Origin of the sequence: Cupriavidus sp. SHE (genome assembly GCF_000812445.1) — a bacterium.
Classification (GTDB): Bacteria; Pseudomonadota; Gammaproteobacteria; order Burkholderiales; family Burkholderiaceae; genus Cupriavidus; species Cupriavidus metallidurans.
In genome coordinates this window covers 114,569-170,749 of sequence record NZ_JWMB01000027.1, presented here as the reverse complement: position 1 = coordinate 170,749, position 56,181 = coordinate 114,569, and the positions used below count along the sequence as shown (strand labels likewise).

The window sequence follows — 56,181 nt, the reverse complement described above, 5'->3', positions numbered from 1 at the left end:
TGGCCTGAGCCATATGAATGGCGAACTGTTCATGAGCGTCACGGGCACGAAGATGCTGCACGTGCCGTACAAGGGCCTGGGGCCGGCGCTGAACGATGCGATGGCTGGACAGATCCAGGTTGTGTTCGACAATATCCCGTCGTCGTCCGGCCTGATCCAGGGCGGCAAGCTGCGGCCCCTGGCCGTGGCGGCCAAGCATCGACTCAAGATGCTGCCCAATGTGCCGACCTACGCGGAAGCCGGACTGCCCGCGATGAACAATCCGTCGTGGTTTGGCCTTGGCGCGCCGGCTGGCACGCCGCCGGCGACCCTCGACAAGATCAATGCGGCCGTCAAGCAGGTGCTGGCCGAGCCGGAGGTGGTCGACGCCATCGAGAAGCAGGGCGCGCTGCCTGCCTATACCACGCGCAAGGCCTTCGCCGACCTGATCCGGGAGCAGAATCAGCACTGGAAGAAGGTGGTCGAGGACATCCATTTCGCAAAGCTGCAGTAAGGAGCAGAACACGATGAGCGCATCGCTTTCCAATCACCACGCCGCCGTAGAGATCGACGAGCACGGCGTAGCCACCGTCACCATCCGCGAGGCGAAATCGCTGAATATCCTCGGCACGCCGGTCATTGCGGATCTGACCCAGGCCGTGCGCGCCCTGGCCGAACGCGACGACGTGCGCGTGCTGGTGGTTCGCGGCACGGGGGACAAGGGCTTTATCGGGGGCGCCGATATCAACGAGATGGCCGCGCTGACCCGCGAGCGCGCGGAAGTGTTCATCAGCGCATTGCGCGACTTGTGCAATGCGCTGCGTCACTTCCCGGTACCCGTGATTGCACGGATGCCGGGCTGGTGCCTCGGCGGCGGCCTGGAACTCGCGCTGGCGTGCGATATCCGCATCGCCGCCGACAACGCCCAGCTGGGTATGCCGGAGGTCAAGGTAGGTATTCCGTCGGTGATTCACGCGGCGCTGATGCCGCGCCTGATTGGCAACGCGCGCGCCGCGTGGCTGTTGCTGACGGGCGAGATCGCCGACGCGGCAGAGTCGCTGGCTGCGGGGTTGGTGAGTCGCGTGGTGCCGCTGGCCGATCTCGACGTCGAGGTTAGCCGTGTGGCATCACTGCTGGCCAGCTTCGGCCCGCAGGTGGTGCGTCAGCAGAAGCGGCTGCTGCGCGAGTGGGAAGAAGCGCCGCTCGACGTGTCGATCGACAACAGCGTGGCGGAGTTCGGCAGTGCCTTTGACACGGGCGAGCCGCAGCATCACATGGCCACCTTCCTGAACCGCAAGCGGTAACGGGACTCAGGGCGCGGCTTCGGGTGCCGCGCCTGTCTCGCGTGTGATGGCCACGCGCGGGTCGTTGAGCAGGAATTGCACGAACGCCGCGGCAAAGCCGGGCAGTTTTCCGTCGGCGCGCGTGACGAGCGTCAGTTCCCGTACCGCCCAGGGCTCGTCGAGCGCGACCCCGACCACGCGCCCCTCGTGCATCGATGCGGCCGCCACGCTATGCGGCACCAGCGCCACCCCGACGCCGGCAGCCGCCAGCGCCAGCACCGCCTCGAAGCTGTGTGCGTGCAGGCGGACATTCGGTTGCTTGCCGGCGCGTTGCGCGGTATCGCGCAGAAACAGGAAGTTGCTGCTGGTGCGGCTCATGCAGACGAAGTCGAACCCGAGCGCGGCGCCAAACCGGATGCGCCCCTGTCGCGCCAACGGATGATCGGGGGCAACCGCCAGCACCAGTTCATCGACCGCGTACCGTACCGCGTGAACGCCGGCGGTGTCGGCGGCCATGGTCATATCGCTGGCAAATATGCCGATATCCGCCTCATGCGCGGCCACTGCGGCCGTGATCGCCTGGCTGGCCCGCTCTTCCAGATCGATGTTGACCGCTGGGTGCGCGGCCAGGAACCGGCTCACGCTCGGGATGATGAATCCGTTCAGCGAGCTGCTGTTTGCCAGCAGGCGGATGTGTCCCTTGAGCCCGCTGGCAAAGCGGCCAACCTCTCCGTGCATCCGTTCGATGCCTTGCAGCAGCTCGCGCACATGCGCCAGCATCATCTCGCCCGCAGGCGTCAGATCCATGCCACGTGCGTTGCGAACGAAGAGCGGTGTGCCCAGCGCATGCTCCAGGTTCTTCAGACGGTAACTGGCCGCCGAGGCCGTGATATGCGCGGCGCTGGCGCCGCCCGCCAGGCTGTGGGCCTCCGCAATAGCCTGGAAAAGGCGGAGATCGGTGAGTTCGTACCGCAAGAGAGGGACTCCGGAATAGGTCACCCGCTTTTGCAGCCACCGGCGAATGCCGATGGCGCGGGCGTGCAGCAAGACGCATTGGTCTCGCCATGCTGCATCAATCGGGTCCTGGAAGCAATGGAAGGGAGCCGGAAGCACTGCCGCCGGCCCCAGGGCGGACATAGCTGCAGCAACTGAACCGCGACGCGCAGCGATTCGCCATGAAGTGCTCGACTGTCAAGATGGACGATGCCTGCCGCAATGTCAGGAAGGACCCTGTCACCGATGCAGGCAAGCGACCCAGGCAAGGCCGCCTGACACTGCTACGCAATCGCCGGACCGGCGACTAACATCCCGGCGCCACCGGTGCGTCAAACGGAAAAAAGGGGGGATATGCCTGCGCGGCTTGTGTCGGTGTCCTGTCCGGTGAAGAATACGCGGCTTGTTCGCTCCGGAGCCATCCATGACCACCGCACACGTCTTCATCGCCACCAGCCTAGACGGCTTCATCGCACGACCCGACGGTGATATCGGCTGGCTGTTGCAGCGCGACGATCCGGCCGAGGACCACGGTTATATGGATTTCATCGCCGACAAGGATGCGATCGTGATGGGCCGGGGCACCTACGAGAAGGTCCTGACCCTTGGCGACTGGGCCTATGACCGGCCTGTCCTGGTCCTGTCCAGGCAACTGGCGGGCAAACCGGTGCCGGCGGCGTTGGAGGGGAAAGTCCGATTCGCGAGCCTTTCGCCGAGGGATACGCTGGAACGCCTGGCGGCCGAGGGCGTACGCCGGGTCTATGTCGATGGCGGGCAGGTTGTGCAGTCGTTCCTGCGCGACGGGTTGATCGCCGATCTGGTGGTTACCACGGTTCCCGTGTTGATCGGCGCCGGGCGGCCGTTGTTCGGGGCGCTGCCGCGCGACGTCGATCTGGCCCTGGTATCGAGCCGCAGCTTCCCCTCGGGATTGGTGCAGTTGACGTACCGGGTGGCCTGACGCGTGAACGGGTGAGAAGGGCGGCCGGGCCACCCTCCGCCCGGTTTGTCGTGGCGAACCCTCCGTCGCGCTGCGTCTCAGTCGTGTGGGAACGTCACCACCGCTGCCTCTAGCCCGGCCAGCGTGCCCGCCGCGTCGATTGCCTGCTCTATGGCGTCGAACGGGAAGCGCTTCACGTGGATTGCATCGAGTGAAAGCTGGCCGGCGCGAACCATTGCCACCAGCGCGCGGTAGTCGGCGGATGCGTACATGAAGTGGCCGATCAGCTCCCAGCCATTGCGCAGCATGGCGCCGTAGGGCAGTGGCAGCGGCACGGTCATGCTGCCCATCAGCACCATGCGACCGCGCCGCTTCAGGCTGAGCAGCGCCGCGAGCGTACTGTTTGGCGAAGTGGCCTGACCAACCATGTCGAATGCCAGGTCGACGCCACCGCCGGACGCCGCATTGCGGATGGCGGCGCTGTCGACCCCCTCATCGCCAGTCATCACTACCGGCACCACCCGGCCGTCACCCATCCGGGCCAGGGATTCGAGCGGGCCAGCGCGGCGTCCCAGCGCGAGCACGGTCGATGCGCCCATCGCCAGCGCGGCAAGCACGGCGGCTGACCCGAACGCGCCCGTTGCGCCGTTGATCGCGACGGTCTCGCCCGCAACCAGCCGGCCGCGACGCAGGCCGCCGAAAGGAATGGCGAACTTCGACAGAGTGGCCAGCCGGTCGGACGAAAAACGATCCAGCCCGTCGAGGGGGACAAGTGCCGCAGCGGGGAACTCGGCAATCTCTCGTAGCGTTCCGTGTGGAAAGTCCTGAAGCAGGGGGCCGCTGTCCGCGCTGATGCCGGTCAGGCCAATCAGGATTTCGGCCGGCGCATCGACGCTTTCCGAGCTGGTCAGGTACGGGTTGACGGCCACGCGTTGTCCGGCCCGGAAGTGATGGACACCCGCTCCGGCTTCGATGATCGTGCCAACGCCGTTTGTACCGGGGGTGAAAGGACCGGGCGGGTAGGCGTAAGGCAGCGCGCCGTTCAGGTAGTCGCGCGTGTAGCTGAGCAGCGGCACTGCTTCCATGCGTACCAGCACCGCGCCGGGGCGGGCATGGGGCGTGTCGATGTCACGCAGGGCAAGCGGCTGGCCGGGTTGGTCGAGCATCCAGGCTTTCATATCGGGGCTCCTTGATTGGGGTGTCTGCGGGTTGTCTGGCTTGAACTGTAGGGGCCCGCGACCTATCTTTGAAATCGATGACAGATATAAGAGGTATAAGTGTGGTTGATTTCAAGGGTGTGGATCTGAACCTTCTGGTGACCCTGGATGCCTTGCTGGACGAACGTAACGTCACGCATACGGCGGAGCGGCTCGGGCTGACGCAGCCTGCCGTATCGGCCCAACTGGCGCGGCTGAGGCGCATCTTTGACGATCCATTGCTGATGCCGGCGGATACGGGGCGCGGCATGATCGCAAGCGCGCGGGCCCTGGCATTGCTGGAGCCGCTGCACGTCGCGCTCAAGGACCTGGAGTCGGTCGTGCATCGGCGGCCAGAGTTCGATCCGTTCGTCGATACGCGCCAGTTCGTTATCGCCGCGAGCGATAACGCCACGTCGACACTTGGCATGTCCTTGCTGGAGCGGTTATCGGTTGTCGCGGGGACCGGGGTGCGCGTGGCGTTCGTGCATGGACGGCAGGCCGAGATCGCCGCCCAGCTCGAATCGGGTGAAGTCGATCTGCTGATCGGGTCCGAGCGTATGGTTCCGCCAACCATGCGGGCGCGCAAACTTCTCGATGAGACCTTCGTGATGGCGCAGCGGAAATCTCATCCTCGGGGAGCGCGCCGGCTGACGCTCGATACGTACTGCAAATTGCGCCACGTGCTGGTTTCCACGAGTGGTGGCAGCTTCTTCGGCTTCGTTGACGAGCAGCTTCAGTTGCTGGGTCGATCGCGTGATGTCGCGGTATCGGTTCAGGCATTCACGGTGGTCCCCGATTTGCTGCGCCGTAGTGACTACGTCTGCACGATGCCGGCTCGGCTGGCGGCACGCTATGCCGATTGGCTGGATGCCTTCGCGCTGCCGTTCGATGTGCCGGGATTCTCGCTCAGCGCGGCATGGCACCCGCGCAACCACGCGGACCCAGCGATTGCCTGGCTGCGGAGCACGCTGGCCGAAGTGGCTGGCCAGTTGCGGGAGGGCTGAGCACGGCGGCAACTCAGGTGCCGATCCCGCACGCGAGCGCAGTAGAATGCAACATGGCAGAGACGCACCCCGAAGCGTCCATCTAGCCCAGGGGCATCCACGAGACAGATATGAACGGAAGATCCACGTCTGCGCTAGGCGCGGCGACACGCGCCGAAGCGGCAACGGAAGAACTCAGGCGGCGAATCCTGGAAGGCGAGCTAGTGGAGGGCTTTCAACTCAAGCAGGATCTTCTCGCGGAAGAATTCGGCATCAGCCGCATCCCGGTGCGGGAAGCACTGGTCCAGCTAGAGAACGAAGGGCTGGTGAAGATCGTCCCCCACAAGGGGGCGATTGTTGCGGAGCTGTCGACGAAGGACATCGAAGAGCTGTTCTCGTTGCGTGCGCTGCTCGAATCCCATCTGCTTCGGCATTCGATTCCCCGCCTCACAAAGGATGACTTCGACCGCCTCGATGAAATCCTGAAGCGCTATGCCATCGAACTCGCCGAGGGGCACTCGCACCGGTGGGGCGAACTCAACACCGAGCTGCACGACATCCTGCTCGGGCGTGCCAACCGGCCCAGGTCCCTGGACCTGGTGCAGTCGCTATTGCGGCAGACCGACCGCTATACACGGGTGCAGCTCTCCATCAGCGATGCCGCGGTGCAGCGCGCCAAGGCGGAACATGAGGAACTCGTCCGCCTTTGCCGGCTGGGCGAATCGAGGGAGGCGTGCGCGCTGCTCAAGCGGCATATCGAGCATGCCGGCGAGGAGTTGATTCTCTTTCTGCGGGAGCGCCGGAGGCCGTAAGGCGCGCTGGCCCTGCTGTAGAATGTAGAAAATATGCAAAACGGCGCCAGGTGGCGCCGTTGTCAACTTCCAATGGTCACCAATAAACCTGGTCTTCGGCATGTGACGCGAGCAGAGGCCGCCGCCGATGAAATTCGCCGCCGCATCCTCTCCGGCCAGTACGTGGATGGCTATCAACTCCGGCAGGACGCGCTCGCCAATGAACTCGGGATCAGCCGCATCCCGCTGCGTGAAGCGCTGGTGCAGCTCGAAAGCGAAGGGCTGGTGAAGATACTCCCTCACAAGGGAGCCATCGTGTCGGAGCTTTCCATTGAAGAGCTCACCGAGTTGTTCGAATTGCGGGCATTGCTGGAGCCCACGCTGATCCGAAAGTCCGTGAAGAAGCTCTCCGTCGACGATTTCAAGGAACTCGACGCGATTCTGGCCGAGTTCAGCGGCGAACTGAAGGCGCAGGCGCAGGATCGCTGGGGCGACCTGAATACCATGCTGCATCAGTTGCTGCTGTCGAAGGCCGATCAGCCGAAGACAGTGAGCATCGTCGCGTCCCTGCTCCAGCAGACGGACCGCTACACGCGCCTGCAGCTTTCCTTGTCCACGGCCAGCCGGGAGATTGCCGAAGCCGAGCACCGGCAACTCGTCGATCTCTGTCGCAAAGGGGATGGGCGCGGCGCCGCCGCGCTGTTGAAGCGGCATATCGAACATGCCGGCGAGGAACTGCGGAATTTCCTGCTCTCCCGTCGGCGCGGCACCAGCTAAGCAGAGCGGATCGAGCCAATAGCCAGGCCCGAAAACAAAAGCCGCCCGGACAGGGCGGCTTTTTTGTTGCTCGGAGACTTCGATCAGCCATTCACACGGGCTTTCGCCTCGGCGTCGACGTCACGCAATGACTTGCCGCGCGTTTCCTTCGCGGCGGCAACGCTGATGATCGAGATCACGGCGGCGGCCACCAGGTAGAGGGCGATCGGCGTGGAGGAGTGGTATTTCTCCAGCAGCGTCAGCGCGATCAGCGGTGCCAGCGATCCGGCCATCAGCGGTGCGATCTGGTAGCACAGCGAGAGCGCGGTGTATCGGACGTTCGTCGGGAACATCTCGGTCATGAGCGCGGAGTAGGGCGAGTAGGTCATCGACTCGATTGCCAGGCCCAGCACGATGGCAGCCATGATGATCCAGTCGTTCCCGGTGTCCATCATCGGGAAGCCAATGAAGCCCCATGCCGCCGTCAGGACCGCGCCGGTCAGGTACACCGGCTTGCGACCGATGATGTCCGACAGGTAGCCCATGAACGGAATGATCATGAAGTGCAGGGCATTGGCAAAGAACATCAGCTTGAGAATGCGCGTGGTATCCGCGCCGACCACGAGCTTCAGGTACGTGATGGAGAACGTCACCACCATGTAGTAGAGGATGTTCTCCGCGAAGCGCGCGCCAATGCCGATCAGCACTTCCTTCCAGTGATAGCGCAGAACGTACCGGACGCCTTGCTGGGTCGCATGTTCCTTTTCGCGCCGTTCCTGGGATTCCTTGAAGATCGGCGCATCATCGACCTTGCGACGGATCCAGAAGCCGATCAGCACCACCACGGCGGAGAACCAGAAGGCGACTCGCCAGCCCCAGGACAGGAAGTCCTGTTCGGGCAGCGTGCTCGAGAGCGCGAGCAGGATGAGCGTGGCGACGAGGTTGCCAGCCGGCACGCCTGCCTGCGGCCAGCTTGCCCAGTAGCCGCGCCGGTCGTCCGGGCTGTGCTCGCTCACCAGAAGGACGGCGCCGCCCCATTCCCCGCCGAAGGCAAAGCCCTGGATAAGGCGCAGCGTGACGAGCAGGGCGGGGGCCCAGTACCCGATCACGTCGAACGTGGGAAGGCAGCCCATCAGGAACGTCGTGATCCCCACGGCCACCAGACTGACCTGGAGCAGGTACTTGCGGCCGAACTTGTCGCCGTAGTAACCGAAGACGATCCCTCCGATCGGCCGCGCGGCGAACCCGACGGCATAGAGCGCGAAGGCCGCGATCAGGCCATCGACCGGGTTCCCTGTTTTCTTGAAGAAGTGCGTCCCGAATACCAGTGCGGATGCGGTTCCATACAGGAAGAACTCATACCATTCCGCTACGGACCCAACCATCGCAGCCGCGACAACGCGGCGCAGATCTTTTGTCGTTGTCGTGCCGCGTTGTCGTCCCACACTCGCTTCGGGGACAGCCTCGCTGAGTTGATTCGCCATCTTTGCTCGTCCTTTTGTCTCTGCTGACCAGCGGGTGGATTCCCGCCTCGCCACACCGGCGTCAGTGGTGAGATTTTATACAACATGCAATATACGGAAATAAGGGGTTTACCCTTTGGCGGGGAACCATTGGGGCCGGAAAGTCGTCATCAATCTCCCGGAAAGGGCCTCTGCAAGCCAGGAAATGGTGCATCTGTGGAGCCGGATGGGGGGCGACGGATGAGCCAGACTGGTGCGGAATGACGGGTAAACCCTGATGAAATCTCGTAGCACCTTCCGCAACAGATTTTATACAATATGCACGAAGCAGGGATCGTCATCCTGACAAGGCAGTCTCCCGGAGGCTGTTTCCGGGAGCCCCGATTCCGCTCTTATCGAAACTTTCTGACTCAGGACCGCGTGATGTCTTCCAAGATTTTTGAGGGTACTATCCCCGCACTCATGACCCCTTGCACTCCGGATCGCAAGCCGGACTTCGACGCGCTCGTCGCCAAGGGCAAGGAACTGATCGAACTCGGCATGAGCGCGGTCGTCTACTGCGGGTCGATGGGAGATTGGCCGCTGCTGACGGAGCAACAACGCCAGGAAGGCGTGGCCCGCCTCGTGGCAGCGGGCGTGCCGACCATCGTCGGCACCGGCGCCGTCAATTCGAAGGAAGCCGTTTCCCACGCCGCGCACGCCGCGAAGGTTGGCGCGCACGGCCTGATGGTTATTCCGCGCGTGCTGTCGCGTGGCGCGTCCCCGGCCGCGCAGAAGGCGCATTTCTCCGCCATCCTTGCCGCCGCGCCGAGCCTGCCCGCGGTGATCTACAACAGCCCGTACTATGGCTTCGCCACCCGTGCGGACCTGTTCTTCGAACTCCGCCGCCAGTTCCCGAACCTGATTGGCTTCAAGGAGTTTGGCGGCGCGGCGGACATGCGCTATGCCGCGGAGAACATCACCTCGCAGGACGAGAACGTGATCCTGATGGCCGGTGTCGACACGCAAGTGTTCCACGGGTTTGTGAACTGCGGCGCCACCGGTGCCATCACCGGTATCGGCAACGCGCTGCCGCGTGAAGTGCTGCAACTGGTCAAGCTGAGCAAGCAGGCGGCTGCTGGCGACGTCAAGGCGCGTCGCCTGGCCAGGGAGCTGGAGGCGGCGCTGCATGTCCTGTCCTCGTTCGACGAAGGTACTGATCTGGTCCTGTTCTACAAGCACTTGATGGTCCTGAACGGCGACAAGGAATACACGCTGCATTTCAACGAGACGGACGCGCTGAGCGATGCGCAGCGCAACTACGCGGAACAGCAGTACGCACTCTTCCGCGACTGGTATCGCGAGTGGTCCAAAGGCGTGGACGCCTGATCCTGTCTGACCCTGCATGACCATCCCAAGGCGGCGAAGTCCGCCGCCTTGGGTGCCTGTTCTACCCATCTGTACTCCTTCTCCGTGATGCGGCGCTTCCGCGCTTCGCTCGCTTCTCCGCTTTTCTGTCAGATTCCCTCGTTTCCATTCATGCACGCTTCCGAACAGAACCAAGTCTTCGCGATCATCGACCAGCACGCCACGCGCGCCCACGAGGCCAGCGCGGCATGGGCGCATTCGAGTCCCACGGTCCGCAGTGGCGTGCTGCGTGCGCTGGCCGACGCCCTCGACGCGCGCGCGAATGAACTCGCGGTGATGGCCGACGAGGAAACCGGCCTCGGCATCCCACGGCTGACGGGGGAGATCGCCCGCACATCGTTCCAGTTGCGGGGCTTCGCGGATGAAGTCGTGGCGGGCGTCCCCTACGTCCAGGTGGATGACGAAGCCATTCCCGGTCCGCCTCCGTCGGGCCGTCCGCGTCTGACCCGTGTCATGGTGCCGATTGGTCCGGTTGCCGTCTTTGCAGCCAGCAACTTCCCGTTCGCGTTCTCGGTCCTGGGCGGAGACACCGCATCGGCATTGGCTGCAGGCTGTCCGGTCATCGTGAAGCCGCATGGCGGACATCCGCGCCTGTCGATCGAGGTGGCGAAGATTGCCGCAGAGGTCCTGCGCGCGCAAGGCGTGGAAGAGGGCGTGTTCTCGATGCTCGAGTGCGATATGTCGCGCGACGCCAATATCCATCTGGTCAAGCATCCGCTGATCGCGGGCGTGGCGTTCACGGGCTCCTATCAGGGTGGCGTGGCCTTGTGGCGCGCCGCCAATGAGCGCGAGATCCCGATTCCCTTCTTCGGCGAACTCGGTTCGATCAATCCGGTGGTGGTGCTCCCTGCTGCACTGCATGACGACCCGGTTGCGCCGGCCAAGGTGCTGGCGGCGTCGATGCTGCAAGGCTGCGGCCAGTTCTGTACCAGCCCCGGCGTTATCGTGGTGGTCGATGACCAGCGCGGCCGCGAGTTCGTCTCGGCGCTGGGCGATTCGCTGGCGGGACAGGCCACCCATCGGATGCTGAGCGAAGGCATCCGCAATGGTTTTGAAGATGCCGCCGCGCGTATCAAGGCGAATGCCAGTATCGAGGTCGTACTGGAAGGGAATGAAGCTGGGGCCGGCCCGGCTCCCCGCCTGTTCCAGACCACCGGCGCTGCCTTTATCGCGGATGCCAGCCTCCACGAGGAAATGTTCGGTCCCGCGGCCGTAGTGGTCATGGTGCCATCCGTCGATGCGATTCCCGATGTACTCTCCGCCGTCAAGGGATCGCTCACGGTCACGATCTGGGGGGCTGACCAGGACAACCACGAGAATCGCGAGATCGTGCGTGTGGCCCAGAACATTGGGGGCCGCGTGCTGTTCTCTGGTGTGCCTACCGGCGTCGCCGTGACACGCGCTCAGCAACATGGCGGCCCCTGGCCGGCGTCCACCGATCCGAAGACCACATCGGTCGGGTATGCTGCCTTGCAGCGTTTTCTCCGGCCCGTGGCGCTTCAGGATGCGCCCGAGTGGCTGCTCCAGCGCGCGTGACATCTCACAGGCAACGATAAGGAGGCATGGCAGATCAATGTCGGAAACCATCCAGCTCTCGCTCGCGGAGGTACGCGAGCTTTCGCTCAACGTTCTGCAAACGAACGGCTACTCCGAGGCGCACAGCAAGGCGATCACAGACGTGATCGTCGCGGGCCAGCGCGACGAGTGCCAGTCTCATGGCCTGTATCGCTTGCTGGTCTGCGTTCATACCATTCGCAACGGGAAGGTGGATGGTCACGCGGTGCCGGAAGTCGTCGATCAGGCGAAAGCGATCGTCCGGGTCGATGCCCGCTTTGGTAACTCGCTGCTGGCGTTTCAGACCGGCCTGCCGCATTTCATCCGGAAAGCCCGGGAATGCGGTTTGGCGGCCATGGCCATCAATCGCTGCTTTCACTTCTCCGCGCTCTGGCCCGAAGTGGAATCGCTGGCGAGCGAAGGACTGGTCGCAATGGCCATGACGCCCAGCCACGCGTGGGTGGCCCCTGCCGGCGGAACCAAACCGGTATTCGGAACGAATCCCCTGGCGTTCGCCTGGCCGCGTCCGGGCAGAACGCCATTTGTCTTCGACTTTGCGACCAGCGCGATCGCCAGAGGCGATATCGAGCTTCATCGCCGGCAAGGCAAGGCGCTGCCGGAGGGGTGGGCCATCGATGCGGACGGGAACCCGACGACCGACCCGCTGGCGGCGCTGAAAGGCGCCATGCTGACGTTCGGCGGGCACAAGGGGTCTGCGTTGTCCGCGATGATCGAATTGATGGCCGGCCCGCTGATCGGCGACATGACCAGCGCCGAATCCATGGCATTCGATGCGGGCGCGGGGGCCACGCCTTGTCATGGCGAACTGCTGCTGGCATTCGATCCCACTGTCTTTCTGGGCGATCGGGCCAGCGAGTATCTGGAGAAGGCCGAGAGCCTGTTCGAGGCAATCACGAGCCAGGGCGCGCGCTTGCCGTCGCAACGCCGCTACGCCGCGCGAGCCAGGAGCGATGAGGCGGGCGTGACGGTGCCACGCGCGCTGTACGAGGATCTGCTCAAGCTGCGATAGCCGAGCCATCCTCTGACGACGATTCGCGAACCGCCTCGGCTCGCGAATCGCCGGCGATTGGCGGCTTACTCGAAGTCTGGCTCGCCCTGCCAGTCAAAGAAGTCCGGCATCTGGCTCGATACGCGGTTCGGGAACTGTGCCGGACGCTTCTCGAGAAAGCTCGCAATACCTTCCTTCGCATCGTCCGACTGACCACGCGACTGGATCGCGCGGCTATCCACCTTGTGGGCGTCCATGGGATGAGCGGCGCCTGCCATGCGCCAGATCATCTGGCGCGCCATGGCGACCGAAACCGGGGCGGCGTTGTCCGCGATCTCCCTGGCGATGGCATAGGCCGCCGGCAGCAGATCCTCGGGCGCATGGAGCGAACGCACAAGTCCGCGCTCGTGCGCTTCCTGCGCGCTGAACACGCGACCCGAAAAACACCATTCCAGTGCCGTCGAAATCCCCACGACGCGCGACAGGAACCATGACGAAGCCGCTTCCGGCGTAATCCCCCGCCGTGCGAACACGAGGCCGAACTTTGCGTCGGTCGAGGCGATGCGGATGTCCATCGGCAACTGCATGGTGACGCCGACACCAACCGCGGCGCCGTTCACGGCAGCGATGACCGGCTTGAGGCTGCGGAAAATGCGCAGCACGACCCGGCCGCCGCCGTCACGTTTCACGCCGGTCGATCCATAACGCTTCTCGTAGTCGAAGGTGGCGCCACCGCTGGACAGGTCGGCACCCGCGCAGAACGCGCGGCCGCTGCCGGTCACGACCACGGCGCGCACATTGTCGTCGGCATCCGTCGCGTCAAATGCCGCGATCAGGTCTTCACACATCTGGTGTGTGAACGCGTTCATCTTCTCGGGGCGGTGGAGCGAAATCGTGGCAATGCCGTTCTGCACGGCGTACTGAAGCGTCTCGAAAGCCGGGGGCGTGGTGGTCATGGTCGCGTGCCTGTTGGGAAGTGGATGCAGCGTAGCACCTGCGGCACCGTCGTGGTGCGGGGCTTTCGCTGCGCGGAACAGGCCAGGGCCGTCGAGTCGTCAAGCCACGGCTGGGGTAAACGCGGACTTTGATCCGTGATGGTGTTTCATCTATAGTTCTATTCATAGAACTAATTGACTGCCGCCATGATCGGCAAGTGTGACGAAAGTCGACGCTGGCCCATGGGCGGCTTCGCCAATGGGTCGACGTAGCCAAACTGCGGACAAAAATATGAAGAAACAGGAGACAACCGGCCCATTGGCCGGCGTGAAAGTGGTGGACATCACGTCCGTATTCATGGGGCCGTCAGCCACCCAGATGCTGGCTGACCTGGGCGCCGACGTGATCAAGGTGGAGTCGCCAGACGGCGACAGCACACGCCGCATTGGCCCCTGCGGCGACGAGAAACTGGGGCCGCTGTTCCTTGGTCTCAACCGCAACAAGCGCAGCCTCGTGCTGGATCTGAAGACCGACGCTGGCAAGGACGCGCTGCTGCGATTGGTCAAGGATGCAGACGTCCTGGCCTACAACGTGCGCCCACAGGCGATGCAGCGGCTTGGGCTGGATTACGAGTCGATCGCGGCAATCAATCCTCGCATCGTCTATGTGGGCATGTTTGGCTTCTCGCAGCGCGGACGCTACGCGCCACAAGCGGCATTCGACGATCTGATCCAGGCGGCCACCGGCCTGCCGCTGGCCGTATCGCTCGGTTCCGGCGATATCCCGCGCTACCTGCCAATCACCATTGCCGACCGTTCGGTGGGTCTCTATGCCTTCGGCGTGATTTGCGCGGCGCTCTATTCGCAGGCGCGTACTGGAAAGGGGCAACGTGTCGATGTTCCCATGTTCGAGACCATGGTCCCCTATGTCATGGGCGACCATCTGTATGGGCAGACGTTCGTTCCCGCAAAGGGAGACTTTGGTTATCCGCGTCTGCTGTCACCCGAGCGGCGGCCATACAGGACCAAGGATGGCTATGTCTGCTGCCTGATCTACCACGATCATCATTGGCGCACCTTCCTCAAGGTCATTGGCAAGCCGGAGCTGTATGACACGGACTCGCGCTTCGCGAACATCACCACCCGCACCGCGTATATCACCGAGCTCTACGGCATGGTCAGCGACGAGATGATCCGGCGCACGACAGACGAATGGCGCGCCTTGCTGAAAGAGGCCGACATACCGGTCTTTCCGATGCATACGTTCGAGTCGCTGCTCGATGATCCGCATCTGGACGATATCGGCTTTTTCACGGAATCGGATCATCCGGTGGTCGGCCGTATCCGCGAGATGGCGGTGCCGAGCGAGTGGCACGGAACGCCTCCGGCGGGGCGCCGTCATGCGCCGGCCCTGGGCGAGCATAGCCGCGAAGTCTTGCGCGAAGCCGGTTACGACGATGCCGCGATTGACGCGCTCATGGCATCGGGTGCCTCCATGCAGGCCTCCAGAATGGAATCGATCGAAAAGGACGCAAACAATGGCTGAAGAACTCAGGAGCGAAGTCCGGGGATCCGTTCTCACGCTGACCATCAACCGACCCGAACGACGCAACGCCATGAGCCCGGCAGTCGTGCAGGGGCTTCGCGAAGCCATCGTCGGCGCCAATCGTGACGGCGCGATTCGGGCCATCGTCATTACCGGCGTGGGCGAACAGGCCTTTTGCGCCGGCGCGGATTTGCAGAGTGGCAAGTCCTTCGCGTTCGACTACTCGGATCCCTACCTCGGGCTGGCGGACCTCCTCCGTGTGGCCCGGCAATCCACGATTCCGCTGATCGCCCGTGTCAACGGCGCCTGCATGGCCGGTGGAATGGGGCTGATGGCGATGTGCGACATGGCCGTGGCCCGTGGAAATGCGATCTTCGGTCTCCCCGAGGTCAAGGTTGGCCTGTTTCCGGCGCAGGTGCTGAGCGTGCTGCAGTCGCTGGTGCCGCGCAGGCTGCTCAACGAGATGTGCCTGTGCGGCGAGCCGATCACGGCCGCCGACGCGCTCGCGGCAGGGCTGGTCAACTATGTCGATGACGATCTGGACGGCAGGATTGACTGGTTGCTGGGGCGCTTGCTCGACAAGTCGCCGACGGCCATCCGTCGCGGCCTCTACACCCTCAAGCACGTCGAAGACATGCCTTTCGCGCAATCGATGGCGTTTACGGAAAGCCAGATCGGCCTGCTGGCCATGACCGAAGATGCCCGTGAGGGGCAGCTTGCCTTCCGTGAGAAACGCCGGCCCGGCTGGACCGGCAAATAGGAGCACACACATGACAGGAAAAACGATCCGCATCGGCGGCGCATCCGGTTTCTGGGGTGACAGCAGCGTGGGCGCGCCGCAACTGGTGCGCCGCGGGAACATTGACTATCTGGTGTTCGATTACCTGGCCGAACTGACCATGTCGATCCTGGCGTCGGCCCGGTTGCGCAAGCCGGAGCTTGGCTATGCCACGGATTTCGTGACGGTGACGATGAAGAGCCTGATCGGCGAGATCGCAGAGCGTGGCATTCGTGTCATCAGCAACGCGGGTGGGATGAATCCACACGGGTGCGCCGAGGCCATCGCCGCGCTGGCGGCGGAACATGGTCTCTCGCTGCGCATTGCCGTGGTCGAAGGCGACGACGTGATGTCGCTGCTGCCGCAATTGCGCGACGCGGGCGTGCGCGACATGCAGAAGGGTCGCCCCCTGCCGGAGAAGGTCGTCAGCGCCAATGCCTATCTGGGCGCGTTGCCGATTCGCCAGGCACTGGATCAAGGTGCCCAGATCGTCATTACCGGGCGCTGTGTCGACAGTGCGGTCACCCTGGGTGTGCTGATGCATGAGTTCGGCTGGCAGCCGGTTGACTATGACCGGCTGGCGCAGGGCAGTCTGGCCGGCCACATCATCGAGTGTGGGTGCCAGGCTACCGGAGGGCTGCATACCGATTGGGAAAGCGTGCCGGACTGGCCGAACATCGGGTATCCCGTGGTGGAATGTCGCGACGACGGCAGTTTCGTGGTCGGCAAGCCTCCCGCTACAGGCGGCTTGGTGAGCACCGCCACCGTCGGCGAGCAGGTCCTCTACGAGATCGGCGATCCCGCGTCTTACCTGCTACCTGACGTCACGTGCGACTTCACGCGCGTCGAACTGCGGCAGATCGGCCAGAACCGGATCGAGGTCAGCGGGGCGCGTGGACGCGCGCCGGGTGGTGCCTATAAGGTCAGCGCTACCTACATCGACGGCTTTCGCTGCAATGCCCAGCTTTCGATCATTGGTGTCGATGCGGTGGCCAAGGCGGAGCGTACCGGGGAAGCCATCCTCGCGCGCACGCGCCGGATCTTCGAGGAGAACGGCTGGGGCGACTATATCCGCACCCGCATCGAGGTGCTCGGCGCGGAGTCCTGCTTCGGGCCGCGTGCGGCGACGCGCCACACGCGCGAAGTCGTCATGCGAATCGCCGTCACGCACCGGGATAAGGCGCCACTGGAGCTGTTCGCCCGCGAGATTGCCGCCGCGGGGACGAGTTGGTCGCCCGGCACCACGGGTTCTGGCGGAGGCGGGCGCGCCAGCCCATCGCCATCGATCCGGCAGTACCCGTTCCTGCTGGACAAGGCAGCGCTGGCGCCGGCCGTTGTGATGGACGGAGTGCGTAGCGCCGTGCCGATTCCCTTGGGCGACAGCGCGGATGCAACCGTCACCGCACCAGCCCCCGACATCGACGTCGTTGCCGCGATGGCGGGACCTCACGACACGATCGAAGTACCCCTGATCCGCCTCGCCTACGGGCGCAGCGGCGACAAAGGCGACATCTCGAACATCGGTCTTATCGCACGCAGGCCCGAGTACCTGCCGCTGTTGCGTGCGGAGGTCACGCCGGCACGCGTGGCGGACTGGCTGGCGCATCTCGTGGAAGGGCCAGTGACGCGCTACGACCTTCCAGGCTTCGACGCGATGAACTTCGTTTGTGAGTCAGCACTGGACGGAGGAGGCATGGCATCTCTGCGCAATGACCCCCTGGGCAAGGGCATGGCCCAGATTCTGTTGACCATGCCTGTACGCGTGCCGGGAGGGCTGCTGCAATGAGCCCGGTCACGGCTAACACGTCTGCCAATGACAACAGCGTGCTGGGCGAAGACGGCACCGATGGCGTAACCCGTTATCGGCAGCTCGCCAGCGTCATTCGGCACAAGATCGTCTCGGGCGAGTACCCGATTGGTCACCAGCTACCGACGGTGGACGCGATGGCGCAGTCCCACGGGATCGCCAAGGTCACGGTGAGGCAGGCCTTCGCGTTGCTGGCCGAAGAGGGGCTGATCAGCAGCCAGCGCGGGCGCGGCACTCACGTCATCAAGGCGCCATCCGGATTCGACGAGCGTCTGCGTGCCGCCATCAACGACGATGCGGTTGGCGCCGCCGATCTCGAGATCCGCATTCTCGAGAAGCGGGACGGCGTCAGCCTGCCGACAGCGCTGTCGAGATTCGGCAAGGCACACGACACCTATGCGATGGTGCGCAAGCTCCATATCCAGGACGGGGCACCGTTCTGCGCCATCGAGATGTACGTGGCGACTTCCGTATATGCCCGGTTTCCGCGCGGTGGCGAGAGACGTCACAAGCTTGTCCAGCTGCTGCGTCAGGTCGTGGGCGACCGGATGGGTGCCACGTACATGACGCTGACGGTCGAGCCGGCGGACTATGTGCTGGTGCGCGATCTCGGCTACATCTTTGGCGCGCCGGTCGCGAAGATGGCCCGGTCGATTCTCGATGTCGACGGCAATGTCCTGATGGCCGGCTTCTTCTGGTATCGCGGCGATCGCTTCGTGCTGGATGTCGCGCTCCCGGCGACACTGAGCGAACACTATCCGGAGTTGACGATTCCTGAAGCGCGTCGCTAGTCCTGCATCGCAACGTGACAAGGAGACAGACGATGGCATCCCCAATGGTTTTGCGTGCGGCGGACGTGGCGACCTACTCGCCGGCGAACCATACCGGTACCGCCAATCAGCGCATCATCGGCAAGGAAACGGTAGGCGCCCGGCGGGTAGAGGTGCTGCTTGGCACGATCACGCGTGGCCATGGCGCATTGCCTCATGCACACCCGAACCTCGAACAGGCCAGTTACCTGCTAGCCGGCGAGGGCGTGGGCGAGCTGCCGGGGCACCGTCGCACGCTGAGGGCGGGCGACTGGAGCTTCAACGCGGTCGGCATGTTTCACCGCTTTGAAGTCGTGAGCGAAGAGCCGGTGCAAGTCATGGTGGTCTACGCGCCACCCTACAGCGAGAACCCGAATGCCGCCGTGGTGGCGGACGGCATCGACGATCCGCGCCTCCAGGACGGTGCCGGCGACGTACGCGACGTGCCGACCGATGCGCCGCCGATCGACTTGGATTTCTATGTGGGCGCGCGGGTCAGCCCGGCAATCTCGCATCAGACGGTGGGCGCCCGGTTCCTCGATATCTACATGGTGCAACTTGCCGCCGACGGTTATGTGGCTCCCCACGCGTTACAGGACGCGGAACAGGTGCTGTTCGTGCGCAGCGGCAAGCTGGACGGTCAGATCGGCGATCAACCGTTCCGCGCGATCGCGGGCGATTGGGTCTTCGTGCCGGAGAACCATGTTCTACGCATCGCGGCCGGTGGTGCTCCCTCGGCATTCATCGTCATCCGCGCGCACGACGCCGTGAGCTGACGCGCGACGCTGCGACGGATTACCAGAGACAAAAATAGAAGGAGACACAATGGAACAGCAGATCAACCGGCGGCGCTTTCTCGGGCTGCTCCCCGCCCTGGCGGTATCGGCAACGGCGCCAGAGATGGCTTCGGCGGCCGTGACCAAGGGGTATCCGGACAAGCCGATACGCGTAGTCGTGCCGTTCCCGGCGGGAAGCGGCACCGACGAAAGCGCACGCTATGTGGCCCAAAGCATCACGATGCAGACGAGCCAGTCCGTGGTGGTCGAGAACCGCCCGGGCGCGAACGGATTCATCGCGGCAAAGGCCGTTGCCACCGCGCAGGGCGACGGCTACACCATGCTGATCACCACCAACACCACGCACGCGGCCAACGCCTCGTTGTTCAAGAAGCTGCCCTACGATCCCATCAAGGATTTTGCTCCGGTTTCGCTGATCGCCAAGAGTGGCCTGGTACTGGTGGTGCCGTCCGACAGCCCGGTGCGCACCGTGGCGGATCTGACGGCGCTGGCCCGGCAACGGCAGGGGAAGCTGACGTTCGGGAGCGGCAGTTCCTCCACCCGTATCGCCAGCGAGCTGTACAAGATCATGAGCGGAGCGCCAGCGCTGCATGTCCCCTACAAGGGGGTGCCCCAGGCGCTGACCGACCTGATGGGCCATCAGATCGACTTCATGATCTCCGACATCTCGCCGGCGCGGCCGCTGATCCAGGCCGGCAAGCTGCGCGCGATCGCGGTGACCACCGCACAGCGGCATCCGTTGTTCAAGGACGTGCCCACGATGGACGAGAGCGGATTGCCGGGCTATGAATTGACGGCTTGGGTGGCGGCATTCTTCCCCGCCGGCACACCCACGTCTGTCGTCGACCAGATGAGCGGCTTTATCCAGCAGGCCATGGGCAGCAGCGCGGCGGCGGAGCACTTCGGCAAGACGGGCGGGCAGCCGCTGTCTTCAACGCCGGAAGAGCTGGCGGCGTTTGTCCGCAACGAAACCGCGAAGTGGGCCAAAACCATCAAGGCAGCAGGTATCGAACCGGAGTAGGTATCGAACCGTAGTCATTGTCAGCAGGCACCCGTACCTGCACCGGAATCTCGAAAGGCATTTTCGGATGCCATGCCAACGTCAACGTCCGAGCTGAAGGCACAGCTCCAGGTTCTTCTTCACGCCCCCATATTGCGAAGGTCATGATGCCGGCGCGCTGGTAGCAGCGCGACCCCGGTCAGTCCGGCATTTGCCTTTTTTTCACCACGCCGTCCCCAGGGATTTCCGCCCTGGGGCGTTGGCTGTGCTTTGCCTTTTTTTCGTGCAGTGCCTGTAACACCCAAGACCAACAAGGAGACATCAAACATGAAACAGGGAACCGTATTTGCTGTACTCAGTGCTGCATCCGCGCCCGTACTGGCGCAGAGTTCGATCACGCTTTATGGCGTCGTCGATGCAAACATCGAGTACGTCAGCCACTATTCCTCCATCGCGCCGACCCAACCCGGCTTTCCGGGCCCTGCGCACAGCAAAATCGGCATGACGCCCGGCGGCTTGTCTGGCTCGCGTTGGGGGATTCGCGGGACCGAAGATCTCGGCCGCGGGATGAAGGCGCTGTTCGTGCTGGAAAGCGGCTTTGGCAGCGATGACGGCAAGTTGCAGCAGGGTGGCCGGATCTTTGGCCGTCAGGCGTATGTGGGCTTGCAGAGCGACAGCGTTGGTGCCATCACGCTGGGCCGTCAGTACACCACGATCTTCAGCGCGCTGGCCGACTTCTCGCCGACCCGCTACGGCGTGCAGTACGAGCCGATTGCCATGCAACTCGGCCTGAACTACCGCTCGGACAACGTTATCAAGTATGTCGGCAAGTTCGGGGGCGTCACCGCCGGTGGCTACTGGTCGTTTGGCAACGGTGTTGCCGGTGCCGGCGAGGTCGCGGGCCAGTTCCGCCGCGATACCGGATACGGTGCCTCGTTGAGCTATTCCGGCGGACCGTTCGGGGCCACGGTGGTCTACGACCAATACAACCCCACGCTGTCCGCGACAACGGGGGCAACCGGCGCATTCCGAAAAGTCGCGCTAGCGGCCAGCTATGAGACCGGGCCGGTCAAGGTGATGGGTGGATACCGCTGGGGATTGAACAAGGGGACCACCGACGCGACCCTGTTGCGAGACAACTACTACTGGATTGGCGCGAACTACCAGGCGACTGCCGCGCTTGGCCTGACACTGGCCTACTACTACGACGACATCAGGAACGTAGCGGGCTTCAACGTGAAGAACCCGTGGCAGGTCACCTTCATCGCCGACTACGCCTTCTCCAAGCGTACCGACGTCTACCTGACCACCGCCTATTCGAAGAACTCGGGGTTGAACTTCGACACGTCGGCGATCAGTTTTGCGAATGCTTACTACCTGGGGGCCGGAGCGGACAACATGATCGGCGTGGCCGTGGGAGTACGCCACCGCTTCTAGCCGCTACGCGGGAGCATCCGAGGCCGGGGCTCATGGCACTCGGCCTCGGTGCTTCCCGCCAGGTCATCAGGCGGCGTGACGACGCTTGATGACCTGGCCGTTCCTGGCGCCGGTATGCTGCCCGCCGTGCCAGGTGATGGCGCCGTTGACGATCACGGTGTCGATGCCCTCGGCCGGGCGCGTGGGCGTGTCGTAGTCGGCGGCGTCGCGGATGGTGCCGGCATCGAAGATCACAATGTCGGCATGGTTGCCGACCGCCAGCGTGCCGCGTCCGTGCAGGCCGAAGTTGCGCGCGGTCAGGCCGGTCATCTTCCAGACGGCGGTCTCCAGCGGGAACAGGCCGACCTCGCGGCAGTAATGCCCCAGCACACGCGGGAAAGTGCCCCACAGGCGCGGGTGCGGATTCTCGCCGACCGGGATGCCGTCCGATCCGATCATCGTTTCGTCGAAAGCCAGGATGCGTTGCACATCGGCTTCGTCCATCAGGAAGTAGATGGCCGTGCCGGGCTGCAGGCGCCGTGCGGCTTCCTGCTTGGCGACGCCCCATTCGCGGGCGATGTCATCCAGGTCGCGGCCCGTGCATTCCGGGTGCGGCACGCTGGAGGCGATGCGCACGCGACCCTCGAGCATGGCGGGTTCGGTGCGGATCATGGTGGAGCCGGCAGTGTAGGGATAGCAGTCGAGCGACACGCACTGGTGCTGCATCGTCTCCTGGATAAAGGGCAGGGTGACGCGGCTGCGGCCGAAGTTTGGGGTGTTCTGCACCTTGTGGTGTGACACCACCACGGGTACGTCCAGCGCGCGGCCGATCTGGAAGGTCTCCTCGAGCGCTTCCATGACCTGATCGGACTCGTTGCGCATGTGCGTGACATAGAGCGCCTTGCGCGCGCTCAGCGGGCGGCAGACTTCGATGATCTCCTCGGTGGTGGCCTTGATCGCCGGCGGGTAGAAGGTACCAGTTGACAGCCCGATGGCACCCGCCTGCATCGCTTCCTCGACCAGCGCCTGCATGGCTGCGATCTCGTCGTCGTTCGCGGGGCGATCCAGCGCGGACATGGTGACCGCGCGCAGCGTGGAGTGCCCCACCATCGCTGCCACGTTCACCGAGCTGGGGGTGGCGCGCAGGGCTTCCAGATAGGCGGCGAAGGTTGTGAAGCGGCCTTCAGGCGGTGCATCGATCAGGCCCAGCGGCATCGGCAGGTCCATGTTGGCGCGTAGCGGTGCAGCGCTGATGCCGCAGTTGCCGGCCACCACCGTGGTCACGCCCTGGGAGATCTTGAACGGCATTGCCGCCTGCGACAGCACCGCCTGGTCGTCGTGGGTATGCGAGTCGATGAAGCCCGGGGTGACGATGCGGCCAGTGGCGTCCAGCGTGCGCTCGGCAGTGTGACCGGCAAGGTCGCCGATAGCGGCGATGCGGCCATCGCGCACGGCAATGTCGGCGGCGAATCGCGGTGCCTTGCTACCGTCGATCACGGTGCCGCCCCGGATCAGCAGATCATGATGGTTCGAAGCCTGCTCAGCCATGCTACGGGTCTCCTGAAATGGAATGGGTGTGTCCTTCAACGGAAATGACAGGCGACCTGGTGGCCGCCCGGCGCATCCGACGGGCGCGCCGTCAGCGCCGGTGCCTGCTCGCGGCAAATGGGCTGCGCAAGCGGGCAGCGCGTATGGAAGTGGCAGCCAGAGGGCGGGTTTGCCGGGCTGGGCGGATCGCCCTGCAGCAGAATGCGTCGTGCCGGCGCGCGCGGGTTTGGCACCGGGGCGGCCGACAGCAGAATCTCGGTATAGGGGTGGCGCGGCGTCGAGAACAGCGCATCGCGGTCGGCCAGTTCGACGATGCGACCCAGGTACATCACGGCCACGCGGCGGCTGATATGGCGCACCACGGCCAGATCATGGGCGACGAAAAGATAGGCGATGCCGAACTCCTGCTGCAGGTCCATCAGCAGGTTGACGACCTGGGCCTGCACCGACACGTCGAGCGCGGAGACCGGTTCGTCGCACACGATCAGCTTGGGCTGCATGGCCAGTGCGCGGGCGATGCCGAGCCGCTGGCGTTGCCCGCCCGAAAACTCATGCGGATACTTCGCGGTGGCCTCGGGGCGCAGGCCGACCTTGCCGAACAGCCACTGCACGCGCGCCTCGCGCTCCGCGCGGGAGCGCATCCCAAAGTTGCGCAGCGGCTCCGCGACGATGTCTCCCGCAGTCAGACGGGGGCTCAGCGAAGCATAGGGATCCTGGAAGATGATCTGTAGTTCGCGCCGGCGGCGACGCATCTCTCCGGCCGATAGGGTCAGCAGTTCCTCGCCGTCCAGCCTGACCGAACCTGCGGTGGGCTCCACCAGACGCAGCACGGACTTTGCGGTGGTGGTCTTGCCGCAGCCGGATTCGCCCACCAGGGACAGTGTTTCGCCACGAGCGACCGTGAAGGAGACGTTATCAACCGCCTGGATCGGCCGGGGCGGCGGCGAGGGCCAGCGGCGCGGCGCAGTGTAGTGCTTGCGCAGCCCGTCCACCTGCAGCAGCGGCGCGGCCTGCGCGGTCGCCGCGATAGGTTCCTGAGAGGGGTTCATGCAAGGGTCTCCGGGGTACTGTCGACTGGCGCGACGCGATCGGATTGACTTGCCTCGACGGCGAAGCAGGCCACAAAGTGGTCGGCGCCCTGTGCCGAGAGCCGGGGGATCTCCGTGTGGCAGCGGGCCTGCGCCTGGGCGCAGCGTGGCGCGAAGGCGCAGCCGCGCTGTGGTTGCTGGGGCGACGGCACCAGCCCGGGGATCTCGGTCAGGCGGCTGCTGCCGGTGTTCATCGACGGCATGGATGCCATCAGGGCGCGTGTGTAGGGATGCAGCGGGCGGTCGAACAGATCGGCCACGTTCGCTTCTTCGACTTTGCGCCCGGCGTACATCACCACCACGCGATGACAGCTCTCCGCCACCACGCCGAGGTCGTGCGTGATCATCACCACGCCGGTGCCCAGCTCCTGCTGCAGGCGTCGGATCAGGTCGAGGATCTGCGCCTGGATGGTCACGTCCAGCGCGGTGGTGGGCTCGTCGGCGATCAGCACCTCGGGATTGCAGGCCAGCGCGAGCGCGATCATCACGCGCTGGCGCATGCCGCCAGAGAGCTGATGCGGATACTCGTTCGCGCGCCGCTCGGGCTCGGGGATCTGCACGAGGCGCAACATGTCGATCGCGCGCGCAAGCGCTTCGGCATGGCTCGCCCCCTGGTGCAGGCGCACGGTTTCCGCGATCTGGCGGCCGATGGTCAAGACCGGATTGAGCGAGGTCATCGGCTCCTGGAAGATCATGGAGATGCGGTTGCCACGGATGCGGCGCATCTCGCGCTCGCCTAGCGTGAGCAGATCGGTCCCGTCGAGCAGGACGGCGCCTGTCACGTGCGCGGGTGGCGTGGACAGCAGCCGCATGATGGAGAGCGCGGTCACGCTCTTGCCGCAGCCGGATTCACCGACCACACCCAGTGTCTGGCCGGCGCGCACCGTGTAGGAGACACCGTTGACCGATCGCGCGGGGCCGGTCAGGGTGTCGAAGCGCACGTGCAGGTCCTGTACTTCCAGCAGTGGTGTGCCGGCGGGGAGTGCCTTGCGGGTGGACGTCATGGCAGTTCCCATCTCAGAGTTGGCGCGCCAGGCGCGGATCGAGCGCATCGCGCAGGCCATCTCCGAGCAGGTTGATAGCGAGCACGGTGGCGGCCAGCAGCAGGCCGGGATACAGCAGGATGTGGAAAGCCACGGCAACGAAGTTGCGGCCTTCGGCCATGATGTTGCCCCAGCTTGGCGTCTGCGCCGGCACGCCCACGCCGAGGAAGGACAGCGCCGCCTCGGTCAGCACGGCCGCCGCCGCGACAAAGGTGGCCTGCACGATCAGCGGCGCGACCATGTTGGGCAGCACGTGGCGCAGCAGGATCACCGGCAGCCGCGTGCCAACCGCGTGCGCGGCTTCGACGTACAGTTGCTCGCGCAGGGTCAGCGCCATCGAGCGAACCAGCCGCACCACGCGCGGCACCTCGGGGATGGTGATGGCGACGATCACCGCGCCCAGGCTGGCCTGGGTCAGTGCCATCAGCGCGATCGCCAGCAGGATGCCCGGGATGGCCATCAGCCCGTCCATCACGCGCATGAGAAAACCGTCGGTCCAGCGCACGAAGCCGGCGGTCAGGCCGATGATGACGCCCAGCACGGTGGATAGCAGGCCGACCGAGAGGGCGACGATCATCGACACGCGGCCGCCCCAGACCGCGCGGCTGAACACGTCGCGGCCCAGCGCATCGGTGCCGAACCAGTGTTCGGCGGAAGGCAGCTGCATACGCGCCAGCGGGTCGATGTCCTGCGGGTCGAACGGCGAGATCCACGGCGCGGCGATCGCCAGCGCGGCAACGGCCAGCAGGAGCACGGCGCCAATGACGAGGGTGGGATGCTTGCGCGCCCAGTACCAGCGGGGCAGCACGAACGGCGCGTCGTCGTCCGCCGGCCGTGCGGCGGCGTCCTGGCGCGAGGGCAGGGTAGCGGTCATGGCGGCTCAGTATTTGATGCGGGGATCGAACAGCCGGTAGCTGAGGTCGATCATCAGGTTGATCAGCACGTAGGCACCTGCCGAGAGCAGCAGCACGCTCTGGATGACCGGGTAGTCGTGGCGTTGCACCGAATCCACTACCAACCGGCCAACGCCGGGAATCGCAAATACGGTCTCGGTCACCACCACGCCGCCGATCAGCAGCGCGATGCCGGTGCCGACCGTGGTCGCAATCGGAATGGCCGCGTTGCGCAGCGCATGGCCGAGCACCGGCAGCACACCGAGCCCCTTGGCGCGGGCGGTGCGGATGTAGTCTTCGTGCAGCACTTCCAGCACCGTGGCGCGCGTCATGCGGGTAATCAGGGCGATGTACACCAGCGCCAGGTTGACGCACGGCAGCACCAGGCTACGCAGCCAGCCCCCGGCGCCATCGGCCAGCCGGGCATAGCCCTGCACCGGAAACCACGGCAACTGGATCGCGAACGCATAGACCAGCAGGTAGCCCACAAGGAATACCGGGAGCGAGAACGCCAGCACGGCGAACAGCATCACCAGCCGGTCGACCCAGCTGCCCGCGCGATAGGCCGCCAGCGTGCCCAGCGGCACCGATACCAGCAGCGTCAGCAGCATGGTCAGCGCGGCGATCGACAGCGTCGGCTCCAGTCGCTGGGCCAGAAGCTCGGTCACCGGCATCTGCGTGAAGATGGAGGTGCCCAGGTCTCCGCTGGCGAGCCGGCCGGCCCAGAGCCCGAACTGTTGCCACAGCGGCTGGTCGAGGCCCAGCGTGGCACGCAGGCGCGCGATGTCCTCGACGGTGGCAAGGTCGCCCGCGATCAGTGCCGCCGGGTCGCCCGGCGACAGGTGGATCAGCAGGAAGACCACGATGGCCACCACGGCCATCACCGGCAGCGTGGCCAGCAGGCGGCGGATCAGGTAACCCATGGCAGGCTCGCTCAGCGGTCAAGCGCCCAGACCGTGGGCACGCCGCCCCACAGCTTGTCCAGGCCCTTCAGGTTGGCCCGCGCGGCGAACGCGGACGAGTACTGCCCGGTGTTCACGTACGGCACCGTTTCATAGGCGCGCTTCTGGAAGGCATCGAGCAGATCGCGCCGCTTGGCCGGCACCATCTCGCGCACCCATGCGCTGCGCAACTCGTCCAGCGGCTTGTCGCACGGCCAGCCCGGCAGGCTGTTGCCGCAGGCGGCGCTGAGGTAGGCGTTGGTGACCGGGGTGTTGACATCGAACTCGCCTGCCACGGTCACATACATGTTCCAGCCCCCGGCATCCGGCGCGTCACGCTTGGCACGTCGCGCGCCGATCGAAGCCCAGTCCATGTTCTGCATGTCGACGTTGATGCCGATGCTGCGCATGGTTTGCGCGGCCATCAGCGCCTCGGCGTTCAGCGCGGTGATGTCGGTGGGCACCAGCAACACCACCTTTTCACCCTTGTAGCCCGAGGCCGCAAGCATCTGCTTGGCCTTCGCGACGTCCGGTTTGCGGAAGGGTTCGGCGCCGGCGGCCGTGTCATTGGGGCTGCCGCAAATGAAGAACGTGGCGCAGTAGTTCATGCGCATGTCCAGCGGGAAACCCATGGCCGCGGTGAAGCGCTCCTGGCTGACCGCCTGCAGCAGGGCCTGGCGTACCTTCGGATTGTTGAAGGGCGGGTGCAACTGGTTCATCACCAGCATTCCCTGGTAGGTGCCGCCAGAGCCGACCTTGAGGCTGTTATCGGCACGCAGCGGCGTGATGTAGTCCGGTGGCAACTGCTCGATCAGGTCCACCTCGCCGCGCTTGAGGGCGGCGACCGCGCTGTTGGCGTCGGGGAGGTACAGCCATTCGATGCGATCGAAGTGGCTGGTCTTGTTGCCGGCCAGACCGCTTGGTGCTTCGCGGCGGCCCGTGTAGTTGGGATTGCGGACGAACACGGCCTTGTTGCCCGGTACCCATTCGTCGCGCTTGAACAGATAGGGGCCGGAACCCACCACTTCGTTCAGCGGCGCGGTGGCCGGTTGCTTGGCCAGGCGTTCGGGCAGGATCACCGGCGGAAAGCCGGAGGGTTTGGCCAGCGCTTCCAGCACCAGCCCAAAGGGCTGCTGCAGCGTCAGCGTGAAGGTGCGCGCGTCGACGACCTTCCACTCGGCGCCGGCCTCGCCCATCGAGCGTCCCAGGCTGTCGCGCGCGCCCCAGCGCTGCAACGATGCGACGGCGTCTGCGGCGGTCACGGCGTTGCCATCGGAGAACTTCAGGCCGGGACGCAACGTGAAGCTCCACTGCTTGCCGTCCTTGCTGCTGGTGTACTTCTCAACCATCTGCGGCTGCGGCTTGCCGGTCGCGTCCTGTGCGAACAGCGTGTCGTAGACCATATAGCCGAAGTTGCGCGTGATGTAGGCCGTGGTGAAGGTCGGGTCGAGGATCTTCAGGTCGGCGTGCGGCACGATCTTCAGCGTCCTGGCGGGGGCCTGCGCCTGCGCCTGCGCCGGCAGGCTGGTGCCGGCCAGCAACAGGGCGCCAATGACGAGCGTGGCGAGCGGTCGGTGTTGCATGTCTTGTCTCCTCCTTGTCTTGCTTTGTCCTGATGCTTGTCAGGTGTCTTGGTATTGGAGTCTCTGCGTCCCGCGAATCAGGCGGGATCGAGCGGCCACTTCGGGCGGTGAACCTTGCGGTAGGGCAGGGTGCGCAGGTCCAGCGTCACCGCACCCGGCGCTCCGGCATAGATCACGTGGCGCGCGATCTTCGCGAAGGATGCGTAGAAGTGCTGCGACGACTTGACCACGATGATCTTTTTTGCGGCGAGGTCGCAGCCAAGCTGGGTAAAGAGATCGGTTCCCATGGCCTGGTTGCGCAGCGTGATCAGAACGATGTCGATGCCGTTGGCCTCCACGAGCGCGCTGTCGCCCATCTGCATGGGAGCGTTGGCCAGGCCGGTCATCACCATGTCGGGCATCAGCGCCTTGACCGTGCAATCCAGATCCAGCGGCTCGCCGGAGAGCGGGCTGATCTTGCCGCCGATGCGCAGCGGCAGGCGCGCGCCCACGCCGGCTTCGAACGCGATGCGTGCCGCGATCGGGTCCCACATTGGGCCGATGGCCGCATTGCCGATGCCACGTTCGATCATGCGACGCAGGATGAAGGTGGAATCGCCCGCCGCGCCACCGCCCGGGTTGTCGGCGCCATCCGCCAGCACCACCGGGCCACCGTCAAAGGCCAGTGCCTCGTCCAGCGCGGCGTCGATGCGGGGGTACGGCACGTCGAGCGCCTCGCGCATGTCGATCAGTTCATCGGCCAGACGGCGTGCGAGCGTCTGGGCCGCGGTGGCGTCGCCGTCCGTGTAGACGAGCACCCTGGTGCCCATCTCGGGTACGTCGCCCCAGGAGAATCCGTGCGCGATCGAGATCGACAGCACACCGTTGTGGCCTTCCAGTGCCTGGATGCGGTCGACGAAGCCACGCGCAGGCTGGCGCGACGTATGCACCGTGACGATCATGCCGCAGTCGACCACCGCCGGGACCGGACGGATCTTGCCCGCCGCCTTGTCCGCGCACAGGTCGACCAGTTCGATCGCGCGTTCGAGCACGTCTGTGTGCGGGTACTCCTTGAAGGCGATCAGAAGGTCGGCATGCGTAGTCATGGCGGGCGACAGGTGGCAGTGCGGATCGAGTTCCGCGCCGATCACCACATCGGGGCCGACAATGGCGCGCACCCGTTGCAGCAGGTCGCCTTCGCAGTCGTCGTAGCCATCGGCGACCATGGCGCCGTGCAGGCCGAGCAGCACCATGTCCACCGGCAGCGCCGCGCGCAGATCGGCCAGCAGTTCCTCGCGCAGCGTTTCATAGGCGTGCCGCGTGGTGGTGCCGCTGGGCTGGGCACCGGCCACCATGCCTTCCAGCAACGTCCAGCCGCGCTCCTTGCCGCGCAGGCGCGCGGCCCACAGCGGCCCGGAAAAGAATGTCATCTGGTCCGGATGCTGGCCGGCCGGGAAGTAACCACGGTCGCGGAACGATGCGAGCCCGGTCGGCATCGGCGCGAAAGTATTGGTCTCGGTGGCGAGGGAAGCGCTGAACACACGCACGGCTGTCTCCTTGAGTCGTTGTTGTACCTGTCGTTGTGCTTTCGTTTCGTCTGCGCGTGGCCCGTGGATGCCGGGCCCGCTGCTATGAGGCCACGGCGCGGCGCAACCGCGCGGGCCCCAGCATTTCGGCGGTCAGCCCGAAGGACGCGGCGTGCGCAGGCACAGGCAAGCCACGCGCCAGCGCGGCGCAGGTCTCGCCCATGGCCGCGGACGTCTGGATGCCGTAGCCGCCCTGCGCAGCCACCCAGAAGAAGCCGGGTGCGCGATCGTCGAAGCCACCTACCAGGTCGCCGTCCGCCACGAAGGAGCGCAGGCCGGCCCAGGTACGGGCGGGATGGCGGATCGTCAGCGTGGTGGCTTCCTCGATGCGGTGGATCGCCATCGCGATATCCAGTTCCTCGGGCTGCACGTCTTGCGGCTCGACCGGGTCGGCATTGGCCGGAGAGCCGAGCAACATGCCAGCGTCGGGTTTGATGTACCAGGACTCGTCGGCACTGTGCACCATGGGCCAGCCATGGCTGTCGACGCCGGCGGGCGGCTGGAAGACAAAGGCCGAACGCCGGCAGGGCTGCAGGCCAAGCGGGGAGACGCCGGCCTGGCGCGCGATCACGTCGGCCCACGCACCGGCGGCATTCAGCACGACCGGCGATTCGTAGACGGCTTGTCCCGCTTCTACGCGCCAGACATCGCCATGACGCGTGATGGCGCGGACCTCCGCGTCGCAGACCAGCTTGCCACCCGCCTGACGTATGCCACGCAGGTAGCCTTGATGGATCGCATGGACATCCATGTCGGCCGCGCCGGGCTCGTAGACCGCGCCGATTACCATCTCCGGACGCAGCACGGGCACGCGTTCGCAAGCCTGCTGCGCGGTCAGCAGTTCGGCCTCGGGCGCCATCGCACGCAGGATTTCCCAGTGCTCGTCGAGCAGGGCCTGCTGCCCAGGCGCGGCGACCATCAGCGCGCCGCGCGGCGTCAGCAGCGGATGCGTGGCAAAGCCCTGCGGCGGATTTGCGAGAAAGGCGTGGCTGGCCATCGTCAGCGCGCGCACCTGAGGCGTGCCGTAGCTTTCCATGAACAGCGCGGCGGATCGGCCGGTGGAGTGATAGCCCGGCTGACTTTCCCGCTCCAGCACGGTGACGCTGCCGTGCGGCGCGAGCCAGTACGCGACGGAGGCGCCAGCGATACCTGCGCCGATTACCAGAAAGTCAGAGCGGAGTGGGGCCGTGGTTGCAGTCATTGGCAAAGGGTGCTTGGGGACGTTGCACGCCGGCGCAAGGCGGGGCGCAGGCTCATGGGTCCAGCGAGTGTATTCAAGAATTTGCGAATACGCAAATTGCGGATACGCAAATTATCGGATAAATTGCGGATGCCAAGGGCATACCCCTACGTGGGGGGCCGGGCTCAACAACACGTCATCACGAAACACGAAAGGATCCTGGCTTGAAAGAGACTAATGCCTCGGCGCACGTGGACCCGTCGCGCACGCTGGACCGGGAGACCTTCGGCAAGCGCCTGCGCGGCGCGCGCAAGGCGCTCGGCTGGACGCTGGCTCACCTTGCTGAACTGTCCGGCGTATCCATCACCACCATCTCGCGCGCGGAGCGTGGCCAGCTTGCGCTCGGCTACGACAACTTCGCGGCCATCGGCAAGGCGTTGCAGATGGACATGGGCGAGATGTTCGCCGGCGCGGGGGAAACCGCGGCGCCGTTCCAGGGTCCCATCGTCACGCGCGCCAATCAGGGCGTGGTCTATACGGGCCAGTCGATCGCCTATGAGTTTCTCTGTACCGAGGCGGCCGGCAAACAAATGAGCCCGACGGTGGCCACCGTCCACGCGCGGCACATCACGGGCCCTGAGGTCTTTGCCAGCCACCCCGGCGAGGAGTTCATCTATGTGCTGAGCGGCGAAGTCGAGGTGCACTTCTCGAATGGCGAGTTCGTGCGACTGGCACGCGGGGATTCCTTGTACTTCGATGCCCGGCTGGGACACGCCTATATCAGCGTCAGCCGGCAACTGGCACGTACCATTGGCGTGACCACCAGCGAGAGCCAGCAGATGCGCTCCGCTCAGGCGCTGCCGGCAGCGGTGTCAGGCAAGGTCAAGGAGCGGAGAGCGGTGGCCGCGCCGGGCGCGAAGGCCGTCAGCGGCAAACGTGCAGGCACCGCCGCGAAGCGGGCGGTCAAGATCAAGCGTTGATCCGTTCAGGCGGTCGCCGCGCAATCTTGCGGCAGCGGCCTGTTATCCCGGAATCGTCACGCCGCACTCCTGCGCCACCGCATGAAGCTTTTCCAGATCGGGCGGGCCCGGAGGGACCGTCTCATCGATGCGCGAGAAGAGATGCGAGGCATTGCCGCCGTGGCTGGTGACCGAGATCATCTCGCCCCCGCCGGTACCGAAGCGAAATGAGTGCGTCGTGCCGGCCGGAATATGGACGAACGTGCCGACCGGTGCCACGACGACCTGATCGTCATAGCCGATCTCGACACTGCCCCTGGTGACGTAGAACGATTCGTCCCAGTCGTGGCTATGCGGCGGCGGCCCACTGCCTTCTTCGCCATGCTGCAGGAATACCTCGTAGCCCTGCGTGGCGGCACTTGAGGCCAGCACCGTGATCTTCTCGCCCACGACGTTGAGCGGGCGTGCGTACGCGTCCGGCGTCACTACAAATGGCTCTGGTTTCATGGCTCGCTACCCAGTCGGTCAGGAATCGGATGACTCGGTACTGCGAGGGTGACTATGCGCGTGTCGCGGTATTGCACCGTGCGGTTGCGCACAGACGGAGCCATGGTGATTGCCGCTACGAAAAGCCGACGCGTTGCGCGCCGGCCCTTTCAGACGGTGCCGCTCCCCGTCTTGCCCGATTTGGCGCGTGCCTTGCGTTCGGGTACCAGCGAGATGGGGTGCATCCCCTCCAGCCACGACAGCGCATCGACATACGACAGGAACTGTTCGAGATACCCAGGCGACACCTCGCGCATCAGTGACAGTGACCGATGCACCAGATGGTTCGTATTCAGCGGCCCGGCGTTCTCGGGCACACCCGCCTGCGACTGGCGCATTTGCCGGTCGACACTGACGCGGGCCCAGGTGTCGCGGAAGTAGTCGGCGAGTTCCGGTTCGGCGGGGGCGGCACGCTGCGGGATGAGGGCGTTGGGCGTGTGAGCCTGAGTGTGGGCGTGAGTGTGGGTGGTGATGGCCCCAGTGGCTGGCTGCGTATGCTGCCCGAGGCGCTCCCTCAGCGCCGCGAGTTCCGCGAGAGCACTGTGCGGTTGCGACTGTGCCTCTGGCGACGCCACCTCGTCCGAAGCGCCGGCGTCACGCGCTAGCATCGCTCCGTACTCCGCCACCAGCCTGGCTACCCGTGTATCGAGCAGACGACCAGCTTCGCCGCTATAGGCGGACGCGCGTTGCGCCATCGTCTCGATAAAGCGAAAGCGGACGGGGTCCGCACGGTCTGCGCCGCTGTCGCGCCAGCCGCCGAGCAGGGTAAGGGGATCGTGCGGGCCGTCGTTATGCATGGGGTTTCGTGGTACCGGCCCCGGCTCCGGCCCCGGCAGATACTCTCGGCACTGGCGCGATTTCCACGCGCCGGTTCTTCGCCCGGCTTTCCTCCGTGGCATTCGACGCGACCGGCTGCTGCGAGCCGAATGCCGCCGAGAAGATCGAAGCCGGGGGCAGGCCCGCTTCGATCAGCGCGCGGGTGACGGTCAGCGCCCGCTGGGCCGACAGTTCCAGGTTGTCGGCAAATCGCCGGTTGCCTTCCCTGACCTGCTGGTCGTCGGTGAAACCGCTCACCATCAGGATCTCGTCGCGCGCGCCCAGATAGGCCGACAGCGGCGCGGCAAGGCTCTTGAGCAACGCGCGGCCTTCCGGCTGCAACTGGTCGGAGTTCAGCGCGAACAGCACATTGCCACTGATGCCGATGCGCCCGTCCTTGAGCGTGACCCGGCCAGCCGCCAGCGGCCCGGCGAGCGCTTCCTCCAGCGTCTGGCGTCGCTTCAGTTCCTCCTGCCGCTGCTTGACCTCGTTCTCGAGCCGTGCCGACAGTTCCATCTGCACGCCGATCACACCCAGCAGCACCAGCACGAAGGCGCCCAGCATGACCGACATCAGGTCACCGAACACCGCCCAGGCCGGGACGGTGGGCTCCGCGCCGGCGTCGAAGTCGTCCGTCATGCCGCCTCTGCTCCAGCCTGCCGCGCTGAGAACTGCTGCAAGTTCTCCAGGATCTGCTTCTGCGACAGCATGCTCAGGTCCACTACCTCGCGGGCCTGCGCCACGTAGTAGGCCAACTGCTCGTCGCTACGCATCATGGACTTGTCGAGCGCGGCCTCGATGCGGGTGAGGTGCTCCGCCAGCTTGTCATTCGATGCGCTGAATACCTGTACCGCCATGCCGAAGGCTTCGCCCAGGCTCGCCACTTCGACGGCGCTGCCCGTGACCTGTGCCGCGATGCCGTCCAGCTTGCCGGTCTCCTGCGCCACCTGCTCGGTGAAGCGCGTGCCGACGCGCTCCAGCAGGTCCGCCGTAGTCGTGACGAGCCCATCCACGGCCGCACGTTGCTCGGTGGAGGCGTGATTCACGGCATCGAGCAGCGTGCCGAGTGTTTCGAGCAGACGCCCACGCTCCTCGAGCATTGCGTTGTCGCGTGCCATGCCGTCGGTGAGCTTCTGGCGCAGTTCGGCGATGACGTCGGCGGCGGCCTTGGGTGCTTCAGTTGCGATCTGCGCCAGACGAGCCACTTCGGCGATGGTGCCGTTGGCCTGCTCCTGCGTGTGTGTGGCGATGTCGCTGGCGGTCCGGGCGAGGGCGTCGCGGATCTCCCGCTGATGCTCGGCCGATTGCGTGCTCGCCTGCTGCCATTCGTCGCGCATGGTAGCTGCCATGGTTGCCAGCGTGTCACGCCATGCGGTAAGGCGCTGTTCGTCGCGCGAGGCCAGTTCCGCTTGCAGTGTGGATGCGGCCTGCAACAGGCGGTCGATTTCGGCAACGGTGCCGGTGGCGTGCGTCTGCGCGTGAGCGGCGATGTCGCGCGCGCTTTGCGTCAGGGCGTCGCGGACGGCCTGTTGATGGGTCGCAGATTGCGAGCTGGCCTGTTGCCACTCGTCGCGCATCGTAGCGGCCATGGCTGCCAGCGTGTCGCGCCATGTGGCGAGTCGCTGTTCGTCACGTGCGGCCAGTTCCGATTGCTGCGTGCTCGTGGTCTGTAGCAGGCGGTCGATCTCGGCAAGCGTGCCGGTCGCGTGAGCCTCGGCGTGCGTGGCGATGTCGCGCGCGCTTTGCGTCAGGGCATCGCGGACATCCTGTTGATGGGCAGCCGATTGCGAGCTGGCCTGTTGCCACTCGTCGCGCATCGTGGCGGCCATGGCTGCCAGCGTGTCGCGCCATGTGGCGAGTCGCTGCTCGTCACGTGCGGCCAGTTCCGATTGCTGCGTGGTCGTGGTCTGTAGCAGGCGGTCGATCTCGGCAAGCGTGCCGGTCGCGTGAGCCTCGGCGTGCGTGGCGATGTCGCGCGCGCTTTGCGCCAGGGCATCGCGGACATCCTGCTGGTCGGCGGCCGATTGCGTGCTGGCCCGTTGCCATTCGTCGCGCATGGTGGTGGCCATGCTGGCCAGCGTGTCGCGCCACGCGGAAAGCCGCGTTTCATCGCGTTCGGCTAGCGCCGTCTGCCGCTCCGTTTCCTGTGCCGCCAATTGCGATTGCAAGTTGGCGTGCGACTGGCTGACCGTCCCGGCGATGGCGGCGGCTTGTTGCGCGAAGGCGGCCGAAGCGTCGGCCATCGCCTGGTGGTTGGCGCTGGCGAGCGATTCGCCCGTATGTTCGAGGCGCGACAGCGCGGTATCCCATGTTCTGGCGGCGTCGGTGGCGGCTGTGTCGAGGCGCGTGCTGATGCCGTCGACCAGTGCCGTTGAACGCTGCGCGAAGGTTTCGCCGAAGCCGTCGAGCGATGCGCGCAGGTCCGACGTCAGGGAGGTGTTCACCTGCTGGTGTTCGGCGAGCGCCTGACGCCATGTGTCGGCCACAGCGGTAGTGGTGGCGTCGAAGCGGGTGGAGAGGTCGTCCAGATGCTGTCGCACGGTCTGCGTGACGGTGTCGCGCATGGTGGCGGCTTCGCGGGCGAGGCCGGTCATGGTGGTGTCCACAGCTGGCTGGATTGCCGTGCTGGCGGCCCGGGCGCTGTCCGCGATGCCTTCCTTCAGCGACTGCCCCACGGTATCGGCCAGCCGCGCGTAGGCCGCTTCTGTCCGCGTGTGGAAGGCATCCTGGCTGGCCGACAGGCGCTCGCCGAGGGCTTCATTTTGGCGGGCCATCGTCGTGGCCATGGATTCCAGTCGATCTACCAGCGTGGGCATCAGTTCGGCCTGGCGTTGCAGCAGGGCGAATACCGTATCGTGCTGGTGATGGCGCGAATGCGTGCGCAACGTGGTGGCGATGCGCTCGTCCAGCATCTGCGCCGCTTGCATGCGCTCGCGGCGGGCAAGCGTCGAAAGCAACCCGAGCATGGCCGAGGTGGCTACGCCAGCCACAGACGTCCCGAAGGCGAAGCCAAGACCCTTGACCGGGGCCGCCAGCGAGGCGCGGATCGCTTGCAGGTCGGCCGCGCTTTCCAGCGCCACGCCGGTGCTGCGTAGCGTGCCGACCATGCCGAGGAAGGTGCCGAGCATCCCCAGCAGCACCAGCAGGCCGACCAGATACGGCGTCATCGAAGGGCCAGGAAGCGCAACGCGCTCGCCCTCCACGCGCAGGCGTACCGCGTTGCGCAGGCTGGGATGCAGGCTGTCGAGCCACACGCCGAGGCTGGTCGGCGGCGCGGCCAGGTTGGCAAGCGCGACGGGCAGGGTGGCTGTGGCCTGGCGGTAGCGGCGCAGTTCGAACGCGCCGCCTACGTAAAACCCGCCAATGAGCAGCGTGACGGCCAGCGCCAGCGCATTCGTGCCCGCATAGCCGGCGCCGACCCAGCCGACGACGGCGAGGCCAGCCAGGAAGACGACGAGTGGCGCGACGAGCGGTGTGAGGTGTCTGTTCATATGGTTCGATCAGATTTCGCGCAGGGCGGCGAGCAGGGCGTCCACGGGCTGGAATCGGATTTCCAACTCGGCCAGCAGTACGCTCTGCATGTCCCTGCGAAATACGTTTAGCCACGCGCCCTCGGCGTCGCGCAGCCGTGTGAAATGCGGTTCCAGCATTCCCGGCACTGCGGCAAGCACTGCCTGCTCGCGCGCGCCAAGTACCTGTTCCATGACGGTATCCAGCATGGCCAGCCGGGCTGCCTGCGGCGTGCGCGACGCCAGTGCGGCCCGCAGCCGCCCGCGCAGGCCGGCGATTTCGCGTTCCATCTGCTGCTGCAACGCGATATAGCGCTGGCGATGGACGGCGAAGTCGGCCTCGGCAGGATCGGGCGCGGCCGTCCGCGTCGGCATCCGGCGGCGGCTGTCGGACGACATGCCTTGCCCGGTAATGGCGGCGGTCAGCATGGCGCGCACATGAGTGCCAGCGGCGTCGCCGATACCCCGTTCGCTACCCGGACGCGCCGGTGCGGCGGACGGCACCTCCGGCGGACTGCCGTTGAGCGCGGCCGACAGCGCGATGGCGTCGGTCCAGCCAAGCCACCGGCTCATCACGGCGGACAGCGACGGCACGGCGCCGGCGGCGTCGGTCTCGGTCAGGCGCGCCAGCACGCGCAGCAGTTTCGGGCCGCTGAAACCCGTGCGCTGTGGCACTTGCGTCATGTCGGCAGGATGGGAAAAAGGGGGGAGTTTACACGGTCGCGGCTATGGCGGACGCGGCGCCGGGAGGCGGGTTGCCATTTCTCACAGCGCGGTGGCTGCGGTGATGGGTGATTTGGTGATTGGGGGGCAGCGCCTGGAGGGCGGATGGCATCGAGGTCTATGGCCTGAGTGACTGCTTGGGGAGGGGGTGAAGGGTGTTGTAGAACGTGTTGGCCGGACGGCGGCTTACGACCCTTAACCGCCTTTCGACCCTGAGAGACCGTAACGACCGCTTCCGCGGTACAACCGCCGTTTGCCGGAAGTAGTCGGCGGGAGCGGGGAGACGATTGGACGACAATGCTCCACAGCTTCCGTTCGACAACACGTTCGCGTAAGGGTAGCTAGACTGATTGCAGGGCGGCCAGGTCATTCAGGCCGGGGCCCCAGGGGTTGGAAATCATGGATAGTCTTGCTCTGCACACGAAGCGCGCCGTGCTGTGCGCGGCAGGTGTTGCAATCGTCGTTTCGGCGCAGGCCGGCACGGTCCCGCGCGAGTTCGTCTACACAGTCGATGTCCGTGTGCACGATGGGCGCACCGTGCAATGCGCTGTGAACGAGGCGCCGCGCTATCCGCCGATACCAGCGCCGGCACTCACCACTGACGAGCGCGTGGAAGCGGAAGTGCTGGCTACGCAGCGGTTGCGGCTGCTGTCGGGGCCGCGCGGCCCCTATCCGGCCGGGGATACCGCACCGGCGATCACCTGCTACGCGCTTTCGGGGTAATGGCCTCGGTGCTCAACCTGCCAGCGGCAGGGTGACTGTCAGCGTCAGCCCCTTGCCACCGATCCCAGGGGCGAGACCGATTGTGCCCTGCGCCGCCACTACGATCTCCTTGACGATGGCCAGACCCAGGCCACTGCCCTGCTGGTGGGGCTCCGCATTGCGGTAGAACCGGTCGAACACCTTGGGGCGGGCTTCGGGAGGAATGCCCCGGCCGTTGTCGCTGACCGACAGTGTGGCGTGGCCCTGCGTCGCGCGGACCGTCACCGTGACCTGCCCGCCGTCAGGGGTGTAGCGGATGGCGTTGTCGACCAGATTGGAAATCACTGCGACGAGCATCCATTCGTTGATGCGTACCCGGATGCATCCGGCGGGCATGTCGGCGCCAAGGTCGATCTGCTTGCGCTGGGCCAGAACGACCAGGTCCTCCAGAACCGCGGTCACGGCCGGCACGAGGTCAGTCACCACGTGGCCCGTCCCCGGCGCGCTGGCATTCCATGCCTCGGCCTGCGATAACAGCAGCAGTTTGTTGACCAGATCCGTCATGGCCTGGGTGCTGCCCTCCGCAGAGCCGATAATCTCACGCAGCTTGCTGTCGTCCCGTAGCTGTGTGGCGTACCGCAACTGCACCCCGAGGATCGCCAGCGGGGTACGGATCTGGTGAGCGGCATCGGCGATGAACCGCTTCTGCCGCAGCACGTATTCGTTGAGCCGCTGGATGCATTGGTTGATGACTTCGACGATGGGCCGCAGTTCCTGTGGCAGATCGCCGGCCTTGACCGGATCCAGGTCCATCGGGTCGCGCCCGGCCACTTCATCCCTCACCCGCAGCAGCGGTCGCAGTTCCACGGTGAGGCCGCACACCATCAGCATCACGGCCAGCAGTAGCAGCGCGACCTCTCGCGCGAGCGCGGGGATACTCAGCGTTTGCACCAGCTCGCGGTTTCCCTTGAGGGTCTGGCCCACCGTCACCGTGACCTTGTGCGCATGGCCATCGTTGAACATCAGGCGTGAAAGCTGGATCACGCGTACCGGCAGCCCCTGGAACGCGGAAGGGTAAAACACCGGGTTGGCGGCGCCGGCCATCGGTGGACCCAGGCCCGGATTGCCGGCCAGGACCTGCCCGGTATCGTCCACGACGTTGTAGAAGACGTGATCCCCAAATGGCGAGTCGAACAGCGACAAGGCCGCGGGAGGGACGTGCACCAGCAGCCGGCCATCGAACCAGTCGACCTGGCCGGCGATGACTTCCGCCGAGGCCTGCAGCGCGCGGTCCTGCACGCGGTTGGCGGTATCCACCGCACGCAGGTATGACGCGTATCCGCTGATCAGGACGAACGCAGCCATCGGCAGCAGCAGCCATAGCAGCAGTCGGGCGCGCAGGCTGTGGATCATTGCTTCTGCTGCAGCAGGTAGCCGAGGCCGCGCAGCGTCATGATGGTGGCCTGGCAACCTTCCAGCTTCTTGCGAATGCGATGGATGTAGATCTCGACGGCGTCCTCGCTGGCGTCTTCCTCAATAGCGTAGATGCCATCCATCAGGGTGGCCTTGGAGACGGTCTTGCCCTGGCGTTGCATCAGGATCTCGAGCGTGGCGTGTTCCTTGACGCGCAGCGCCAGCAACAGGCCCTCGACATAAAACTGACGCGTGTCGCTGTTGTAGGTGAGATTGCCGCAACTGAGCTCGGTCTGCTTTTCACCGAGCTGACGGCGTACGAGCGCCTTGATACGCGCTAGCAGCTCGCGCACCTCGAACGGCTTGACCAGATAGTCGTCGGCGCCGAGACCCAGGCACTCCACCTTCTCGTCGACGGCCCCGCTGGCCGTCAGCATCAGCACAGGCACGTTGTTATGGCGCGCGCGCAGACGGCGCAACACATTCTTGCCGCTCAGCCGGGGAATCTGCAGATCGAGCAGCACCACGTCGTACTGCTGGGTTCGGAGCAACTGGTCGGCCGCCTCGCCATCAGGTGCGGTATCCACCACGAAGCGCTCCTCCTTCAGCAGCCGGGTCAGCCAGTGGACCAGCGAGTCGTTGTCTTCGATCAGCAATACCTTCATGGACCGCTTTGCCGGTTGGGGAGGCTTTTTTTCAGATCCACAGTGAACGCCCGAACACCCATGTCGGTGTACCGGGGATTTCCCTTGGGCCTGAGGAAAGCTTGGTGAAGGATTCGGCTGCCTAGAATGGCTCGGGCCGTGTGGTCACTACGCGGCACTTCCCGATCAAGAACCGAAAAGGACGGAGACAGGCATGAATCCCTTGCGGACCCGCGCGCTGGCCACCTTGCTGTCCATGCTGGCCGTATCCGGCACGGCACTGGCGGCAGATGGCGGCAACAAGCTCACGATCATGGTCGGTGGCGCTACCAAGATCATCTATCTGCCCGCCAAACTGACCGAGCAGCTTGGCTACTTCAAGGATGAAGGGCTGGACGTGGAGATTCAGTCACAACCGGCGGGCGTCGATGCGGAGAACGAACTGCTGGCTGGCGCCGTGCAAGGCGTGGTCGGTTTCTATGACCACACGATCGACCTGCAGAGCAAGGGCAAGGAAGTCGAGGCCGTCGTCGTGTTCGGCCAGGTGCCAGGCGAGGCCGAGATGGTGGCCACCCGGGCCGCGAGCCAGATTCGCAGCATGGCCGATATCAAGGGCAAGACGCTGGGCGTGACCGGGCTGGGATCGTCGACCAACTTCCTGACGCAGTACCTGGCCTTCCGGGCGGGCGTGACGTCGAGTCAGTTCACGGTATTGCCTGTCGGCGCGGATGCCACGTTCATTGCCGCGATTCGGCAGGGCCGCATCGACGCGGGCATGACTACCGAGCCGACGATCTCGCAACTGCAGAAGACCGGCGAGGCGCAGGTGCTGGTGGATATGCGAACGGTGGAAGGTACCACCCAGGCGCTGGGCGGACTCTATCCGGCATCCAGCCTCTACATGCAGCGAGCATGGGTGGACACCCACAAGGACCAGGTGCAGAAGCTGGCGCGGGCGTTTGTCAAAACCCTGCACTTCATGAAGACCCATACCAGTGATGAGATCGCGCAAAGGATGCCCAAGGACTACTACGGCAACAACCGCGAGCTGTATGTCAAAGCGCTGGCTGCGTCGATGCCGATGTTTACGGCCGACGGCAAGATGCCGGCGGGCGGACCGGAGACCGTCCTGAAGGTGCTGGCGTCGTTCGACCCGACCGTCAAGGGCAAGCACATCGAGCTGAGCCGCACCTACACCAATGCGTTTGTCGATCAGGCCAAGTAGGCCGTTGCCACGATAGCGTGGCCATAAAGCGCCGGCCACAAGGACTTCTTCATGATTGATTCTGTATTGCAGGACACGCCGGCCATCGAGTTCGACGGTGTTTCCTGTCGCTTCATCTCGCCGGACGGCACTGCCACGGTCGCTCTGCGCGATTTCTCGATGACGGTCGGCAACGGCGAGTTCGTGGCGATCGTCGGACCCACCGGCTGCGGCAAGTCCACTACGTTGAGCCTGATCACGGGGCTGCTGCGCCCCAGTTCCGGCGCGGTGCGCGTGATGGGCAGGCCTGTCGACGGCATCGACCCGCGCATCGGCTTCGTCTTCCAGGCCGACGCCGTGTTCCCCTGGCGCACAGTGCTGCACAACGTGGCGGCGGGCCCGCTCTTTCGCGGAAGCTCGCGCGATGCCGCCTACGATCTGGCTGAAACCTGGATCCGGAAGGTGGGCCTGGCCAAATTCTCGAACCACTATCCGCACCAACTCTCGGGCGGCATGCGCAAGCGTGTGGCACTGGCCCAGACCTTTATCAACAATCCGCAGATCCTGTTGATGGACGAGCCGTTCAGCGCGCTCGACATGCAGACCCGCACGCTGATGCAGGACGAATTGCTGCAGTTGTGGTCGCAGACGGCGGGCTCGGTGGTCTTTGTCACGCACGATCTGGAGGAGGCGATTGCGATGGCGGATCGCGTGCTGGTACTGACAGCGCGACCGGCCACGCTCAAACGGGTCTATGAAATCGACCTGCCCCGCCCGCGCGTGACCTCGGAGATCCGCTACGACAAGCGTTTCGTCGAGCTTTCACGGGAGATCTGGGCTGACCTGCGCGAAGAGGTTCACATTGACTGACGCCTACAACAAGACCATGGAAGGAAACATCGCAATGGCCGCGCAGGACGAGGCTTTCGAGGCAGAAGCCAGGGCGCGCGTGCGTCGTCGCTACTGGCTGATCTTCTGGCTACGCATCCTGCTGCTGGTGGTGGTGCTGGGCGGCTGGGAGTTGGCGGGGCGGTTGCATTGGATCGACCCATTCTTCTTCTCCATGCCGTCGCTGATTGCCGAGCAGATTCAGGACTGGCTGGTGAATGGCACCTCGCAAGGGCCGCTTCTGACCCAGGTGTGGGTGACACTCGAAGAAACCGGGCTGGGTTTCCTGATCGGCTCGGTGGCGGGGGTGCTGTGCGGCATCATCCTGGGACGAAACAAGCTTCTGGCGGATGTGTTCAGCATCTATATCCAGATCGCGAACTCGATTCCTCGGGTGGTGCTTGGCTCGATCTTCGTTATCGCGCTTGGCCTCGGCATGGCATCGAAGGTGGCGCTGGCGGTGGTAATGGTGTTCTTCGTTGTGTTCGGCAACGCGTTCCAGGGGGTGCGTGAGGCTGACCGGTACCTGATTGCCAATGCCCAGATCCTGGGAGCGTCAAAGCGTCAGCTCACGTTCTCGGTGGTCGTGCCTTCGGCCCTGAGCTGGATCCTGGCCAGCCTGCATGTGAGCTTCGGCTTTGCCCTGGTGGGGGCGGTAGTTGGCGAGTTCCTCGGCTCGAAGCAGGGTATCGGTCTGCTGATCGCCACGGCACAGGGGGCGTTCAACGCCAGCGGCGTATTCGCGGCGATGATCGTGCTGGCGGTCGTGGCACTCGCTGCCGACTACCTGCTCACCAGCGTGGAGAAGCGCCTGCTCAAGTGGAAGCCGAGCAGCCTGGGTTGACATGCCGATCTCCCGGGCAAGTATATAGTTCGCACACGAAGGTCGATTCAGTTTCTCCATTTCCCACGCCTGCTCATCGCAGGCGTGGTTTTTTTCGTTTGGCATCCGGCCGGTGTGCCCAAGGACAGGAACGCGCGTGGCCTGAAAGCAGGCGCGGAGCGGGCGTAAAAAAGCCGGCCTTGTGGGCCGGCGAAAAGGAAAGTATCGGAAAGCACTGAACCGTGTGGCGGCGCAGGTGCGCCGCCAACGGGTCAGACGCGGGTCAGAAGCGGGTCCGCATGCCGACCGCGAACTCGCTCTGGTGCGAGAAACCGTTGGACTGCGATGCGTGGTAGCCGTGCTGCAGGAACATGTAATCGGCCGCCAGATAGACTTCGGTACGCTTGGAGAAGTGATAGAAGATCGAGCCGTAGATTGTGTTCTTCCGGCCGCTGTCCGTGACGGTCGACGCCGACGTGTCGGTGAATGCGTTCAGCGTGAACCCGTCTGCGTTGAGTGCGGCATTTCCGGCCTTCATCATCTGGTAGCCGATGGCATAGTCGAACGCACCAGCCGGCGCGATCTTGAGCGACACCGTGTAGGCATCGTCACGACGCATGCCAAGCGCTCCCTGGTCCGCCGTGTAGTGGAAGTAACCGGCATTCGCGCGCACGATGCCCCAGATGTAGTTGCCGCCGACGGAGTACGAACGGTGCCACAGGTCACCCAGCTTGGCCTGGGTGTAGAAGCCTGATACGTGGAAGTTGGAGCCGTTGTAGCCGAGCGTCACGCTCTCCGTGGTGTTCCTTGATGGATTGCCCGGCGTTTCGCCGAACTGGTAGCCGGCGCCCGCCACGAGGCCATTGTCCCAGATCTTTTTCCACACCACGCCGTTGTTCATGCGGGTGCCGGTGGCGCTGCCCGCGTAGAACACAAGCTGCTTGAAGTTGTTGTTGTTGGTATAGCCGCCTTCCTCGGTGGTCAGTACGGCTGAGCCGTAGGGGTCGCCGTAGATGCCCGAGGCGATCGGATCGCGCGCGATCGCATCCTGGCGACCAAATGTGATCTTGCCAAGCGTGGCGTTATCGATGCCGACCCAGGCGTCGCGGTTGAACAGCACGCCGGGTGTATCCATGGCGCCATCGAAGCTCTGAAACTCACTCTCCAGTTTGAAGATGGCCTTGGTGCCGGCACCAAGGTCTTCGGCGCCCGTCAGGCCCCAGCGGTTGCCGCTGAACCAGGCGGGTTGATGAAAGCCGGTCAGGCGGTGGCCCTGGGCATCGGCGTTGCTGATCGTGCTCAGGGTCGTGTCGATCAGGCCGTACAGCGTGACGTTGGATTGGGCCTGGGCCTGTCCGGCGCAGACGGCGCCAACTGCGAGTGCCAGCGCGGTGTACTTGCTCTTCAAGATCATCTCCTCGGGCTCTTACTTGTAGTGGGTGTGGTGACGCTGCCCGTGACCAGTACGCGCGACGGCGGCCTGCCAATGAGCAGTCCGTTGGATCGTAGTGGGGCAAAGCCTTCATCCGGCTTTCCTGCCCGGCTGGCGGGGCGCCCGGGGAAGTGGGGATGCTGGGGAATGTTGCGCGCTGGCGACGCTTGACACCTGGCGGACCCGGCGGGCAGGGCAGCGCATCCGAATCGCACCGGCTTGCGCAGGCGATCCATCCTGCTAGGTCCTGTTCACTCGCTCCACGCCGCGCGTTGGATGTCGGTATTGAGGTCGAGCAGGGCCCGAGTGCAGGACCACATGCGCGAGCTTGTGCGCGACGTAGATGCGGCGCTTAGGGACGTTGGCAGCCTAAGGGGGAGCTAAGTCAACCCAGCCAGACTCCGCTCATACGCCTATGCCGGAGAGCACACAATGCACGCACTGCCAGCAACCAGACCAACCAACTGGCTCAACAAAGTCCCTGAAATCACCTTCTCGTTCTGGATCATCAAGATCCTGTCCACCACGGTAGGCGAGACGGGCGCTGACTTCCTGGCAGTCAATGCCGGCTGGGGACAGGGCTTGACCGGTGCCTTGATGGGTACGTTGCTGGCGGCGGCCTTGTTCATGCAGTTGCGCACGCGGCGCTACGCCCCCTGGATCTACTGGCTTACGGTTGTGCTTGTGAGCGTGGTTGGCACGCAGATTACCGACCTGCTTACCGATGGCCTCGGTGTCAGCCTGTACGTCAGCACATCGGTCTTCGCCGTAGTGCTCGCTGCCCTGTTCTGGGTCTGGTACCGGGTGGAGGGCACCCTGTCCATCCAGTCCATCGACACACGCAAGCGGGAACGGTTCTACTGGGCAGCCATCCTCTGCACGTTCGCCCTCGGCACGGCGGCCGGCGACCTGGCCACCGAGGCGCTTGGGCTTGGCTTCACCTGGGGCGCGATTGCGTTCGGTTTGCTGATCGGCATGACCTACGCAATCTGGCGAATCGGCGGCAACACCGTGCTGACCTTCTGGATGGCCTACGTCCTCACGCGCCCCTTTGGCGCCGCGCTCGGTGATCTACTGACGCAGGCCAGGACATACGGCGGCTTCGGCATGGGTGCCATGTGGACGAGTGCCCTGTTCCTGTCCATGATCGTGATACTGGTGGCTGTCGCACAGTTCGGCTTCGACAACGGCAGGAACGAACAGGCCACTGAATAACCTCCAACTCGCACTCAAGGAAACTCCATGCCTCAGTTCCAATCGCTCGCGCGTCCCGTTGCCGCCGTGTTAGCCACTGTTGTTCTCGCCTTTACAGTCGGATGCTCCAGGTCAGCCGATGAACCTGCAGCAGGCGCCGCCCCTAACGCATCGGCTCAGGCCAGCCCTGCCGCTCAGCCTAAGGCCGCGTCCAAGTTGGGAGACCTGACGGCTTTCCGCCACATCGCGGCGGACGTCGGTCTTATCGTCGACAAGGGCGATCTACCTGCGGCGAAGACGCGCATCAAGGATCTGGAGGTCGCCTGGGATGCGGCCGAAGCGGGCTTGAAACCCAGGGCGGCGGACGACTGGCACGTTCTCGACAAGGCTATTGACCGCGCATTCGCCGCGCTGCGCGCCGACGCGCCAAGTCAGGCCGATTGCAAGCAGGCGGTGGTGGAATTGCTGAAGACGTTCGATGGGCTTCAGGGCAAGTAGGTGACATCGCATTAGGGCGATGGGTGGGGCGTTCTCCGACCCAACTCGGTCATCCAGCAGTCTCGGCAGTGATGACCGCTCCTGGCCCGACTCAGCCGCCAGCCATCAGCCCTCCACGGAAATCGGCGATGAGCCAAGAAAAACGCCCTCTCAAATTGAGAGGGCGGCGCAGACATCGACGTTCGAAGGGGCGCTAAGGCCCCCCAAGAGCAGAAGCCTGATCAGGCAGCCTTCTGCAGGAAGCCTTGACGTCCACCGTTTCGATTGGGTGCGAACCCGTTGGCTTCCAGCGATTCTTCTACCGTGTCGTAGAACACGCCGATCTTGCACATTTCGCGCGCTTCCTTAGCGGTAGCGATCGGGCGGCTCAGCTCGCGAGAGATGCGCACCAGTTGCTCGATCTGTGCTGCGGTGCCAATCTTCTTGGTCCGCGTCTGGTTCCAGAGATTGTCTTCCGTGCCGCAGCGAACATGCAGCCCCATCGCAATACCGATGGTGTTGACTGGCAGCACGTTGAGTACCGAGCTTTCCACCGTCACGACTGCGCCATCCGGCACACCGCGCATGAAGTTGGCGAGGCTGTAGACGGTCGGCGAGTCCATGCCGCCGCCAATCGCCACCCAGTTCATGACCAGCGGGCCTTTGTAGATCCCGCGGCGCATCAGCCGTTCCACGGACTCGAAGCTGTTGACGTTGTAGCACTGGAAGGCGCTCTGGATCCCCGCTGCGGTCAGGCGGCGGACGTGCTCCTCCACCCAGCCCGGCTGCGCCGGCACCGTCATTTCCTTGTACGCATTGAAGACCGCGGGATCTTCCATCGAGCTGCCCACGATGTCGCGGTGGTCGAACTGCTCGAGAACGTTCATCTGCGACGTATTGACGGTGACCGTCACTTGGTCGGGCTTGGGGTCGAGGTCGGCCAGCATGTGGCGCGTGTCATCCGAGAGCCACTTTGCTGCCGCGCCTTCGGTTTCGGGAGCGAAACTGATGGATCCGCCGACCTGGATAATCATCTCCGGCACGCGGGCGCGGACGCCGGCGATCAGCTCATTGAACTTGGACAGACGCTTGGAGCCCTTGCCGTCGAGTTCGCGCACATGAAGGTGCAGCACGGTGGCGCCGGCGTTGTAGCAATCCACGGCTTTCTGGATTTGCTCCTCCATGGTGACAGGGATCTCCTCGGGAAAGTCCGACGGAACCCACGAGGGCGCATAAGGCGCAGCGGTGATGATCAGCGGTTGCTGGTTTTCGGGGAACAGGTGTCCGTCAAGAAAGTTCATGGCAGGTCCGGGAAGAGAGATTGTGGAGCTTGGCTTTTGGCGCTACCACTTCCAGCAAATATGAAGTACGGGAAGTACCGGCTTGGTGCTCCTGTCGATCAAGAACTGCCACAGGCTCGGGGTAGCGCTGCCGGATTTAATCGAGACCGATACCGACTGGCCCCAACCCAGCCATTATTTGCGAAGATCGGCCAGTTCATTTGTCATATGGGGACATAGATTTAACGAACCGGGACACCCCCTCGGAACCCCTAGGTAAAGACGCGAGGCGAAATGCACTCCCTCGTGCAGTCGGAATAGAAGTGGCCGCCAGGGTAGGGCGGCGAGGTGGTCGTCCAGAGCCAGGTGAGGATGGGCATCGTCCCCCCGGATACAAAACCGACGCCGAGGCCGAACTGGGTGCCCACATGGGACAACTGTCAACGCCGACCGCGAAGTTGGACACCTGCTTGAGACGGTAGGGCAACTCCCGGATGCCGACGACATACTGATCATCTACGTTGTCGGCGACAACGGCGCGTCTGGCGAAGGTGGCCCCGATGGCACGTTCAACGAGATCAAGTCACTGAACGGCGTGCCAACGCCGATTGAGGACAACCTGAAACGAGTCGCACAACTGGGCGGCCCCGGATCGGAACGGCACTACCCTATAAGTTGGGTTTGGGCAGGTAACACGCCTTTTCAGTGGAGAAAGCAGGTAGCGCCGCACTTGGGCGGATCGCGGAATCCGATGGTCGTGGCATGGCCGGTGCGGATCAAGCACGACGAAAAGCCCCGTGAAGCGTTCCTTCACCTGGTGGACGTTATGCCGACCATTCTCGAGGCGCCGCACATTTCAATGCCGAAGACGGTCAATGGCATCGTGCAGAAGCCACTTGCCGGCAACTCATTTCTCGCTATGCGCCACGGGAAGATTGCGTGCAGCTTTCCCTTGCGGGAACAGCCATCACACACGCGACCGTGCGCAAAGCCCGGTGATGCCGTCCCTTATTTTGGATTGCCCGCCGGCTGTCAGGCCATTTCGCTGACAGCTTCGCCAGCCAGCGCGACCTCGGCCTCGTCGGTCACCGTGCTTGCCGCTAACTTGCTGTCGACATCGGAAACCAAGTCGCCCAGACCGATGGCGACAGTGATATTCGGCGTCCAGTTCTTGCGGTCGGTGCTGACCTCGGCAAACGTGGTCACCGTTGCGGTGTAGCCCTGCGCTCTGAGGTCTTCGGCTAGCCGTTGCGCGCGTGGTTCCAGCGCTGCTTGCGGATTATCTTCGTTGATGTCGAGTACCAGTCTGGTCTCGAATTCTTCCTTGCCCTTCTGGATTGCCGTTTGCATCGCCTTGAGTTGCTTGTTCGCGAGCGCGACGAGCTTGCTGTACCTGGATTCTTCCTGGCTGGCGCGCAGTGCCTTGGCGGCGTTGATGATTTCGGTGCGGTCCACGAACATGATTGCCTTTCGAGGTGGAGGAGAGAAAGCGCAGGCGCCGCTCGGGCTCGACTGCAGGAGCCAGCTTTTCCGGGGTGCTGCGACAACTGTATAAATATACAGTGTTCGCCCGCGAACCCGCAAGGAGTTAAAGGGTGAAAGTCGCTGACAGAGGAAGATCGGGCGAATCGCGCTTTGGTTGTCACGTCCTGACCAAAAGCGGCGCTGCTCGGAACGGATCGAATCCCGCACTGGTGGGAACGCGCGAGACCTCTCCTGGGTCTGGCTGAGGCTGGGTAGCTTGTAGTTGCCCAATGCAGGCCGTTGTGCAAGGTCCGCCCTAGGGAAGCAACGGGCTGCTCAACGGGCTGCTCAAGTCCAGGCGACACGAATACCAGGTTGAAAGGTGCCGACAGACGCCTCCATCTGGGAGATGGACTCGACCACTTTGGCGATGTCCGCCTCGCGTGCCCCCAGGAGGATCTGTTTGGCGATGCCGCGCACGCTCAGTCCTACGGGCACCACGTCCATCTTGGCCGTCAACACCTCTTGTTGCGCGACTTGCCAACGTTGCCGGCGTGGATGCGTTCAATCAGTGATATGAATTGCATTCATCGACGTGTGAGTTTTAACCATTTTACTTCATGCGCGGCTATCGCTAGCATCCGCTCCTACTGTTTGTTCGCATTCACCGGAGCCCTCATGGCCGTTACCCACAAGCTCCGGTTGCGCTGGCGTTTAAGCAGGTTTCGTCGTTGAGCGGTGGCTTGCTGGCTTATCTCCAACGTGGCGGATTGGCAAAGCATGCTTAAAACCGTGCAGTAGGTTTGCACCTTGCTTGACGGGATGGCAGCAAACGGCGGGCAATGCGCCGCCTCGGCCAAACGATCCGCGCGAGCAACGACGATGGCCTGCTGTTAATGCGCACTGTTGGTTTAGTCAACGTGCTTGCATGCGGTGCGCATCGGGTTGCCCGGCGCCGCGCAGATTTATCCATATGAACGCAAAAATGACACTTCCACTCCGCGTCGTAGCGGTCTCCGGTGGCCTGCAACGCCCCTCCAAGTCTGCTGCCCTGGCAGAGCAACTGTTGGACCTGATCGCCGAAGAAGTCCCGTGCGAACCGCGCCTGGTCGAAGTGGGTCAGCTCGCGCCGCAGCTTGCCGGTGCAGTCTGGCGCTCTCAACTGCCTGACACGGTGGAGCGGGAACTTGCGGCAGTCGAGCAGGCTGACGTCCTGGTGGTGGCAACACCGGTCTTCCGCGGTTCCTACACGGGGCTGTTCAAGCATTTCTTCGACTTCATTGATCAGGACGCATTGGTCGACAAGCCGGTCTTGTTGGCTGCCACAGGCGGCAGCGAACGCCATGCCCTGATGATCGACCACCAGTTGCGGCCGCTGTTCAGCTTCTTCCAAGCACGTACCTTGCCGTTGGGCGTCTACGCCACCGACAAGGATTTCGTCGACTACCGCCTGCAGAACGGGGCCCTGATCCAGCGGGCCAGACTGGCGGTCCAACGTGCACTGCCGTTGGTCGAACTGACGCGTCATACAAGATCTGCCAACGCTGAGGAAGTGGTCGCGGCCTGAAGAACGGGCTCAATAAGCAAGAAATAGATTCAAGTTTTCTATTAGAAACCGGGGCATCAGATCGCAATGAATAAAGCGTTTACATTTAGCATCAAGAGCATTTGTTTCGATGAAAACTATCAGCCATCGGACAGTACTCGCATAACAACCAACTTTGCTAATCTGGCCCGCGGAGAGAGTCGCCAGGAAAATTTGCGCAACACGCTAAGGATGATTGACAATCGTTTCAATAACCTGGCGTATTGGGATAACCCGGGAGGTGATCGTTATTCTGTCGATCTCGAGATCATCTCCGTAGAAATGGGCGTTGATACCGAAGGCGGTAACGAAGTGTTCCCGTTGATCGAGATATTGAAAACCAATATCGTCGACAAAAAGACCGGCGAACGCATTGATGGTATCGTGGGAAATAATTTTTCCTCTTACGTGCGCGATTACGACTTCAGCGTACTGCTGCCAGAGCACAATAATAATAAATCCACATTCAGCACGCCTGATGATTTTGGTGATTTGCACGGAAAGCTATTCAAGAGCTTCGTAAACTCGGATGTTTACAAAGAAAACTTCAATAAGCCGCCCGTCATCTGCATCAGCGCCTCAAGCAGCAAGACTTATCATCGAACCGAGAACAGGCACCCCATACTGGGCGTCGAGTATCAACAAAACGAATCTTCCTCGACAGATCAGTATTTCGAAAAGATGGGGTTGCAGGTTAGGTTTTTCATGCCTCCCAATAGTTCTGCACCATTGGCCTTCTATTTTCTCGGCGATCTGCTCCTTGATTACACCAATCTTGAGCTTATCGGCACCATCAGCACGATGGAGACATTTCAAAAAATTTATCGGCCCGAGATTTACAACGCCAATTCTTCGGCAGGGAAGGTATATCAACCTAGCTTGAAGAACCTGGATTATTCATTGACGCAAATTGTCTATGATCGGGTGGAGCGTAGTCAGCTGGCTATTAAGCAAGGAAAGTTTGCGGAGGAGCGCTTTATCAAACCGTACAAGAGCATTCTCGAACAATGGGCTGACAATTGCGCTCTCTAATTAATCAAAAACATACGAGATCATTTGCCATGAAAAAACTACTCCCTACCTCGACTGCCGGCAGCTTGCCCAAACCTTCCTGGCTTGCGCAACCCGAGAAACTTTGGTCGCCTTGGAAACTACAAGACGAGGCGCTAATTGAGGGTAAGCAAGATGCCTTGCGTTTGTCACTGCAAGAACAGCAGCAAGCAGGCATTGATATTGTCAGTGATGGCGAGCAAACTCGTCAGCATTTTGTCACCACGTTTATTGAACATCTAAGCGGGGTTGATTTCGAGAAACGTGAGACCGTTAGAATTCGCGACCGGTACGATGCGAGCGTGCCGACAGTCGTTGGTGCAGTGAGCCGCCAGAAGCCCGTTTTTGTTGAGGACGCCAAGTTTCTGCGTCAGCAAACCAGGCAACCCATTAAATGGGCCCTGCCGGGTCCCATGACGATGATTGATACGCTCTATGATAACCATTATAAGAGCCGCGAAAAGCTGGCCTGGGAGTTCGCTACAATCCTCAATCAGGAAGCCAGGGAACTCGAGGCCGCTGGCGTTGATATTATTCAATTTGACGAGCCTGCATTCAATGTCTTCTTTGATGAGGTGAATGATTGGGGCGTTGCCACGCTGGAAAGGGCGATTGAAGGGCTTAAATGTGAAACTGCTGTCCATATTTGTTATGGTTACGGCATCAAGGCCAATACTGACTGGAAAAAGACGCTGGGGTCTGAATGGCGTCAGTATGAAGAATCTTTTCCCAAGCTGCAGAAATCCAGCATCGATATTATCTCCCTGGAATGCCACAACTCTCATGTCCCAATTGACCTGATTGAACTCATTCGTGGCAAGAAAGTGATGGTAGGGGCCATTGACGTGGCAACTAATACCATTGAGACGCCAGAGGAAGTCGCTAATACCCTACGGAAGGCGCTTCGGTTTGTGGATGCCGACAAGCTCTATCCTTGCACTAACTGTGGCATGGCGCCCTTACCTCGCGGAGTGGCAAGAGGCAAGCTAAATGCTCTCAGTGCGGGCGCGGAAATCATCCGAGGGGAACTCCCGGCCTAGTGCTGAGCTAAAGCAGGAAGTGGTGCGGAGGGATTGCCCCGGTAGATTGAAGGCCGTGGAATGGGCTGCTGCTGGTTCCGTTGATATCGGCCAATGTTCTATCGCGCGGAACTGACTGGTCCGCTGTTAGTTCGGCCCCTCCCTCCAAAACCCTTCCGTGGCCTGCACCCGCTGATCACGCTCGGTGCTCAGATATCCCGCATTGGCGCGCTGGCATCGTGATACCTGCCCGGTGGCTACAAGCATTGCCAAATGCCTGTCACTGCCACCGCCATTGCGCCAGGAGCCAACTGATGAACACCACCATCGAACGCAGGCCGCTTCCGCTGCCCGGCGGTCACGACAAGGTGCTGCTGCATTCCTGCTGCGCGCCCTGCTCGGGCGAGGTCATGGAGGCCATGCTGGCCTCCGGCATCGACTACACCATCTTCTTCTATAACCCCAACATCCATCCGCTCAAGGAATACGAGCTGCGCAAGAACGAGAACATCCGCTTCGCCGAGCAGTTCGGGGTTCCCTTCATCGATGCGGACTACGACCGGGACAACTGGTTCGAACGGGCGCAGGGCATGGAGCACGAGCCTGAGCGCGGCGTGCGCTGCACGATGTGCTTCGACATGCGTTTCGAGCGCACGGCTTTGTATGCGCATGAGCACGGCTTTCCGGTGATTTCCAGTTCTCTGGGTATTTCGCGCTGGAAGAACATGCAGCAGATCAACGACTGCGGCGTGCGTGCGGCGGCCAGGTACCCCGACCTGATGTACTGGGAATACAACTGGCGCAAGGCCGGCGGCTCCGCGCGCATGATCGAGATCAGCAAGCGCGAAAATTTCTACCAGCAGGAGTACTGCGGCTGCGTCTACTCGCTGCGCGACACGAACAGGCATCGGGTGGAAAACGGCCGTGAGCGCATCCAGTTGGGCGTGAAATTCTACGGCGACGAGGAACCAGCAAAAGACTGATGTGCCGCGTCGGATGAGCGACGCGACCCCCGGGGCCTCCTGAATGCGTTGAATGGCTTCTAGCCCGGCCGATTAGCGCTGGCGTGTCGGAGTTGCCCCAATATTTGCCAAGTATTGCGAGACCCTTGATTAATCCCGACAAGCCCAGGCCCGTTAGCAGCATCACCGACGCCTATTCGTTGGAAGTCAGCGCGAAGGACATCGCTGCGCTGACCGCGGCGGCGCCCCGAATGGTGCCCGCGGCAACAATTTCCATTCCGTACCTGCCACGCGAGGACGACGACGCGCGACTGGCCGCAGCGCGGGCGGTCCGCAGACTCGGCTTTGAGCCCATGCCGCACTTTTCTGCGCGCCGTGTTTCCTCGCTCGCCGAGCTTCAATCGTTCGTCAAGCGCGCGGTCGCTGAAGCCGGCGTCGAGCGCTGCTTCGTGATCGCTGGAGATCCGTCCACCCCGATGGGGCCATTTCCCGACAGTTCCTCGCTAATCGAAACTGGAGTTTTCGAGCATTCGGGCATCAAGGTGATCGGCGTGGGTGGTCATCCAGACGGTCATCCGGTCATGAGCGCGGCCGATCGGTGGGATGTGCTCGAACGCAAGTGCCACAGCATCAAAAGGCGCGGCATGACGCCTTTGATCGTCACGCAGTTCGCATTTGACGCTGACATCGTGTTGACATGGTTGAAAGCGCTGCGCGAGCGTGGCATTGAACATCCAGTGCGCGTGGGCGTGCCGGGTCCGGCGGGTGTCACAGTGCTCGCGCGCTATGCCGCATTGTGCGGCGTCAGCGCTTGCGCATCGATGTGGTCCAAGTACGGCGTTTCAATCGGCAAGCTGTTCGGTACGGCGGGGCCGGATCTTTTTGTTGATCGTCTGGCCACGGGCCTGACAGAAGCGCATGGAAAGGTGAGCTTGCATTTCTTTCCATTCGGAGGCATCGCACAGTCTGTAAGGTGGATAGAGCAGTACCGCGCTCGCGCGGAGCCCCTACGCTTTTGATTTGCACCCTTAGGGGCAGATTCAGTGCAACTCACCAAGCTGCGCGAAGCTCGGCACCGGTTTTGAGGTGCGATCTTCGTATTGTCTGCAATCCAGGTGTGTATGTTGAGGGGTCACTCTGGCTACCCCGTCAATGCCGGATCTGACCAAATCCGCCCTCGGCCCATCTTGTTGCGCTTTCCGTCGTCAAACGAAAGTCCGGTTGCACATTGACGCTTGCGAGAACGTCCCCGAACGAATCAAGGGCCGTCAGTGTGCCGAATGGCTCGAATTCGTCTGGCGTGATCGCCAGCCTGACATTCACGAGCTGCGAGGCGATCTCGATGGAGACTTGCTTGTTGAGCCGTGCGTGCAATTGCTGCTCGTGCCGGCGGATGACCTCGGATGCCGTCTTCACTAATGTCTGGTGTGCGGTAGCGTCGAGCGGCTTCGGATCGACCTTGTTTCTGCCCATTGTCCACGGGCCAACGAGGGCAGGTTCCGCGCTGCCGTCGCGGAACATCTCGACCGCCCACCCCTCGCCGTCCTCGTTCTTCACCACCTTCGCCGTCCAGCCTTTGTCTCGCCAAAGCCGGGGCTCATGGATTTGAGAGGTGTCGTCTTCCAAAAGGGCGGTGTCGTCTTGGGACATGGAAATGGTCGTCAAGGAATTGGGGGAGGCGGTCCGTCGCTGCGGGCCGGGGGGCTGCTGAATCGAGATACTGTACAAATATACAGTGTATGGTGCATCTGCCGCAAGGGGGGAGAACTCGTGGAGCAACGGCCTCGGGAGGGGTGCAGTACATCAGTGCGCTTTCTTCGTACTCAATCCGAATTCCGTAGCGTCGGTGAAGGGGTTGACCCGTTGAATCCGCAACCCCTCCTTGCCATTTGGCCGTCCCTAGCCGAACCGCCGAACCGCAGCCCGCTTCAGCCAACTGCGGTTGGGCGCTGGGCGGCGCCTCCCAACCCCTCTGTCAACGGGCCATGCGCGTTGGGCTCCATTGTCTAGCCCTGGCCGGCCCCATCGCCAGGCCGGCGGCTGTGCCCCAGCAGCCGGGCCGGCAGCGCAAGCAACAGAACGACCGCTCCCACTGCCAGCAGTGCAGCGAGCAGGTCGAACGCGAGGTAAAGGTCTCCAGTGCGGGTCTTGATCGCGCCCACTGCAATCGGGCTCAGCAGGGCCGCCACGCCCCCAAGGCTGCTGACA

The 56,181-nt window shown here is 63.8% G+C and carries 52 protein-coding genes and 3 pseudogenes (2 of these 55 only partly in view); 30 read left to right on the top strand and 25 right to left on the bottom strand.

Annotated elements, in window-relative coordinates; translation table 11 throughout:
* Nucleotides 1–493: the 3' portion of a tripartite tricarboxylate transporter substrate binding protein gene (locus RN01_RS15745; RefSeq protein ID WP_038315198.1), read on the top strand. 479 nt of this gene lie to the left of the window's left edge; the window shows 493 of its 972 coding nt (coding positions 480–972); its start codon lies beyond the left edge, outside the window; its stop codon occupies nt 491–493.
* A gap of 13 nt (nt 494–506) precedes the next feature.
* Nucleotides 507–1,283 carry an enoyl-CoA hydratase gene (locus tag RN01_RS15740; RefSeq protein ID WP_017512093.1) on the top strand — a complete coding sequence of 259 codons (777 nt, stop codon included), beginning with the start codon at nt 507–509 and terminating at the stop codon, nt 1,281–1,283.
* A gap of 6 nt (nt 1,284–1,289) precedes the next feature.
* Here RN01_RS15740 and RN01_RS15735 read toward each other — a convergent pair whose 3' ends face one another.
* Nucleotides 1,290–2,237 (bottom strand): LysR family transcriptional regulator, encoded by a 948-nt coding sequence (locus RN01_RS15735; RefSeq protein ID WP_017512094.1) that lies wholly within the window; start codon nt 2,235–2,237, stop codon nt 1,290–1,292.
* Nucleotides 2,238–2,401: 164 nt separating this feature from the next.
* Here RN01_RS15735 and RN01_RS33080 point away from each other — a divergent pair.
* Nucleotides 2,402–2,563 (top strand): annotated as a pseudogene (locus RN01_RS33080) (nicotinate phosphoribosyltransferase); the annotation flags it as partial.
* A gap of 116 nt (nt 2,564–2,679) precedes the next feature.
* Entirely contained in the window at nt 2,680–3,213 is a 534-nt protein-coding gene (locus tag RN01_RS15730) for a dihydrofolate reductase family protein (protein WP_017512095.1), read from the top strand.
* Between the two features lie 77 nt (nt 3,214–3,290).
* Here the strand turns inward: RN01_RS15730 and RN01_RS15725 are convergent, their stop codons facing one another.
* Entirely contained in the window at nt 3,291–4,370 is a 1,080-nt protein-coding gene (locus tag RN01_RS15725) for a zinc-binding dehydrogenase (protein ID WP_024570958.1), read from the bottom strand.
* A gap of 77 nt (nt 4,371–4,447) precedes the next feature.
* On the opposite strand from RN01_RS15725, the gene RN01_RS15720 reads away from it, so the two are divergent.
* The 3 genes from RN01_RS15720 (at nt 4,448) to RN01_RS15710 (ending at nt 6,942) form a co-directional block, all read left to right on the top strand.
* Nucleotides 4,448–5,395: a LysR family transcriptional regulator gene (locus tag RN01_RS15720; protein ID WP_029700552.1), complete on the top strand. Its 948-nt coding sequence runs from the start codon at nt 4,448–4,450 to the stop codon at nt 5,393–5,395.
* Nucleotides 5,396–5,505: 110 nt separating this feature from the next.
* Nucleotides 5,506–6,186, top strand: a complete 681-nt coding sequence (locus tag RN01_RS15715) for a GntR family transcriptional regulator (RefSeq protein WP_011519505.1) — start codon at nt 5,506–5,508, stop codon at nt 6,184–6,186.
* A 72-nt stretch (nt 6,187–6,258) separates the two neighbouring features.
* On the top strand, nt 6,259–6,942 hold the full coding sequence (locus RN01_RS15710; protein ID WP_017512097.1) for a GntR family transcriptional regulator: 684 nt from the start codon (nt 6,259–6,261) through the stop codon (nt 6,940–6,942).
* Between the two features lie 83 nt (nt 6,943–7,025).
* Here the strand turns inward: RN01_RS15710 and abaF are convergent, their stop codons facing one another.
* A complete protein-coding gene (gene abaF, locus RN01_RS15705; RefSeq protein ID WP_024570960.1) occupies nt 7,026–8,405 on the bottom strand; it encodes a fosfomycin efflux MFS transporter AbaF in 1,380 nt (459 codons plus the stop codon).
* Between the two features lie 402 nt (nt 8,406–8,807).
* Between abaF and RN01_RS15700 the strand changes: the two genes are divergently transcribed.
* The 3 genes from RN01_RS15700 (at nt 8,808) to RN01_RS15690 (ending at nt 12,375) form a co-directional block, all read left to right on the top strand.
* Complete coding sequence (locus RN01_RS15700; RefSeq protein WP_017513740.1) at nt 8,808–9,752, top strand: dihydrodipicolinate synthase family protein; 945 nt, start codon at nt 8,808–8,810, stop codon at nt 9,750–9,752.
* A gap of 150 nt (nt 9,753–9,902) precedes the next feature.
* Nucleotides 9,903–11,327 carry an aldehyde dehydrogenase (NADP(+)) gene (locus RN01_RS15695; RefSeq protein WP_017513741.1) on the top strand — a complete coding sequence of 475 codons (1,425 nt, stop codon included), beginning with the start codon at nt 9,903–9,905 and terminating at the stop codon, nt 11,325–11,327.
* A 37-nt stretch (nt 11,328–11,364) separates the two neighbouring features.
* Nucleotides 11,365–12,375: an Ldh family oxidoreductase gene (locus RN01_RS15690; protein WP_017513742.1), complete on the top strand. Its 1,011-nt coding sequence runs from the start codon at nt 11,365–11,367 to the stop codon at nt 12,373–12,375.
* Between the two features lie 65 nt (nt 12,376–12,440).
* On the opposite strand, the gene RN01_RS15685 is transcribed toward RN01_RS15690, so the two are convergent.
* A complete protein-coding gene (locus tag RN01_RS15685; RefSeq protein WP_024570961.1) occupies nt 12,441–13,310 on the bottom strand; it encodes a crotonase/enoyl-CoA hydratase family protein in 870 nt (289 codons plus the stop codon).
* Nucleotides 13,311–13,581: 271 nt separating this feature from the next.
* Between RN01_RS15685 and RN01_RS15680 the strand changes: the two genes are divergently transcribed.
* The 7 genes from RN01_RS15680 (at nt 13,582) to RN01_RS15650 (ending at nt 21,463) form a co-directional block, all read left to right on the top strand.
* Nucleotides 13,582–14,835 carry a CaiB/BaiF CoA-transferase family protein gene (locus tag RN01_RS15680; RefSeq protein WP_017513743.1) on the top strand — a complete coding sequence of 418 codons (1,254 nt, stop codon included), beginning with the start codon at nt 13,582–13,584 and terminating at the stop codon, nt 14,833–14,835.
* Nucleotides 14,828–15,595 carry an enoyl-CoA hydratase/isomerase family protein gene (locus RN01_RS15675; protein WP_024570962.1) on the top strand — a complete coding sequence of 256 codons (768 nt, stop codon included), beginning with the start codon at nt 14,828–14,830 and terminating at the stop codon, nt 15,593–15,595. The genes RN01_RS15680 and RN01_RS15675 overlap by 8 nt, the downstream gene beginning before the upstream one ends.
* Nucleotides 15,596–15,605: 10 nt before the next feature.
* A complete protein-coding gene (locus RN01_RS15670; RefSeq protein ID WP_024570963.1) occupies nt 15,606–17,399 on the top strand; it encodes an acyclic terpene utilization AtuA family protein in 1,794 nt (597 codons plus the stop codon).
* The gene (locus RN01_RS15665; protein ID WP_024570964.1) at nt 17,396–18,211 is read left to right on the top strand and encodes a GntR family transcriptional regulator; all 816 of its coding nucleotides are present in this window, start codon (nt 17,396–17,398) and stop codon (nt 18,209–18,211) included. Before RN01_RS15670 ends, RN01_RS15665 begins: the two co-directional genes overlap by 4 nt.
* Nucleotides 18,212–18,243: 32 nt before the next feature.
* Nucleotides 18,244–19,005 (top strand): cupin domain-containing protein, encoded by a 762-nt coding sequence (locus RN01_RS15660; protein ID WP_024570965.1) that lies wholly within the window; start codon nt 18,244–18,246, stop codon nt 19,003–19,005.
* 49 nt (nt 19,006–19,054) lie between these two features.
* Complete coding sequence (locus RN01_RS15655) at nt 19,055–20,047, top strand: tripartite tricarboxylate transporter substrate binding protein (protein ID WP_017515433.1); 993 nt, start codon at nt 19,055–19,057, stop codon at nt 20,045–20,047.
* A 306-nt stretch (nt 20,048–20,353) separates the two neighbouring features.
* Entirely contained in the window at nt 20,354–21,463 is a 1,110-nt protein-coding gene (locus RN01_RS15650) for a porin (RefSeq protein WP_024570966.1), read from the top strand.
* A gap of 66 nt (nt 21,464–21,529) precedes the next feature.
* On the opposite strand, the gene RN01_RS15645 is transcribed toward RN01_RS15650, so the two are convergent.
* The 8 genes from RN01_RS15645 to RN01_RS15610 form a co-directional block, all read right to left on the bottom strand.
* Nucleotides 21,530–22,990, bottom strand: coding sequence for an amidohydrolase family protein (locus tag RN01_RS15645; RefSeq protein ID WP_017513826.1), 1,461 nt, complete (start codon nt 22,988–22,990; stop codon nt 21,530–21,532).
* Nucleotides 22,991–23,025: 35 nt separating this feature from the next.
* A complete protein-coding gene (locus tag RN01_RS15640; RefSeq protein WP_017513827.1) occupies nt 23,026–24,039 on the bottom strand; it encodes an ABC transporter ATP-binding protein in 1,014 nt (337 codons plus the stop codon).
* Nucleotides 24,036–25,082, bottom strand: coding sequence for an ABC transporter ATP-binding protein (locus RN01_RS15635; RefSeq protein WP_024570967.1), 1,047 nt, complete (start codon nt 25,080–25,082; stop codon nt 24,036–24,038). Before RN01_RS15635 ends, RN01_RS15640 begins: the two co-directional genes overlap by 4 nt.
* A gap of 13 nt (nt 25,083–25,095) precedes the next feature.
* Complete coding sequence (locus RN01_RS15630) at nt 25,096–25,995, bottom strand: ABC transporter permease (protein WP_017513829.1); 900 nt, start codon at nt 25,993–25,995, stop codon at nt 25,096–25,098.
* Nucleotides 25,996–26,001: 6 nt separating this feature from the next.
* Nucleotides 26,002–26,937, bottom strand: coding sequence for an ABC transporter permease (locus tag RN01_RS15625; RefSeq protein ID WP_017513830.1), 936 nt, complete (start codon nt 26,935–26,937; stop codon nt 26,002–26,004).
* 11 nt (nt 26,938–26,948) lie between these two features.
* Nucleotides 26,949–28,538 (bottom strand): ABC transporter substrate-binding protein, encoded by a 1,590-nt coding sequence (locus tag RN01_RS15620; RefSeq protein WP_024570968.1) that lies wholly within the window; start codon nt 28,536–28,538, stop codon nt 26,949–26,951.
* Between the two features lie 77 nt (nt 28,539–28,615).
* Entirely contained in the window at nt 28,616–30,064 is a 1,449-nt protein-coding gene (locus RN01_RS15615) for a M81 family metallopeptidase (RefSeq protein ID WP_017515413.1), read from the bottom strand.
* Between the two features lie 82 nt (nt 30,065–30,146).
* Nucleotides 30,147–31,304, bottom strand: a complete 1,158-nt coding sequence (locus RN01_RS15610; RefSeq protein ID WP_024570969.1) for an FAD-binding oxidoreductase — start codon at nt 31,302–31,304, stop codon at nt 30,147–30,149.
* A 203-nt stretch (nt 31,305–31,507) separates the two neighbouring features.
* Here RN01_RS15610 and RN01_RS15605 point away from each other — a divergent pair, with 203 nt between their 5' ends.
* Nucleotides 31,508–32,263, top strand: a complete 756-nt coding sequence (locus RN01_RS15605; protein WP_029700557.1) for a helix-turn-helix domain-containing protein — start codon at nt 31,508–31,510, stop codon at nt 32,261–32,263.
* A 42-nt stretch (nt 32,264–32,305) separates the two neighbouring features.
* On the opposite strand, the gene RN01_RS15600 is transcribed toward RN01_RS15605, so the two are convergent.
* The 5 genes from RN01_RS15600 to RN01_RS15580 all read right to left on the bottom strand — a co-directional run bounded on the left by RN01_RS15600 (nt 32,306) and on the right by RN01_RS15580 (nt 37,797).
* The gene (locus RN01_RS15600; protein WP_024570970.1) at nt 32,306–32,749 is read right to left on the bottom strand and encodes a cupin domain-containing protein; all 444 of its coding nucleotides are present in this window, start codon (nt 32,747–32,749) and stop codon (nt 32,306–32,308) included.
* A gap of 149 nt (nt 32,750–32,898) precedes the next feature.
* On the bottom strand, nt 32,899–33,585 hold the full coding sequence (locus tag RN01_RS15595; protein ID WP_017514635.1) for a DUF2894 domain-containing protein: 687 nt from the start codon (nt 33,583–33,585) through the stop codon (nt 32,899–32,901).
* Entirely contained in the window at nt 33,578–34,243 is a 666-nt protein-coding gene (locus RN01_RS15590) for an OmpA family protein (protein ID WP_017514636.1), read from the bottom strand. Before RN01_RS15590 ends, RN01_RS15595 begins: the two co-directional genes overlap by 8 nt.
* Entirely contained in the window at nt 34,240–37,095 is a 2,856-nt protein-coding gene (locus tag RN01_RS15585) for a DUF802 domain-containing protein (protein ID WP_039016685.1), read from the bottom strand. Before RN01_RS15585 ends, RN01_RS15590 begins: the two co-directional genes overlap by 4 nt.
* Before the next feature lie 9 nt (nt 37,096–37,104).
* The gene (locus RN01_RS15580; protein WP_017513759.1) at nt 37,105–37,797 is read right to left on the bottom strand and encodes a DUF3348 domain-containing protein; all 693 of its coding nucleotides are present in this window, start codon (nt 37,795–37,797) and stop codon (nt 37,105–37,107) included.
* A gap of 438 nt (nt 37,798–38,235) precedes the next feature.
* On the opposite strand from RN01_RS15580, the gene RN01_RS15575 reads away from it, so the two are divergent.
* Nucleotides 38,236–38,559 (top strand): hypothetical protein, encoded by a 324-nt coding sequence (locus RN01_RS15575; protein WP_017513758.1) that lies wholly within the window; start codon nt 38,236–38,238, stop codon nt 38,557–38,559.
* 12 nt (nt 38,560–38,571) lie between these two features.
* Here RN01_RS15575 and RN01_RS15570 read toward each other — a convergent pair whose 3' ends face one another.
* Entirely contained in the window at nt 38,572–39,951 is a 1,380-nt protein-coding gene (locus RN01_RS15570; protein ID WP_017513757.1) for a sensor histidine kinase, read from the bottom strand.
* Nucleotides 39,948–40,616, bottom strand: coding sequence for a response regulator (locus tag RN01_RS15565; protein ID WP_017513756.1), 669 nt, complete (start codon nt 40,614–40,616; stop codon nt 39,948–39,950). The genes RN01_RS15570 and RN01_RS15565 overlap by 4 nt, the downstream gene beginning before the upstream one ends.
* A gap of 193 nt (nt 40,617–40,809) precedes the next feature.
* Between RN01_RS15565 and RN01_RS15560 the strand changes: the two genes are divergently transcribed.
* The 3 genes from RN01_RS15560 to RN01_RS15550 are packed head-to-tail and all read left to right on the top strand — an operon-like array spanning nt 40,810 to nt 43,531.
* Nucleotides 40,810–41,820, top strand: a complete 1,011-nt coding sequence (locus tag RN01_RS15560) for an ABC transporter substrate-binding protein (RefSeq protein ID WP_017513755.1) — start codon at nt 40,810–40,812, stop codon at nt 41,818–41,820.
* 51 nt (nt 41,821–41,871) lie between these two features.
* Nucleotides 41,872–42,669, top strand: a complete 798-nt coding sequence (locus tag RN01_RS15555; RefSeq protein WP_024570974.1) for an ABC transporter ATP-binding protein — start codon at nt 41,872–41,874, stop codon at nt 42,667–42,669.
* 16 nt (nt 42,670–42,685) lie between these two features.
* Complete coding sequence (locus RN01_RS15550; RefSeq protein WP_051385325.1) at nt 42,686–43,531, top strand: ABC transporter permease; 846 nt, start codon at nt 42,686–42,688, stop codon at nt 43,529–43,531.
* 262 nt (nt 43,532–43,793) lie between these two features.
* Here the strand turns inward: RN01_RS15550 and RN01_RS15545 are convergent, their stop codons facing one another.
* A complete protein-coding gene (locus tag RN01_RS15545) occupies nt 43,794–44,924 on the bottom strand; it encodes a porin (protein WP_029700560.1) in 1,131 nt (376 codons plus the stop codon).
* A 450-nt stretch (nt 44,925–45,374) separates the two neighbouring features.
* Between RN01_RS15545 and RN01_RS15540 the strand changes: the two genes are divergently transcribed.
* Nucleotides 45,375–46,157, top strand: coding sequence for a membrane protein (locus RN01_RS15540; RefSeq protein WP_017512686.1), 783 nt, complete (start codon nt 45,375–45,377; stop codon nt 46,155–46,157).
* Between the two features lie 27 nt (nt 46,158–46,184).
* Nucleotides 46,185–46,634 carry a hypothetical protein gene (locus RN01_RS15535; RefSeq protein ID WP_017512685.1) on the top strand — a complete coding sequence of 150 codons (450 nt, stop codon included), beginning with the start codon at nt 46,185–46,187 and terminating at the stop codon, nt 46,632–46,634.
* 221 nt (nt 46,635–46,855) lie between these two features.
* On the opposite strand, the gene RN01_RS15530 is transcribed toward RN01_RS15535, so the two are convergent.
* A complete protein-coding gene (locus RN01_RS15530; RefSeq protein WP_017512684.1) occupies nt 46,856–47,914 on the bottom strand; it encodes a 3-keto-5-aminohexanoate cleavage protein in 1,059 nt (352 codons plus the stop codon).
* 370 nt (nt 47,915–48,284) lie between these two features.
* Between RN01_RS15530 and RN01_RS35065 the strand changes: the two are divergent.
* Nucleotides 48,285–48,728, top strand: a pseudogene (locus RN01_RS35065) (sulfatase-like hydrolase/transferase); the annotation flags it as partial.
* A 197-nt stretch (nt 48,729–48,925) separates the two neighbouring features.
* Here RN01_RS35065 and RN01_RS15525 read toward each other — a convergent pair.
* Nucleotides 48,926–49,354 (bottom strand): hypothetical protein, encoded by a 429-nt coding sequence (locus RN01_RS15525; RefSeq protein ID WP_017512683.1) that lies wholly within the window; start codon nt 49,352–49,354, stop codon nt 48,926–48,928.
* Nucleotides 49,355–49,705: 351 nt separating this feature from the next.
* Nucleotides 49,706–49,873, bottom strand: a pseudogene (locus RN01_RS34640) (LysR family transcriptional regulator); the annotation flags it as partial.
* A gap of 469 nt (nt 49,874–50,342) precedes the next feature.
* Between RN01_RS34640 and msuE the strand changes: the two are divergent.
* The 5 genes from msuE to RN01_RS15500 all read left to right on the top strand — a co-directional run bounded on the left by msuE (nt 50,343) and on the right by RN01_RS15500 (nt 54,992).
* On the top strand, nt 50,343–50,924 hold the full coding sequence (msuE, locus tag RN01_RS15520; RefSeq protein ID WP_024570976.1) for an FMN reductase: 582 nt from the start codon (nt 50,343–50,345) through the stop codon (nt 50,922–50,924).
* Between the two features lie 66 nt (nt 50,925–50,990).
* On the top strand, nt 50,991–51,974 hold the full coding sequence (locus tag RN01_RS15515) for a DUF1852 domain-containing protein (protein ID WP_024570977.1): 984 nt from the start codon (nt 50,991–50,993) through the stop codon (nt 51,972–51,974).
* A gap of 29 nt (nt 51,975–52,003) precedes the next feature.
* The gene (locus tag RN01_RS15510; protein ID WP_017512679.1) at nt 52,004–53,032 is read left to right on the top strand and encodes a methionine synthase; all 1,029 of its coding nucleotides are present in this window, start codon (nt 52,004–52,006) and stop codon (nt 53,030–53,032) included.
* A gap of 293 nt (nt 53,033–53,325) precedes the next feature.
* Nucleotides 53,326–53,994, top strand: coding sequence for an epoxyqueuosine reductase QueH (locus tag RN01_RS15505; protein WP_024570978.1), 669 nt, complete (start codon nt 53,326–53,328; stop codon nt 53,992–53,994).
* 125 nt (nt 53,995–54,119) lie between these two features.
* Entirely contained in the window at nt 54,120–54,992 is an 873-nt protein-coding gene (locus RN01_RS15500; protein WP_017514100.1) for a methylenetetrahydrofolate reductase, read from the top strand.
* A 130-nt stretch (nt 54,993–55,122) separates the two neighbouring features.
* Here the strand turns inward: RN01_RS15500 and RN01_RS15495 are convergent, their stop codons facing one another.
* Both RN01_RS15495 and RN01_RS15490 read right to left on the bottom strand, forming a co-directional pair.
* On the bottom strand, nt 55,123–55,623 hold the full coding sequence (locus tag RN01_RS15495; protein ID WP_017514099.1) for a hypothetical protein: 501 nt from the start codon (nt 55,621–55,623) through the stop codon (nt 55,123–55,125).
* 356 nt (nt 55,624–55,979) lie between these two features.
* Nucleotides 55,980–56,181, bottom strand: partial view of an MFS transporter gene (locus tag RN01_RS15490; protein WP_024570980.1) — the end only. 1,154 nt of this gene lie beyond the right edge of the window; 202 of the gene's 1,356 nt are visible here — the last part of the coding sequence; its start codon lies off the right edge, out of view — the gene reads right to left on this strand; it ends in the stop codon at nt 55,980–55,982.

What these genes read in the sequence shown, in the direction of transcription:
- RN01_RS15570 (WP_017513757.1), bottom strand. Translation starts at nt 39,951, where the DNA reads ATGATCCACAGCCTGCGCGCCCGACTGCTGCTATGGCTGCTGCTGCCG.
- RN01_RS15595 (WP_017514635.1), bottom strand. Translation starts at nt 33,585, where the DNA reads ATGCATAACGACGGCCCGCACGATCCCCTTACCCTGCTCGGCGGCTGG.
- RN01_RS15710 (WP_017512097.1), top strand. Translation starts at nt 6,259, where the DNA reads ATGGTCACCAATAAACCTGGTCTTCGGCATGTGACGCGAGCAGAGGCC.
- RN01_RS15585 (WP_039016685.1), bottom strand. Translation starts at nt 37,095, where the DNA reads ATGAACAGACACCTCACACCGCTCGTCGCGCCACTCGTCGTCTTCCTG.
- msuE (WP_024570976.1), top strand. Translation starts at nt 50,343, where the DNA reads ATGACACTTCCACTCCGCGTCGTAGCGGTCTCCGGTGGCCTGCAACGC.
- RN01_RS15560 (WP_017513755.1), top strand. Translation starts at nt 40,810, where the DNA reads ATGAATCCCTTGCGGACCCGCGCGCTGGCCACCTTGCTGTCCATGCTG.
- RN01_RS15530 (WP_017512684.1), bottom strand. Translation starts at nt 47,914, where the DNA reads ATGAACTTTCTTGACGGACACCTGTTCCCCGAAAACCAGCAACCGCTG.
- abaF (WP_024570960.1), bottom strand. Translation starts at nt 8,405, where the DNA reads ATGGCGAATCAACTCAGCGAGGCTGTCCCCGAAGCGAGTGTGGGACGA.
- RN01_RS15675 (WP_024570962.1), top strand. Translation starts at nt 14,828, where the DNA reads ATGGCTGAAGAACTCAGGAGCGAAGTCCGGGGATCCGTTCTCACGCTG.
- RN01_RS15505 (WP_024570978.1), top strand. Translation starts at nt 53,326, where the DNA reads ATGAACACCACCATCGAACGCAGGCCGCTTCCGCTGCCCGGCGGTCAC.
- RN01_RS15655 (WP_017515433.1), top strand. Translation starts at nt 19,055, where the DNA reads ATGGAACAGCAGATCAACCGGCGGCGCTTTCTCGGGCTGCTCCCCGCC.
- RN01_RS15495 (WP_017514099.1), bottom strand. Translation starts at nt 55,623, where the DNA reads ATGTCCCAAGACGACACCGCCCTTTTGGAAGACGACACCTCTCAAATC.
- RN01_RS15640 (WP_017513827.1), bottom strand. Translation starts at nt 24,039, where the DNA reads ATGAACCCCTCTCAGGAACCTATCGCGGCGACCGCGCAGGCCGCGCCG.
- RN01_RS15660 (WP_024570965.1), top strand. Translation starts at nt 18,244, where the DNA reads ATGGCATCCCCAATGGTTTTGCGTGCGGCGGACGTGGCGACCTACTCG.
- RN01_RS15625 (WP_017513830.1), bottom strand. Translation starts at nt 26,937, where the DNA reads ATGGGTTACCTGATCCGCCGCCTGCTGGCCACGCTGCCGGTGATGGCC.
- RN01_RS15725 (WP_024570958.1), bottom strand. Translation starts at nt 4,370, where the DNA reads ATGAAAGCCTGGATGCTCGACCAACCCGGCCAGCCGCTTGCCCTGCGT.
- RN01_RS15700 (WP_017513740.1), top strand. Translation starts at nt 8,808, where the DNA reads ATGTCTTCCAAGATTTTTGAGGGTACTATCCCCGCACTCATGACCCCT.
- RN01_RS15525 (WP_017512683.1), bottom strand. Translation starts at nt 49,354, where the DNA reads ATGTTCGTGGACCGCACCGAAATCATCAACGCCGCCAAGGCACTGCGC.
- RN01_RS15540 (WP_017512686.1), top strand. Translation starts at nt 45,375, where the DNA reads ATGCACGCACTGCCAGCAACCAGACCAACCAACTGGCTCAACAAAGTC.
- RN01_RS15510 (WP_017512679.1), top strand. Translation starts at nt 52,004, where the DNA reads ATGAAAAAACTACTCCCTACCTCGACTGCCGGCAGCTTGCCCAAACCT.
- RN01_RS15515 (WP_024570977.1), top strand. Translation starts at nt 50,991, where the DNA reads ATGAATAAAGCGTTTACATTTAGCATCAAGAGCATTTGTTTCGATGAA.
- RN01_RS15600 (WP_024570970.1), bottom strand. Translation starts at nt 32,749, where the DNA reads ATGAAACCAGAGCCATTTGTAGTGACGCCGGACGCGTACGCACGCCCG.
- RN01_RS15630 (WP_017513829.1), bottom strand. Translation starts at nt 25,995, where the DNA reads ATGACCGCTACCCTGCCCTCGCGCCAGGACGCCGCCGCACGGCCGGCG.
- RN01_RS15740 (WP_017512093.1), top strand. Translation starts at nt 507, where the DNA reads ATGAGCGCATCGCTTTCCAATCACCACGCCGCCGTAGAGATCGACGAG.
- RN01_RS15610 (WP_024570969.1), bottom strand. Translation starts at nt 31,304, where the DNA reads ATGACTGCAACCACGGCCCCACTCCGCTCTGACTTTCTGGTAATCGGC.
- RN01_RS15575 (WP_017513758.1), top strand. Translation starts at nt 38,236, where the DNA reads ATGGATAGTCTTGCTCTGCACACGAAGCGCGCCGTGCTGTGCGCGGCA.
- RN01_RS15535 (WP_017512685.1), top strand. Translation starts at nt 46,185, where the DNA reads ATGCCTCAGTTCCAATCGCTCGCGCGTCCCGTTGCCGCCGTGTTAGCC.
- RN01_RS15665 (WP_024570964.1), top strand. Translation starts at nt 17,396, where the DNA reads ATGAGCCCGGTCACGGCTAACACGTCTGCCAATGACAACAGCGTGCTG.
- RN01_RS15685 (WP_024570961.1), bottom strand. Translation starts at nt 13,310, where the DNA reads ATGACCACCACGCCCCCGGCTTTCGAGACGCTTCAGTACGCCGTGCAG.
- RN01_RS15730 (WP_017512095.1), top strand. Translation starts at nt 2,680, where the DNA reads ATGACCACCGCACACGTCTTCATCGCCACCAGCCTAGACGGCTTCATC.
- RN01_RS15690 (WP_017513742.1), top strand. Translation starts at nt 11,365, where the DNA reads ATGTCGGAAACCATCCAGCTCTCGCTCGCGGAGGTACGCGAGCTTTCG.
- RN01_RS15670 (WP_024570963.1), top strand. Translation starts at nt 15,606, where the DNA reads ATGACAGGAAAAACGATCCGCATCGGCGGCGCATCCGGTTTCTGGGGT.
- RN01_RS15635 (WP_024570967.1), bottom strand. Translation starts at nt 25,082, where the DNA reads ATGACGTCCACCCGCAAGGCACTCCCCGCCGGCACACCACTGCTGGAA.
- RN01_RS15715 (WP_011519505.1), top strand. Translation starts at nt 5,506, where the DNA reads ATGAACGGAAGATCCACGTCTGCGCTAGGCGCGGCGACACGCGCCGAA.
- RN01_RS15695 (WP_017513741.1), top strand. Translation starts at nt 9,903, where the DNA reads ATGCACGCTTCCGAACAGAACCAAGTCTTCGCGATCATCGACCAGCAC.
- RN01_RS15680 (WP_017513743.1), top strand. Translation starts at nt 13,582, where the DNA reads ATGAAGAAACAGGAGACAACCGGCCCATTGGCCGGCGTGAAAGTGGTG.
- RN01_RS15565 (WP_017513756.1), bottom strand. Translation starts at nt 40,616, where the DNA reads ATGAAGGTATTGCTGATCGAAGACAACGACTCGCTGGTCCACTGGCTG.
- RN01_RS15545 (WP_029700560.1), bottom strand. Translation starts at nt 44,924, where the DNA reads ATGATCTTGAAGAGCAAGTACACCGCGCTGGCACTCGCAGTTGGCGCC.
- RN01_RS15550 (WP_051385325.1), top strand. Translation starts at nt 42,686, where the DNA reads ATGGAAGGAAACATCGCAATGGCCGCGCAGGACGAGGCTTTCGAGGCA.
- RN01_RS15650 (WP_024570966.1), top strand. Translation starts at nt 20,354, where the DNA reads ATGAAACAGGGAACCGTATTTGCTGTACTCAGTGCTGCATCCGCGCCC.
- RN01_RS15645 (WP_017513826.1), bottom strand. Translation starts at nt 22,990, where the DNA reads ATGGCTGAGCAGGCTTCGAACCATCATGATCTGCTGATCCGGGGCGGC.
- RN01_RS15620 (WP_024570968.1), bottom strand. Translation starts at nt 28,538, where the DNA reads ATGCAACACCGACCGCTCGCCACGCTCGTCATTGGCGCCCTGTTGCTG.
- RN01_RS15580 (WP_017513759.1), bottom strand. Translation starts at nt 37,797, where the DNA reads ATGACGCAAGTGCCACAGCGCACGGGTTTCAGCGGCCCGAAACTGCTG.
- RN01_RS15590 (WP_017514636.1), bottom strand. Translation starts at nt 34,243, where the DNA reads ATGACGGACGACTTCGACGCCGGCGCGGAGCCCACCGTCCCGGCCTGG.
- RN01_RS15720 (WP_029700552.1), top strand. Translation starts at nt 4,448, where the DNA reads ATGACAGATATAAGAGGTATAAGTGTGGTTGATTTCAAGGGTGTGGAT.
- RN01_RS15555 (WP_024570974.1), top strand. Translation starts at nt 41,872, where the DNA reads ATGATTGATTCTGTATTGCAGGACACGCCGGCCATCGAGTTCGACGGT.